The following is a 57,671-nucleotide window of genomic DNA, read 5'->3' as shown; positions in this document are numbered from 1 at the left end:
CGGATATGGCGGTAAGCAGCGGGCCATGCATACCCCCGAGGGGGCTATGGCAGGAGCTTATTATGATCCGGATGCTTATGCCCGCAGTGTGCCTGCTTTGTTCGAGCATATCCGTTACAAAATCGGGTTTGACGTGGAACTACTCCACGATATTCATGAACGGATCGCTCCGATCGAAGCCGTCCGATTAGCCAAGGAATTGGAGCCGCATCGTTTATTTTTCCTGGAAGACCCACTCGCTCCTGAGGATTTGGACTGGTTCCGTGCCATTCGTAATCAATCCTCTACTCCGATTGCGATGGGAGAATTATTCGTTCACCCACAGGAATGGATTCCATTGATTAAAAATCAATTGATTGACTTTATTCGCTGCCACATCAGCGCGATCGGTGGCATTACGCCTGCGCGCAAGCTGGCCGTGTTGTCCGAAGCGTTCGGCGTGCGCACCGCCTGGCACGGTCCCGGCGACGTCTCGCCTGTCGGCCATGCCGCTAACCTGCATCTGGATATGAGCTCGCTGAACTTCGGCATTCAGGAATGGTATGACCCCTCCGATATTATCCGGGAAGTATTCCCGGGTACGCCGGAAGTCCGCAACGGCTTTGCATACCTGAACGGTAAGCCGGGTCTAGGCATCGACATTAACGAGGAGCTCGCGAGCAAATATCCGACCGAGAACAAGCTGCCCGCTTGGACACTAGCGAGAAGGCCGGACGGCACATCTGCACGGCCTTAGAGTTTTAGACGATTTCAGTGTCTAATGATGTGGGGACAGTCTCCCTGGCTGTAATGTCGATAAAAACGATAATTTACTCCTAGATATAAGACATAATCCTTCGACATCCACTCCCTCTGAACCGGTAAACCTATCCAGTACGGCAAGTAGCAGTTGTACTTTCATGTGATCCTGTTCGAAACATACCGTTTAGCGGAATCCGGCTGGCGGTATCCATTAACGACAAGCTTTACGCCCGGGGCTAAATTGCATTCTGGCATTTTCTATTTATTGAGGGATAGGGCAGGGCTGGCTTCAGTGAAGAGATGACTGGTGCGAATTTCACGCTCTGAGGGGAGTTGAGCCGAACTCAGGGTTAGTCTTTGTAGATCGTCCACATAATACAGCATAATCTTATGTTGAAAAAGCTGTCGAGGAATTCTCGGCAGCTTTTTTGTCAAAACGGGAAGACCACATATGGAAAAAAACACCTTGTTTAGTTGCATACCAAACAGTCAAGCGTGCGGTTTTGGTGCCAAGATAACAAAGGCCGATATGCCAACGAAGTACAGTAATTCAACAGGGATTGTGATTCGATTAAACGTTGCGATAAACTTTTCAGACGGGTAGACACTGGGATCATCAACACCAGCCTAAAAACTACCCTAGTAAACAAGAGCTGAAAATTAATAAGCTGACTGACAGCTTTTATCAGGAGTTTATAAAATTAATTGACACGACACCTTATGGTGTCTTATAATAAAAGCGTCACCAAATAGTGTCCTATCAGAGAATCAACAAACAACTTAGGAGGGGGTGTTGTGAGCGAAAACAACCAGCTGCGGGATGTGTTTGACGCGATTGCAGACCCAACAAGACGCCAACTGATTCGTCTGTTGGCAGAAGCAGAGGAGATACCTCTTCATGAGTTGACGGCACAGTTTCAAATGGGCCGTACAGCGGTATCCAAACATTTGACAATCCTTAAAGAAGCGGGACTGGTCCTAGACCGAAAAGTCGGCAGAGAAACGCGATTCAGGCTGAACGCCTCTCCGCTCAGAGAAATTCAAGATTGGGTGGGCTTCTACGGCAAGTTCTGGAGTACGAATATGCTGCGCTTGAGCCAACTATTAGAGGAGGAAGAAGAATGAGTTTAGTCTTATCCTTGGATTTTCAGTACACGACATCGATCGAGAAACTCTGGTCCGCCATAACCGATTCAAGCAAGCTAGCCAGGTGGGTGGTTAACATCCACAATGGTCAGGCGATGGAAAATGATTTTGAGCCCGTCGTCGGACACCGTTTTCAGTTCCGCACGCAGCCGTCCGAATATTGGGATGGCATTATTGACGGAGAAGTGCTGATCGTGGACGCACCAAACCGGGTATCCTATACTTGGGCCAACGGAGGGGAGAAGCACACGGTTACCTGGACACTGCAGGATTTAGGGGACGGAAAGGTTAACCTTCATCTTGAACAAACCGGCTTCGCCAATGTACAAGGTCTCGAAGGCGCTAGGTATGGCTGGGGAAAATGGTGCGGCGAGCTTGAAAAGGTATTGGCCTGATTTGCCTTTGTGATTACTGTGATTGCAGCGACTCTGGTCGTCGTGCACCAGGCAGCATGAAGAAGAGCGGGTCAATGAAACTCGAGTCGCCATCAGAGCTGATAGACGCAAAATCGGGGAGCCGGGCGACTGAAGAAGTGAGACGCTCTCCCGGCTACGCGGGCTGATCAAGCAGGCGGCCCCTGAATACCACAGGTGAGTATGCAAATCTGTTATAGCAATATGTAGAGAGCTCCTATATGGAGGCCAAGATTCTGATCGTGGATGACGACCCATAACAAGTCGCGTAAATCGCGGCTTTTTTGTTTTATGAGACAAATTCCTGTCACTTATGGAATCAAGTTCTTGTCAATTGCCAAGGACAAGAGCTTGATCTCATTCCCGGCAAAGGTAGAAGGGAGCACGTCAGATTGAGGTCGAAATTTTGCCGCGATCAGCATCGGAACAACTTGGCTTAATATCCTATCGTCCACGATGCGCGAGTTTGCCTGTGATGTGAGATGTATATTTAAGGAAGATTGAAGTCATTATAGATGGTAGCGAATTGGGGTGCATATTCGGATCAAAGGAGCAGGAAAATGGGAAAACTTGATGGCAAAGTGGCATTAATTACAGGAGGCAATAGCGGAATTGGTTTGACAACCGCGAAATTGTTCATCGCAGAAGGCGCGAAGGTCGTGATTACGGGCCGGAATCAGACCACGTTAAACTCGGTGGCAGAGGAACTTGGCTCCAATGTCCTTGCGATTCAGGCGGATGCAGCCGATCCGGCAAGCATGGAGAATGCGGTGTCCGAAGCAGTCGCAGCCTTCGGCGGATTGGACATCGTATACGCGAATGCCGGCATTGCATCTTCTACACCTTTAGGAGGCACAGCGCTTTCGGTTTTCGAGGAAGTCCTTAAGGTTAACGTGACCGGCGTCTTCTTCACGGTACAAGCCGCTCTGCCCCATCTGAAGGAAGGGGCTTCGGTCATCTTGACCGGCTCAACGCGAGCAACGGACGGTGCGCCTGAAAGATCCGCCTACGCAGCGAGTAAAGGAGCCATCAGCAGCATGGCAAGAGTGTTCGTATCCGAGTTGTCACCGCTTGGCATCCGCGTAAACACGGTGGTGCCAGGGGCAACACGCACACCCATTTGGAAAAAATCGACCTCTGAAGAAACCGCGAAGCTGGAAGCCTCCCAAGCGCGCACGATTCCGCTTAACCGTATGGGCGATCCGGAGGAAATAGCCGATGCTGTCTTGTTTCTGGCTTCCGATGATTCCTCGTTCGTGCAGGGAGCGGAAATTACCGTTGATGGGGGAGCACGCTCAGCACCCTTAGGGGCTCCCATATACCGTCAATGATAAGAATGGTTATCTAATCCTTCTTTTCTAAGCGCTTTTTTTTGTTTGCTGGTTTGCATTTGACTCTTTCAATTACCCTGACTCCCGCGCCTCAGACTCATAACTATCAAGGCCAATGCTATGACTGTGAGGATAACCCCGAGCAGTCGAAAACCTCCAGCACTGAACTGCTCACCCATAACGATGCTTGTCAACAATGAAGATAAAATGGTACCCAGATATCTCGATGTATTGAATAGTCTGGATGCTACACCGATCATTTCTTTTGGAGAGCTTTTAAACAAAGCCGCCTGCATACCAACAGCGTTCATACCGTTGCTAATGCCAAATGCGGCTAACGCCAGGCTCACACTGATAATCGGCGAAGTTTGACTCAATGTAACGATCCACACAGAACCGAATGCCATCAGCAGTGCAGATACCAGCAAGGCTGGCCTTGGTCCTGATTTATCTATCCATCGTCCTGCGATTGGAGAAATAACGATCGAGCACAAGCCTAAGGTTAGCATGAGAATCCCTGTATCGAACTCGCTGGCATGACGAACCATTTGCAAGTAAGACGGAACCCCAAAAAAGACAGCGTAAAACAGCACATTGACAAGCATGAATTGCACATTGACCCAAATCATCGCAGGATATTTGGCGAATGTGCGCAAAGGAATGAAGGGTGATGTCGTTTTCAACTCATGTCGCACGAAAGCCCACAGTGCAGCAAGCCCTATCCCCCCGACAATGATATGCCATAATGAAACATGCCCAGATGATTTTGCTGAAAGCAATCCGATGAGCAGGGCGACCAGAGCCACTGTAAAAAGCAGGATCCCCAAGGCATCAATCAAATTAAACCATTTACGCAGGGACATGCCTCGTTCAGCGGATGTTGGTGTCTCATCCTTGGGAATCGCCCGCCAGGCTAACAAAAAGCTCGCCGCCACGAATGGGATATTGACAATAAAGATAACAGACCAGTCCCACCGCTGAATCAAGACCCCGCCAACAAAAGGACCGATTGCTGCCGCTCCGGATAGGAAAATCGACAAAATGGACAGCGCTGTCGCTTGTTTCTCCTTAATATGAATTCGTACAATAGCCATTCCAACCGCAACCATCATACTGGTTCCGATCGCCTGCACAATGCGGGACACGATAAGCCATGCAAAATTTGGCGATAAAGGAGCGAGTAAAGATGAAATGAAGGATACAACAAGACCGGCAAGAAATATCTTCTTGCGGCCGAATAAATCGCTTGCCTTTCCCATGACAGGCTGAGCGACAGCACTTGAAATGTAGAAGGTGAAAATAACCCAGGAAACAACGGTAAAATCAAGGTGGAACACATTTTGCAATTTGGGAATCGCAACAGAAATCATCGAAGAATTTAATGGGTTCAATAGTACCCCCAGTCCAACGGAAATCAACAACCATCTGCTGCGAACATTCATTTTTGGTCCCCCTAAGCTGTATTGATATCATCGTACTTGAATTCGAATATTTACTCAAACGCATTTTATGTTATGATTTTATTGACTCAGAGGAATGAATGGGGAGTGCAAAATTGGAACTTCTTCAATTGCAATATTTTCTCGCGGTAGCCCGACTGGAGCATGTGACCGAAGCTGCACGAAGTCTGCACGTTACTCAATCGTCGCTAAGCAAAACGATTCAACGCCTGGAGGAGGATCTGGGGGTTCCACTATTCGATCGAACAGGGAGGAAGCTGCGATTGAATGAGTTCGGAAGCAGATTCCTTCGCCGGGCGGAAAGGGCTCTGTTTGAATTGGAACAGGGGAAGCAGGAGATTAGCGATTTGTCCAGCCCGGAACATGGCACACTCGAGTTGGCGGTGACCACCGCAAGTCCGTTGCCGAATATCCTTCGAGAGTTTCGGAAAAGGCGGCCTAATGTCCTGTTTCATGTGCAAATGCTTAGCGCGCAGAATATGGTTACGCTTCTTCATAGAGGAGAGGTCGATTTTTGCCTGACTTCACCTCCTATACATGAGGATGATATTGAATGTCAAATCGTGTACATCGACCCAATCCTCGTAGCGGTTCCAAAAGGGCATCGACTGGCAAACCAAAGATGCGTATCCCTGACAGAGCTCAGAAATGAATGGTTTGTCGGTGTAAAGAAAGGCTATGGCGCTCGCGATTTCGTGGACTCCTTATGCCAATCGGTTGGATTTGAACCAAAGTATGTGTATGAGGGCGATGAACCTGCAAGGCTAAGCGCTCTTGTAGAAGCCGAAATTGGAATAGCCTTCATACCAAGCACGGCAAGGAATTCGCAGGAACATATCCATTATCTCCAAGTTGAGAATCACGAATTGGTACGGGAGATCGCTTTATTATGGAACAAGAGCCAGTACATTTCTCGGGCGGCTCTGGAATTCCGCGAGGTCGTTGTGGAATATTTTGAAGTGATGTCCCAAAAGACCATTTAATCCTGCCCCTGGAATATAATGAGAAGGACATAGCCCAAGCGAAGGCGCGGGAGCGGGAGCATCCTTTTTATTGAATGACGGGGGTAAAGCGGAGTAAATAAAATAAAGCATAAAGGAGATAGAGATATGACGGAATTCTGGGAATCCAGTTTTATCGAAAAACAAACGATGTGGGGATTTGAACCTACAGACTCCGCAATCGTGACGAAGGACTTTTTCCTTGAAAGGAATGTTAAGGACATACTGGTACCAGGTATTGGATATGGCAGAAATGCTAAGGTTTTTATTGACAATGGAATAAAAGTAACAGGTATTGAGATTTCAAAAACAGCGATTGATTTGGCGAGGCAAAACGGGCTTGATAGCAGTATTTTTCATGGTTCCGTAACTGATATGCCTTTTGATGACAAACTCTATGACGGTATATTTAGCTATGCACTTATTCATTTATTGAATAATCGTGAGAGAGAAAAGTTTATTAAAGATTGCTATAATCAGTTAAAGCCAAATGGATATATGATTTTTACAGCTGTTTCAAAAAAAGCCCCCATGTTTGGACAGGGCAAACAATTGGATAAAGACTATTTCGAAATCATGGAGGGCGTAAAAATGTTTTTTTATGATTCTGACTCCATAAAACAAGAATTTGAGAAATATGGACTTGTAGAGTTTTCAGAAATTGACGAGCCAAGCAAGGACATGAAGAATAAACCTCCAGTAAAATTTTTAATCGTAAAATGTAAGAAAGAACTATAAGAACATCAGTTTTTAAGAGCAGGCAGACATAGCGCCAAGATACTCGAGGAGTACTATTGTTAATGATCCTTCTATTAGTATCTCCGTAGATAAGCGAAAATAATTTTCGTGTTTACTATAAGCAATTAGTTGCAATTAGTTGAAAGAAGTATCTGCCGACGCAGTTCATAGTTGGTCAACAGAAAACACCTCCGGGTGTTTTTTTTCCTGAGCAAGCGCATATCCAAGCGATGAAATAAAAAGTTTTCTTATTTCTGGTTTTAAGGCTGCATTCGCTACATATATTTTAACAATGATGGGAATACGTGAATGTATAAACGCCTTGATCGACATGCCAACAGCCAAGTACCTGAAGCCGATACCTCAACCCGGGTATTGGCTTTTTTTAAATTCCAAGAATGTATAAGTTTCACACTTATTTGGGCTTAAAGGCAGGTGCCAGCATGTTGCCAATGGACGAAAGTACGGTGCTCGTTGACGGCGGAACGATGACGATTGAACAGGTGGTCCGGGTAGCCCGCTATAAGGAGCGGGTGCGAATTAGTCAAAGCTGCCTCGATCAAATGGCGATTAGCCGGGCGTACGTCGAGAAGCTGCTTCGTGAGAAGCGGGTGGTGTATGGGCTGACGACCGGTTTTGGCAAATTCAGCGATACTTATATTTCGGCCGAAGACACGAAGCGCATGCAGCTGAATCTCATTCGAAGCCATGCCTGCGGGATTGGACCGCCGCTGACGGAGGAAGCGGTAAGAGCGACCATGCTGCTGCGCGTAAATGCTTTATCGCTGGGCTATTCCGGCATCCGGCCGGGAGTTGTTCAACTGCTGGTTGATATGCTGAATGCCGGAGTGACGCCGGTCATCCCGGAGCAAGGCTCGCTTGGGGCAAGCGGGGACTTAGCGCCGTTGTCGCATCTGGCACTCGTGCTGGTTGGCGAAGGAGAAGCCTGCTTTCGCGGCGATCGGTTGCCCGGCAGCGAAGCGGTGGCCAAAGCCGGCTTACAGCCTATCGCGCTGGAGGCCAAGGAAGGTCTAGCGTTGATTAACGGGACGCAGGTGATGACGGGGATTGGAGCGCTTGCTTGCTATGATGCCGTCAATTTAGCCGGATGGGCGGATTGTGCGGCCGCGTTAACGGCTGAGGAGCTTCGCGGCATTCGCGATGCTTTCGAACCGCTTACCCACGCGCTTCGCCCGCATCCGGGGCAGGGACAATCCGCTGCGAATATCCGGCGTTTGACGCAGGGGAGCCGGTTGATGACGGATCAGGGAAAGCTGCGCGTGCAGGACGCTTATTCGATCCGCTGCGCTCCGCAGGTCCATGGCGCCAGCCGGGACGCGCTGCGATATATCCAAGAGAAGCTGGAAATCGAAATGAATGCGGCAACTGACAATCCGCTCATCTTCGCTGCTGAGAATCGTGTCATTTCCGGAGGCAATTTCCACGGTCAACCGATCGCCTTGGCGATGGATCATCTTGCCATCAGTGCTTCCGAGCTCGCCAGCATCTCGGAGCGACGTACCGAAAGACTCGTCAATCCGTCTTTGAATGAGAAGCTTCCTCCTTTCCTGGCGAAGGACGGGGGCGTCCAGTCCGGCTTTATGATCGCCCAATATACGGCGGCCGCGGTTGTGTCTGAGAATAAGTCGCTTGCGCATCCGGCCAGCGTAGACTCGATCCCCTCGTCGGGAAATCAGGAGGATCACGTCAGCATGGGGACGATCGCGGCCCGCAAAGCGAGTCAGATTGTGCTGAACGCCTATTCGGTGGTTGCTATCGAGCTTCTGTGCGCAGCACAGGCTGCCGATTTTCGCGGTCCGGAAAAACTGGGAAAGGGCACGAAATGGATGTATGACCGGTGCCGCGAGCATGTGAGCTTCATGGATGAAGACCGCGTATTGTCAGGCGATATTCGCGTCATGGCGGAATGGATGAGAAAGACGAATGTGCGGGAAGCCATCGCGTCGGTCGTCCCGATTGTATAAATAGGATTGGAGGTTTGACGCTATGAAGGAACGAGTCGTTCGCGCGCCGCGCGGCGCCGGGCTGAATACGAAGGGCTGGGTCCAGGAAGCGGCGCTGCGCATGCTGATGAACAATCTTGATCCGGAGGTGGCCGAATATCCGGGCAAACTGGTCGTGTACGGGGGAATTGGCAAAGCCGCGCGGAATTGGGAGAGCTTCGATGCCATCGTCGATACGCTGAAGCAGCTGGAGGACAACGAGACGATGCTGGTGCAATCCGGCAAGCCGGTCGCGGTCTTCCGGACCCACCGGGACGCGCCGCGTGTGCTGCTCGCCAACTCGAACCTGGTTCCGGCATGGGCGAACTGGGATACTTTTCACGAGCTGGACCGGAAGGGGCTTATGATGTACGGACAGATGACGGCAGGCAGCTGGATTTATATCGGCAGCCAGGGCATCGTTCAGGGTACTTATGAGACGTTCGCGGAATGCGCAAGGCAGCACTTCGGCGGCACTTTGAAAGGGACGATTACCGTAACGGCCGGCCTCGGCGGAATGGGAGGGGCGCAGCCGTTAGCCGTCACCATGAACGAAGGCGTGCTGATCGGGATCGACGTCGACAAGACACGAATCGAGAAGCGGATTCATTCGCGTTATTGCGATTGCATGCTGGAAAGCCTGGATGACGCGATCTCGCTTGCGGTCGAGGCCCGGAAGGAGGGGCGTGCGTTATCCATCGGTTTGGTCGGCAATGCGGCAGAGGTACTGCCGGAAATGCTCCGCCGCAGCTTCATTCCGGATATTATAACGGATCAAACCTCGGCCCACGATCCGCTGAACGGTTATCTGCCTCAGGGCTTATCGTTGGAGGAAGGCAGCAAGCAGCGCGCGGAAAATCCGGCGGCTTATGTCCGGAGGGCCAAAGAAAGCATGGCCGCGCATGTAATGGCGATGCTCGAGATGAAGCGGCTCGGCGCCATCGCCTTCGACTACGGCAATAATATTCGCCAGGTTGCTTACGATGAAGGCGTGGAAGACGCCTTTGCTTTTCCGGGCTTTGTCCCTGCTTACATCCGTCCGCAGTTTTGCGAGGGACGGGGTCCGTTCCGCTGGGCGGCGTTATCCGGCGATCCCGAGGACATCTACAAAACCGATGAAGTGATCTTAAAGACGTTCGCCCACCGTGAACATTTATGCAAATGGATCCGAATGGCGCAGGCCAAAATCGCCTTCCAGGGCCTGCCGTCCCGGATCTGCTGGCTCGGCTACGGCGAGCGGGCGTTGTTCGGCCGCATCATTAACGATATGGTCGCTTCCGGGGAGCTGTCGGCTCCGATCGTGATCGGGCGCGACCATCTTGACGCGGGCTCCGTCGCATCGCCGAACCGCGAAACAGAGGCGATGTGCGACGGCAGCGATGCGGTCGCGGATTGGCCGATTCTGAACGCGCTCCTCAATACGGCGGCCGGGGCAAGCTGGGTATCGCTGCATCACGGCGGCGGTGTAGGCATGGGTTATTCCATTCATGCCGGCATGGTGATCGTCGCGGACGGGACGAAGGAGGCGGAGGAGCGATTGGAGCGCGTCTTGACGACCGATCCGGGCATGGGCATCGTTCGCCATGCGGATGCCGGCTATGCTCTGGCGATCGATAACGCCAAGAAGATGGGGATTCGGATGCCGATGGCGGGCAGACAGGTGACCGGAAAGGAGTGACGCTACCCTATGCTTTATATCAAGAACGCGGCGCAAGTCGCAACCGTAAGCGGGGGCAGCCAGGCGCCGAAGACTGGAATAGAGATGGAGAAGCTGAACATCATTGAGAACGGCGGTGTCGTCGCGGATGGCGAACGCATCGTCTTCGTCGGAACCGACGAAGAGGCGGCGGAGTATGTTTTGCACCATGGGGGCGAAGACGTCAACGTTATTTGTGCGGAAGGAAAGACCGTCACCCCCGGTCTGATCGACCCGCATACGCATGTGGTGTTCGCCGGTTCCCGGGAGCATGAGCTGACGCTTCGCATCCGCGGCGCCGCCTATATGGAAATCCTACAAGCGGGCGGGGGCATTCTCAATTCAACGATCAAAACCCGCGCCGCATCGGAAGCGCAGTTAATCAGGGAGACCCGCAAGCGGCTTGACCGCTTCCTTGCCCACGGCGTTACGACGATCGAGGCGAAGAGCGGCTACGGACTGCGGCTTGCGGATGAATTGAAGCAGCTGCGGGCGGCCCGCTATCTTCATGGCGAGCATCCCGTCGATCTCGTCTCGACCTTCATGGGTGCCCATGCGGTTCCTCCCGAGTACAAGTCGGATCCGGACTTGTTCGTCAGAATCGTAACGGAAGAAATGATACCGGCTGTCGCAAAGGAAGGGCTGGCAGAGTACTGCGACGTCTTCTGCGAGGAGGGCGTGTTCACTCCCGGGCAATCGAGGACGATCCTGGAAGCCGGCCTGAAATGGGGGCTGAAGCCGAAAATTCATGCCGATGAGATCGTCCCTTACGGGGGCGCCGAGCTGGCTGCCGAGATAGGAGCCGTATCGGCCGAGCATCTGCTGCGGGCGTCGGACGCCGGCATTCGGGCAATGGCAGAGAAAGGCGTCATTGCGGTGCTACTGCCCGGTACGGCCTTCTTCCTCATGACGAAGCCGGCCAATGCCCGGAAAATGATCGAAGCGGGCGTGCCGGTCGCCTTGTCGACCGACCGGAATCCGGGCTCCAGCCCGACGGAATCGCTTCCCTTTATGATGAACCTGGCCTGCTTAACGATGCGGATGACGCCTGCCGAAGCGCTGACTGCCTGCACGATCAATGCGGCTCATGCGATCGGACGCGCAGACCGGATCGGCAGCATCGAGGCCGGAAAGCAGGCGGATCTGGTTATTTTCGATGCTTCGAATATCGAATACTTGCAGTACCATTATGCCGTTAATTTGACGGAGACGGTTATCAAGAAGGGTGTTCCCGTCATTGTGCAAGGCCAAAGGAATTACGTATGAAGCAGCTGACGATCAATGCGGCCAGATTGGAGAAAGCCATCCATGAACTGGGCCGAATCGGCTTGAATGGGCAGGGCGGCTTGGACCGGACGGCGTTTACGCCTGCGGATTTAGCGGCCCGGGATTGGGTAAAAGAGAAAGCGGCTGCTCTCGGCTTGGACGTTCGCGTTGACGAAGCGGCCAATATTTGGGCTGCCCGGCGAGGCAAGCGCAGCGAGCTTCCGGCTATAGCGTTCGGTTCCCACGTCGATACGGTGCCGAACGGAGGCAAGTACGACGGAGCGCTGGGTGTCTTGTTAGCTTTGGAGTTTATGCTTGTGCTGAAAGAGCAGGGCGTTTGGACCCGGCATCCGCTCGAGCTCGTTTCCTTCAGCGCGGAAGAACCGAATCCGTTCGGTCTATCGACATTCGGCAGCCGGACGGTAGCCGGCAAGCTGACAAGGCGGGACTTGGAAGGCGTCCGGGACGACACCGGCAGGCTTATTATCGATGCGCTGCGCCAAGCGGGCGGGAATGCGGAGCGTTACGGGCAGGCGCGCCGGAAGCCGGAAGAGCTCGCTGCTTTTCTCGAGGTGCATATCGAGCAGGGGAAGAGGCTGCTGAACCGCGGCATTCCGGTCGGCATTGTCACGGCAATCACGGGCATATACCGCGAGGAAGTGACCGTCCTTGGCGTGCCGAATCACGCGGGGACGACACTTATGCAGGAACGGACCGATGCTTTACTGGGAGCGGCCGAAGCGATGCTTGCGCTGGAGCGGGTATGTCTTGCACATCCATCGGACGAAATCGTAGGGACGGTCGGGAAGATCACGAACGAACCGAATGCGCCTAATATTATTCCGGGCAAGGTGCAGTTTCATATGGAGATCCGCGGGAAAACGAGAGCCGACATCCAGGAAGCAATCGATAAATGGGAGTTGCAGGCGGCACACATTAACTCTAGCAGAGGAGTGCGAATCGAGCGCCGCATGCTGCTCGACCAGCATCCGGTTGCCATGGATCCGCTCGTTGCCGGGACCTGCGCTTTGCAGGCGGAGAAGCTCGGATATCCGCATGCACCGCTTGGCAGCATGGCTGGACATGACGCGGCGCATATGGCGTCGCTTACCCGTTCGGGGATGCTCTTCGTCCCCAGTCTGGATGGGAAAAGCCATTGTCCGGAAGAGGCGAGCCGGATCGAAGATATCGGGAAGGTAGGCAACGTCCTTCTTCATTCCATTTTGGCGCTGGATGAGAAATTGGATGCTTAAGGAGGGTTAGCGTGAGCAAGCGGAAGCTGTATGCAGCGGATTATGTCTATGCAAAAGGAGCGTTTCAGAAGGATTTTGCACTCGTGGAGCAGAACGGCGTTATCATGGAGGTTGGACCTTCACCAGAGGTATCCGCTACATTTCCAGATGCCGAGCTTGTCCGCTGGGAAGGGAAAGCGATCGTGCCGGGCACGGTCAATGCGCATAATCATTCTTTTCAAAGCCTGCTGCGCGGCATCGCCATCGATAAACCTTTTCTGGAATGGAGGGATCAAGCGCTGTACCGGTACACGCCGCTGCTTGATGAAGAAGCGATCTATACGGGAGCACTGCTGGCTTTCGGGGAAATGATCAGGTACGGCGTCACGACAGTCAGCGACTTTTTCTATGTTCATAACGGCAGCACGGCCTTTGACGAGGCGGTTATTCAGGCTGCGAAGGACGTAGGTATCCGGCTTGTTTTTGCCCGGACAATGTACGATTGGAGCGGCGCGCCAGCGGCGTACAGGGAGACGGTGGAGGAAGCCGTGGAACGGACCCGTTCTCTTGCCGTCAAATACCAGGGAGACCCGATGGTTACGGTCCATCCGGCACCGCACAGTCCGCACGCGGCTTCGCCGGAAATGATTAAGGCCGGTCATCGTCTGGCGGTCGAGCTGGATACCCCTTTCCATATTCATGTCGCGGAAGAAATGTTCGAGGTTGAGGAGACGTTAAGGGATTACGGCCTTAGGCCGATTCATTATTTGGACTCGTTAGGCGTATTGGATGAACGGATGATCGCCATTCATTTGGTATGGCTGGATGATTCGGAGGTCGGGTTGATTGGCAGCCGCGGCAGCTCGCTGGCTTATTGTCCCTCCAGCAATATGTTTCTCGCAGACGGCGTCACCCGAATCCCTGACCTCTTGAAATCCGGCGTAAAAGTTTCCTTGGGGACGGATGGAGGGTGCAGCAACAACCGGATCAGCATGTTTGAAGAAATGCGGATGTGCGCTTTGCTGCAAAAGGTTTCCCGGTTGGATGGGACCTGCATCACCGCGAATGACGTGTTCCGGATGGGAACCGCGAGCGGCGCTGAGATGTTGAGGCTGCAGGCCGGTTCGATCGAACCCGGCAAAGCGGCGGACTTCACCGCGCTGAACATTCAGGATTTGTCGTTGGCGCCAAAACGCGAATTATTTGCGAATATGGTCTATGCCATGCAGCCGAATGCGATTGCCCATGTCGTCATCGACGGCAAACCCGTCTTCAGCAAAGACGGATTACTGACCGTAGCCGAGCAAGACATCAGTTCGCGGGTGAACCGGTTATTCGAGAAGTGGGGCGGCGCATGAATTATCTACTAACAATTTAATTCTATAATATGGTATTCTACTTACGAATCAAATCGGAACATGAAGCCGCCGAGCCGGTTATGGAGGATCCTATGGACATTACAGGCATACACGCTGATTGGAAAGTGGAAAAGATCGAATTCGCCAAATTAACGGGCGAACGTGCCAGAAGCGCAGGGGCCAATGGCAGAATCGGCATTCATGGCAAAAGCTGCACAGTGGACATCGCCAGAATTACGATCGATGGACAAACGGGTTACGGCAGCTCGATTCATATGAAGCCGGACTGGGCCGAAGAGATAATAGGCCGCCGATTGCTTGACTTATTCGACGACCGGGGCAGACTGCGCGAAGCGTATCGTTTGCAATTGGAATATCCAATTCTCGATTGGTTAGGACAAAGACAAGGCAAACCAGTTTATGACCTGGTGTCGGGTGCCCGCTTGGAAAGGGGAGTCCCATTGGTTGTCCCCTGCTACGATACCTCTCTGTACTTCGATGATTTGCATCTGTCCGATGATAGAGCCGCGGTCGCGTTGATGCAAGAAGAAGCGAAACAAGGATATGCGAAGGGCCATCGCCATTTTAAGATTAAAGTTGGCCGAGGCGGACGCCATATGCCGCTCCGGGAAGGGACGAAACGAGATATCGCGATCGTACAGGGGATCTCGGAAGTGGCGGGTCCCACAGGCAAAATTATGATCGATGCGAATAATGCCTATAATTTGAACTTAACCAAAGAGGTCTTGGCGGCTTTGGCGGATGTGAATCTGTATTGGCTGGAAGAAGCGTTCCATGAGGATGAAGCCTTGTATGAGGACCTGAAGGAATGGCTCCGGCAACGTGGGCAGAATGTACTGATCGCGGATGGGGAAGGGCTTGCTTCACCGCATCTTGTTGAGTGGGCGACCCGCGGCCGTGTCGATGTGCTGCAGTACGATATCATCTGGCCCGGCTTCACGCATTGGCTGGAATTAGGCGAGAAGCTGGATGCGCATGGTTTGCGGTCTGCGCCTCATTGTTACGGCAATGCTTACGGCATTTAAGCATCGGGACATTTGTCAGCCGCCGTGCGCAACTTCGAATTTGTGGAATACGACGACATTGCTATTGAAGGAATGGATGTATCTGCGTATCGAATCGAAAGCGGAGAGATTCATATTCCGGCCACGCCGGGTTTTGGAATCGTCTTCGACGATGAACTTGTAACAAACCTTGTAAAGCGATCGGGCTGGTCCCTGACAAGCCGACAGTAAGCCATAGAATAAAGTGATATTGGAGTACGGATTTCCATTTATATGCGGATAAGCGCTGCTGCGATGCTAAAGCGCTTTTGCTGTGGTCAAGTGCAGCGGGGAGCGCTTATTAGGTGACAGGTGGCACGCATATTATCTCATTATTGGCCGCGTAAACTGCGGCCTTTTTTTGCGTTGTGGGATAAAGTTCTTGTCAAATTTGTATGACAATACCCATATCCCATTCCCGATTTTGACAAGTTGGTTAAATCTCATCTCAAGAAGAATTTTCGGGTTAATCCTCAAATGGAATAAAATGTTCGATCATCGACCATAAGGCATTAGGAAGCAGCAGCAGCGAACGTTTTTAACTTGAAAAAGTGCCCTCTTATGGACCGAGCCGGCCATTACGTACCTCCATTCAAAGCCCGATTCCGTTCGTGCTCCACCGACAGCTAGCTGGCTGCAATAAAGATCAACCAGTAAGTTCTGGTTAATCTCCTAAAAAGAACGGGCAGCTGTCTTTTACGGAGGTGTCCATGTCTTATTTTTCATGTTGACAGATTAGTATTATACTATATTATTAGAATTAATAATTTTAGAATAACTAATTATAGTGTAAATTATTAGAGGAGCGAGTGCATGCCAAACTTATTCGCGTGCTGAGGAAAATCGGGTATGGTATCAAGAATCGTGAAAGCCATGCTAAAAATGATGGGTCGGATTTTTAGTGAAATAAGGATTTTATTTTAACTTTATATTTAGGGGGATTTGAAAATGGAAATAGGTATAGATACGTTTGTCGAAACAACTCCGGATGTTCAAATGGGCGAGACAATTAGTCATGCGCAGCGCTTGCGTGAGGTTGTGGAAGAAATTGTCCTTGCCGATCAGGTTGGGTTGGATGTATTTGGGGTCGGCGAGCATCATCGTAAGGAATTTGCGGATTCCGCTACTGCTGTTGTGCTGGCGGCAGCGGCGCCCATGACTAAAAGGATACGCTTAACCAGTTCTGTTTCGGTGCTCTCTGCTGCTGATCCAGTACGTTTGTTTCAGCAATTTGCCACGCTCGATGGTATTTCAAATGGACGTGCCGAGATTATCGCGGGTCGAGGCTCTATGGTCGATGCGTTCCCATTGTTTGGTTATGATTTAAATGACTATGAAGAGCTTTTTGAGGAAAAATTGGAACTATTATTAAAATTAAGGGACTCGGAGAAGGTGACCTGGAAAGGAGGGCATCGACCTGCCTTTACGAATCTTGGCGTGTATCCGCGGCCGGTTCAGAACCCGTTACCAGTATGGCTCGGCAGTGGGGGTAATCCAGAATCGGTAATACGGGCAGGGGTACTTGGACTGCCGCTGGTTTTGGCGATTATTGGCGGAAACCCCTTGCAATTTGCTCCGCTCGTGCCGCTCTATAAGAACGCTGCTGCCCGTGCAGGACATGATGCAGCGAAATTAAAAATAGCTGTACACTCACTCGGATTCATTGCAGAGAGTACCTCGCTTGCGGTCGAGAAGTATTTCCCTCCTACTCAGGCATCGTTTAACCATTTTGGAAAAGAGCGCGGTTGGGGACAATACAGCCGTTCAAACTTTGATGCCTCACGCAGCTTAGAAGGCGCACTCTACGTAGGCGATCCCGAAACGGTGGCCAACAAAATTATTCACATGAGCAAACATTTAGGCTTCACACGATTTTTCCTGCATTTACCCATTGGCACCATGCCGCATGAGGATGTTATGAAAGCCATTGAACTATTGGGAACGCAAGTCGCACCGCAAGTTCGGGAAGAGATCGCAAGATGGTCGCAGTTGAAATGGGCTCCAAATATCGCTTCGAAGTTTGTTATAACATATCGGGAACGAATGGTAAAGAAAGATTCGTTCTCGTATAGGTTGTGAATTACCGGTAAACTTAACGTTACGATAAACGGTTGGTCTAACCGGAAAGTATAACCCATTGCTATTTTTTCCTCGCGTCAACTCCCTTATGCGTTTTTAACTAGCCCTGTGATAACGTTCAATTTTCAAATGTTAAAAAACCATCGCCAAGCATTGGCGATGGTTTTTTACAGTGATTTCGTTGAAGGAGAGGTAAGGCATGAGATATGTTTATTTCAATTATGACTTCAAGTTTATTTAAGTGACGCGGGTTGTAAGAAATTGACCTATTAATAGGTGAAAACGAGACTTCCATAAAATTCCACAACCTCGGATTATAAATTTTATGTTATATAAGTTGACAGATTTAGAATGAATAATTAATATGAGAACGATCGATTCTAATATACCTGCGCAGGTACTTGGAATTAATTTCCAATAAAGAGGAGCAAAGAATGATGATTAGTAACCAAAGCAAAGCCGGTATGATGCATCGGAATCCCAACAAAGAAAATACATTCCTATTCTTACAGACATTAATTCAATATTGGTAAGTGGTGAGGACACAAACGGGGAGTTTTGTGTCGTGCATTGTTCGGTCAATGAAAATGATGGTCCGCCACTCCATATCCATAGAGATGAAGACGAATCTTTTTACGTGTTGGATGGAGAATTAGTAATGACACTTGGCAATGAAACTCTTCTGGTTAAAAGTGGAGATTATGTCTTCGCTCCTCGCGGCATTCCACATACCTTTAAGGTAAGGTCAAAAAAAGCTAATTTCCTCCCGAGATTTATAAGGGCAAGCAGGCGAACCCTGATGTCTACGTCGCGCCTCAGTTGACTTACGGAGAGGACCATCCAGGATCAGCCATTCCGGCCATCCGGTTGGGTGTCACAATCACAGAATAAGAGGCTCCCGACAATAATAATAAACTGCCGGCCTGGCAAGAATAGTGACCGATCAAACTCCGCTTCAGCGTTGGATATCCCCATGATTCGAAGGCGCTTTTCTTTTTTCAACGACAAAATTAATCCATCTACAGGAATGCTAACGGAGGATGAAGAAATTGGCGAGCTATAATGAAGCTATTCGCGATAACATGATTCTGGCTTTTGAACATCTGAGCAATAATAATCCGCTCATGAAATTTGAACGCACTCTGACAGCCTGCCGGGTCGAAACTGATATTCCGTATCCGATTTTCAACCGCGTATTCGATTACCAGGCTTCCAAAGAGTTTGACGTTGCTGCGGATGTGAAAGCCATCGCTGCTTCGTACCACAAGCGTGGAATGAAGTGCGGCTGGCACATCTATTCCCATGATCGGGATGAAGCCGTAATCGAAGCGCTGCATGCGAACGCGTTTGTCAACGTGGGCAGTATGTCCGGGATGTCGCTTTCCCTTGAAGGCCAGGCGATCAAGAATGCCGAAGTACCGGGACTGCAAATTCGCACCATTCATACGGATGAGGAACTCGAGATATTCAAACGGGTCTTTATTGCCGAGTATCGGCTTCCGGATGAAGTGGCAGAGGCCGCTACTCAGATTTTCGCCTATGACCAGGAACGGAAATCGACCCGCTATTACCTTGGCTATTTAAACGACATGCCCGTCAGTACCTTAATGACCTTCAGTCAAGGAGACGTTACGGGGATATACACGGTTGCGACTCTTCAAGAATTCCGCTCAAGAGGCATCGGCGGAGCAATCGTGGCCCATGCCTTACGCGATATACATGCCTCAGGAGCAAAGCAGGCGATTCTGCAGGCAAGCTCCATGGGTCAAAGCATTTACCGCAAGCTCGGATTTGAAGAAGAAATCATGATTGACGTTTATTCCGGGTAATTTAACGCTTGATTCAGGTCGATTTGCCCGTATTGGCTATAATGACCGGGATAAAGCCAGCACAATAAAAACAGCGGAGATCCTAGGCTTTGGCATTCAAAGTCCTGGACCTCCGCTGTTTCGTTATTTGGATAAGTTTAACTATCGGACAGTATGAACCGGAAGTTCTTGTCATTTATAACAGCAAGTTCTTATCACACAATAACATTATCCGGAAATTCAAAAAAAATCATAGATCACATCTATCGTTTTGATAGAAAAAATGATATTGATCTATAATTTTTAATCTAATACAATGAGGCATCAGATGAAAGTTGAGCTAATCGAAAGGAGTACCATAAAGGACCATTTGCTCATTGCGGCATATGGGAGAGGGCATAAAATCGAATCGGAAGATGGATACTAAGATTCATAGATGCGCATCAATTTATTAAGGTATAAAGCATGACGAATCAGCCTTGGTTTGGTTATTGGCCGAACTGGGGCTGACTTATTCTCCAAAGACTTCACAATTTCCGTATGATGTTGGCACGACAACATAGCACGAATGCACTCTGCATTCGATAAACAATAATTTGTATAGAAAGTGGTGATTATCCATGCAAACCATGGCTGCCATGCAGAAACAAAAAAGTTCTGTTCAATTCTTACCCGTCAATCTGTTCGCGTCGGTTATGGGAATTTCAAGTCTGTCATTGGCTTGGAGACAAGCAAACAAGCTATTCGGCACTTCCCCCGTTATCGCTGATATCATTGGAATTGTCGCTGTTCTGGTCTTTGTCGCGTTAAGCATAGGTTATATTTCAAAATGGATTCTTTATCCTCAGCAAGTCAAAGATGAATTTACGCATCCGGTTTTAGGGAATTTTTTCGGTACGATCACGATTTCCATTCTATTGCTTTCCTCCGTGATAGGCGCCTACAGTCAGATATCGGGGCAAGTGATCTGGATCATCGGAATTGTACCCACATTAGCGCTTAGTTTTGTCGTCGTTACACGCTTGTTGAACGGCAATCTCGAGCCAGGCAACGCGGTTCCGGCCTTGTTGATTCCTGTGGTAGGGACCATTAATATCGCTGTTACCGGCGGGACAATGCCGTTCCCATGGGCGCATGAAATTAACTTGTTGTCCCTGGCGATCGGAGGAATTGTTGCTTTAGTTTTCCTTTCCTTGATCTTATCCAGATTGATTCATCAAGCTCCACTGCCAGCAGGATCAACGCCCTCCATGATGATTATGATTGCGCCGTTTGAGGTTGGTTTTCTTGGCTATACGAACTTCGAGCAGCGGATTGATCCGTTCGCCTCCATCTTGTATTACTTTGGTCTGTTCCTGTTCATTGTCCTATTCTTCAAAGTATTTAAAAAATCCATCCCGTTTGGCGCTTCCTGGTGGGCCGTAGGCTTTCCAATGGCTGCTCTCAGCAATGCCGCTTTAAAATATGCGATGTTTGTGCATTCCTGGCTGTTAATCGCCATTTCCGCGGTCGTTCTGGCTTTGTTAAGCATCGTTTTGGTCGTTCTCTTTATTCGAACAATAAACATGCTGTTTAAAGGGAGTCTGCTTAAAGGATAATCATTTAATCATTTAACGATCTTAACAAAAAAATGATAAGCAAGGACTGCTCTCTGCAGGAGTAGTAATTATAATATTAACATTTGTGTTAATTAGATTCACTTTTTAAAAAATGGTGGAGGCTGGAAAGCCCCAAATAAAGATATATAAGCTAACGGATCACGATAGTGGAGGAGCTTGCTTCGGGCAGCTCCTCTTTACCTTTCCCCATAGAGGGAGGATAGCTTATTTCGGGAGGTTCCCTGGTGTCCCAGACGGCATTGAATTTCCCCAATTTAGTAAGTATTAGACTGGTGACCGGTCCTTGAACGGGTAGGATATTTTTTTGAAAATGGATATTGACTTTCCTTACCTAACTAAGTTAAACTAACTTTGTTAGGTAAGGAAAACTAATAAGAATCGGAGGTTTATAAAATCCAACTATGAGTGATTCTTTGAAACAGACCTTAAACAAGGAGCGCATTATCCAAGTCGCACTCGAAATCCTAGATAAGGATGGGGCAGCAGGGTTAACGATGCGCAAACTGGGGTCAGCACTAAATATTGAAGCGGCTTCTCTTTATTATCACTTCCCTAACAAAGGAGCTCTGATCCAGAACATCGTCGATTCAATAAGCGCCCGGGCAGTACCTGATGCTGAGCCACACTCATGGTGGGAGGCGTTGTATGCATTTGGGGTCAGATTCAGAGAAACTTTGTGCGCACACCCAGGGGTAGTGCAATTGATAGCTACTCATCCGGTATCGGCTGAAGTGGGAATCAAGCTCGCTGCACCACTGGCAATAGCAATGCAAAAGTCAAGTGCCAGTGAAGAGCAGGTGCTTTTCGTAATCCAATCTATAGCTGTTTTTGTAATCGGTCATGCATTGGCAGAAGTCGGCAATTTGCCCAGTCCGCCAACAGCGCCTCAAAGCTACTACGACGATTGGTTTCAAATGGGTATCCACGGTCTCATTAGCGGCTTTAAGCAGCAATTTCATGATGAGAGCCAGTAGCAGGCAAGAATGAGCACTAACGAGTCTGGAGTTCAAAGGAGGAATAAAAATGTTTTTCACAATGTTATGGCTGCAGGTTATTACGCTGCTATATCATCAGTTGACAACCAGAATTGATTTCTTTCCTTTTAATGGTGTCCGCAATTATACAATCAAAGAACGTAAAAATGAGGCTCTAATGAACGGCATTATTATGATTGTCCCTATCATCCTTATATTTACCCAAATGCCTATTCTAATCGGTGTTGCTGCAACCATCTGGACACTTGTAGTTGTGGGCGCTATGTTGAGCTGGTGGATACCTTATTTTACAGGTCATGCGATCTATAAAATGCCTAACAATGAAACGTGGACACAAGTATATGAACGTATATTTGCAAAGACCTTCACCATATTGCCTCGTATCAAAAACAATCCTAGGCCGAACGTAGAGCATATGGTATTGCATGTTTTTATTGTAGCCTCGGCTGTCATGACATGGACGTACGCTCTTCATGCTTAAATGAAAGCAGCAGTTGAAGTAAATTTTTGCGTTAACGGATCACGATAGTGGAGGAGCTTGCTTCGAGCAGCTCCTCTTTTGAACTTAAAGTAAGATTGGACCGGATGAGATTATTCCCGAATCGTGTTCGGTAAAGGACTGACAAGAACCTATCTCGTTCATATAGCAATTCCCAATTTGTGTATATATACAGGATGCGTGGACATAATATTTTTAGCAAACTGCGGTCAAGAACATGGACTACAAAATCATAAGAGAATAAGATGGGGAGGCGCTAAGTTAATGTCGAATAGAAAAAGCTACTATGCATTTGAGAATCCGTCTGGCACTTCAATTGAATTTCAAGCAACCAGCTTACAACAGGCTATGGTGATTAAAAAGAAGAAGGCCCAAGAACTGGGGATTCCGAAAGAAGCTTTTGAACTCAAAAGCATACGCAAGAAACCAAGCCAAAGCGCATAAGAGCATAATCTGATGGAAGTCCGCGGAAACCGCGGGCTTTTTTTAGTATAGGTTCGTTTTCGAAAAAAAATGAATTGGATGAATATTAAAAATATGGAAAGAATAACAATTGATTTTCTCATCGAAAGGCAAAGGGGAAACAAGCGATGAATAACTTTAGGAACGTATATAGGAATCGGTATTATCAAGCCAACGTTACTGCATTCGGTACAATTCAACTTCACCAGCGAAATCCCCTTTTAGTCGCATTATGGTCCATAGCTTTCCCTGGATTTGGCCATTTTTTGGTCCACAAATTTTTGACTGGCTTTGCATTGTTTTTTTGGGAATTTTATATTAACCAATTAACCCATCTTAATACAGCCATTATGTATTCGTTTAACGGCGAAATAGACCAGGCAAAGGCTGTTTTAGACGAAAAGCACATATACCTCTATATTCCAGTTTATTTATTTGCAGTATGGGACAGCTACCGAGTTGCTATCGATGAAAATAAGATACATCTGTTGGCGAAAAGGGAAAATGCGAAGTACACGACTTTCACGATAAACCCTTTTGGGAATAACTTTTTAGACAAGAAAGAGCCATGGATCGCTTTCGCCTGGTCAATGGCATTGCCAAGTCTCGGGCAACTATATATTCATCGACTCTTAGGCGCTTTTTTGCTTCTGATTATGACCATAATCGTAATCCTAAATTCAAACCTGGTTGAAGGCATTCACTATTGTTTACTAGGGGACTTTTCGAGAGCCAGAGATGTAGTAGATGCTCAGTGGTCGCTTTATTTCCCATCGATATATTTCTATGGCATATATGATTCCTACTCAAATACTGTTGAATTAGTCAAACTTTTTAATTGGGAACAAGCGGACTTTTTGAAAAAACATCATCAATCACAAAATTTTGTATTGCATAAAGGAGAAAAAATCTGATGGACATACAGTTCTTCTCTACATTTCAGCATTCACACTATGTCGAGCTTGCCATTAGCAAACTAAAAGAAAATGAAATCGATAATATCTACGCAGTTCCACTTGATAACCGTCAAATAGATACAAAACTGCTTGATTCGAAGCATGGTATGGACGGAACCTCATTAGTTGATATTGGGCTCGTACTTGCCATGATGGGTGGAACGATAGGGGTAGCCAGAGGATTTAATCTTGACTGGGGACCAGTGTTTTGGGGACTAATTGGATCGGCAGGTGGTTTTGCGATTGGTTTTGTATTCGATGTAATAAAGACCCTCTATAAACGGAAGAAGATAAGAACGGCTAAAACTAAACATGGTGAAGTTATAATCATTGTTCAATGTACAAATGAACAGTCCCCGTTTGTAGAGCAGATCTTATGGAGTAACATGGCACTTGGGGTTGCTAAAACACGAATGCAAGGAGGCGGTGAACGGAAACAAGGACGCTATAAATTACGAGCGTTTAAAATAAACAAAACTGAAAGAAATTAGTGTAAAAACAATGTCCCCAGGCTTATAGCTTGCTTGCATAAAAATGTATAAATATTTCAGCGCAAACGGCTTATCAGCTGCCGGTAGCCACAAGCCCTGACAAGCTGACTGCCAGCGGCAAAATAATATGGCGGCTTTTTTAATGTAAGGGAACAAAATTCTTGTCCCGAGCCGAGGACAAAAAGTTGTTCCCTTTATACGAATGATGATCTATCCTTTTGTACTACGCGCTAACAAGTGTTTTAGGTTCTCATCAATAAATTTATTATCGGCACTGTTGATTCCGCGTCCGGCAAAATGGCCCCAGATCGACTCGATTGGATTAAAAACAGCATTAGGTATAAGCTTAGCCTCATATTCGTTATCGTCCGCCGGGCAGAAGAGATCCGTGCTTCCTGGCATGACGCAGGCAAGCGCTTTAATGCTTTTGAGCGCCTCATCGAAATCTCCGTTATAAGAGGGGTTTGCACTAATATCTGCATTTTGGCCTGTCCATAACATGGCCAGGACATTGTGCGGATCCATCCTCATAAAGCTTTCTTCCCAGACGCCAGCTACAAAATCTGCCAATGAGTCATATCCCAGCTCACGATAAAGCTGCTCTCTATAAAATGTCTGCGATAAGCCCCATCCTGCATAGACACGGCCAACGGCGCGCATATCTGCAGAAGTCAACTGGTTTAGTTTACTTGAATCGAAGCCAACTGCCGCCATGAGCGGAGCTTTCATTCCGTCCAGGACCACATACGTATGGGATCCAGTTTTTGCAACTCCGGCGAAAGGTGCAATTCGTTCCACCATGTCCGGATAACTTGCTCCCCATTGGAATGATTGAATGCCTCCCATTGACCATCCAACTACGAGAGCGATCCTTTGAATACCGAATTTCTCGGTCACTAACCGATGCTGTAATTTAGTGTTGTCATAAATGGTGACCTGCGGAAAATTAGCCCGGTCGAATGGGGAAGGCGTGTTGCTGGGAGACGAAGATAATCCATTGCCCAGCAGATTTGGAACGATAATGAAATATTTCTGCGGATCTAGTGCCATGCCTTTACCAATCAACCATTCATTCTGAACATGCTGGTCGCCAAAAGCAGTTGGATAGACAATGACATTATCCTTCTGTTCATTCAATCTTCCATAAGTCTTATAAGCAAGAAAAGCGCTTGGTAACGTTACTCCTGATTGCAAGGTGACATCACCCAAATCAAAAACCTCATAATCCATCGTATTGTTGCTCCCTTCAAAATAAGTCCATACATTTGGAATGTTTGTCTTGTGCTTAGTATAGGGCTGTGATACTTTCAATAAAAGTGATTAGAATTCAATATAGTATTCAATAATATTGAAAGTAAAAGGGGATAGTATGATGGAATTGCGCCACTTGAATACGTTCCGAACGGTTGCATCAACTTTAAATTTCACCCGGGCTGCGGAAGCGCTGAGCTACGTCCCCTCCAACGTCACCATGCAAATAAAAGCATTGGAGGATGAACTTGGTGTTCGTCTCTTTGACCGATTGGGCAAGCAGCTCGTTCTGACAACTGCGGGTAAACGCTTTTTAACTCATATCCAAGGCGTTCTGGACAAATTGGATGAAGCCCGCAGCGTCGTTCATGACAATGAAAATCTAAGCGGCACCCTAACGGTAAGTGCCAACGAGGTACTTTGCGCCTATCGGCTTCCAGCTGTCTTTCACCTATTTCGTTCGCGCCAACCGGGAGTGCGTCTCATCTTCCGCTCTGTTTCCAATCAGCAACTCAAGCAAACGCTCTTTGAGGGAACCGCGGATGTCGTCTTTATGTTGGACGAACCCATCCGCTCAACGGGACTTGCTGTGGAACCGTTGCTGGAAGAAACCTTCCGCTTTTTCGCCGCTCCAGACCATCCACTCGTGAAACGAGCTGTACTACAGCTTGAAGATTTTCACGGAGAAGTGTTCTTGACTAATGAAAAGGGTTGTACCTATCGAACCATGTTTGACCGGGCATTTGAGAAAGAGGGCATTGATAGTATTACGTATTTAGAGTTTCAAAATGCCGAAGCCATTAAACAATGTGCAATTGCGGGAATCGGTATTGCCTTTCTTCCTGAAATAACAGCGGAAACCGAAGTTGAACGGGGAGAACTTGTTGCTCTTCCATGGCAAATTCCGGACTTGCACGTGTATACACAGATGTTATGGCATAAAGACAAGTGGCTTTCACCAATCATGTTATCTTTCATAGAAGCAGCAAGGGAGGTTATCGCTATAGAGGATCCCGACATGAAAAGATACGGGGAGCGATAGCTCAATAACAACAGCTTGAAGTAAAACGGCCGCATTAAGTTCTTTGTATATAGCAAAAAACCTGTCATGTAGACAGGTTAATGATTCATGGATTTGTGCAGTGCCAAGAATATGGAGCGCCTCATTTCTGTTAAAGAAGTCCAGGAGAATACCTGTTGGCTCCAAACCTATTTTGGGCGGTTATTCCCTGAGAGGTCACTGCACATATATATAGCGTATCTCCTGAATTTCACTCTAGCGTCGCGGTCAGACGATCACGCGGTAGTGAAGATGAATAACGCCGCTTCGAAAGCGGCGCTCACCGAGCAGCTCGAGCCGCATGCGGAGGTTGTCCGGCAATGCTCGCTTACCTCCACCCAAGACGATCGGATTAAGAAGCAGATGACACTCGTCGATCAGTCCTGCGCTCGTCGCCTGCCCGGCAAGCTCGGGGCCGCCAATCGTAATGTCAGCTCCTGAAGACTCCTTCAGCCTCCGGATCGCATCAGGATCGAATTCGTGCTCGATTCTAGTACACCATCAACTCGTACATTCGACGCCCGTATAGGCAGGTGCCAATCGGCCGCTCGAAGTCAGTCCAGAACGCAAACACCTCGTCATCGGAGATCGTCCACTCGATATTGCCGCGGTCGTCCTCAATGTAACCGTCCAAAGATACGTTACCAGCGTAGATCAGTTTAGCCATTTCAATAACGCCCTCCAATTTTCAGTTTCCAACGAGAGCAAGGCCTGCCACTCTGAATTTGAACAAAGAAACATCCATTTCTATATTAACACATACTGGAAGTATTCTACCCGTTAGCTCAATAAAAAAAGGAGTCTCCCGCGCCTTCCGCTTGGTCTACGTCCTCCTCATTATATTCCATTTCCACTTACTAATTAAAGAACCTACACGCGTAGCATGTAATGCTTAAAAGGAGCCCAATCTTAATCTAAGCACTAAGCAAATACTTTATTTTCTCAAGATAGTAATACCATCCCACGGTTTCCGGGTCCAAGGAGGCAGATGCTGCGTTCAAATTGGATGAATAAGAAGTCCGCTGACGTAACACACTCCATTTAACAGAACCTAAACGGCAAGAGCAAAATTTAGCTGTTGTTCAGCGATTCGTTTAGGTTCTGTTTCATCGGGGCTTGTAGGATAGGAAATGAGGATCCTATTCAAACTTCTGTCAGCTAACAAATCTAAGTTTATTGGAGGAAGATACTTGATTATTACAACTACCGCAATCGTTGATGGTTCCCCAGTCAAGCAGTATATCGGCGTCGCAACCGGTGAAGTCATCATGGGTGCCAATATCGGGAGAGACCTTCTAGCTTCATTCAGGGATCTTGCAGGCGTTCGAAAGCCTATGAAACCAAGTAAAGGGGAGCAAGAGACGCAGCCTTTAAAGAAATGACACACCAAGCTTCGCAGATGGGAGGCAATGCCGTTATCGGTTGGATTTTACCTAAATTTACATTGGAGGAATTAAATCAATGATGAGTAGAATAAAAATGCTCAGTCTCATAACTTTGAGTGCAGCTGTTGTGATTTCAGCATCACCTGTACAAGCACCTCTAACCATGTAGGAGATGGGAAAGAAATTAACGAAGCAAATACAATTGACAAAGAAACAAATAATACAGACGCCACCAATGAAGTTACAAAAACCAGACCACAAGACGATTTTTATGAAGCTGTAAATGCAAAATGGCTTGCGTCCACGCAAATACCGGCAGATAAAGTAATAGTAGGTTGCTTAGTGGACCTTGGTGATAATGCAAATAAGCAGATGTCAGCAGATATAGCAAAATTGGCGGCTGAAGGACGGGACAAAACAGATGACGAGATCGGCAACATGGTTAAATTTTATAAGCTTGCTGCCGACAGAGAAAAACTGAACAGGCAGGGGTATGAAGCCATTAATTTAGTTGATTTCGCAGAAGCTCAAAAACCTGATCTTAAGAGCAGTTCAGGTTTAGACAACGAAAGAACGAATCAAATATTGATTTTCGGCTGGTGAAATCGAGCACTTGCTTGATTTCAAACTTTGTGATCAAGACATGGAGTATTACGTATATATACGGTTAACATCCTCGCTATATCTTCGGGAGGAATTGCACGATCCGTCATAAACCAGTGTTGTATAATTCCAAATTGTGCATTTCCTAAATAAGCAATGGCATAGTCAGTGAATAGGCGGCTTTCATTGTTCATAGATGATTGATCTCGTTTCAGATTTTCATACAAGCGTGTGCCTACTAAATACTGGAGCCGTTCTCTTAATTCTGCTGGAGCTCCCGAATGGAATAGTGCTTTAAAAAAGCTGGCATGCTTATGCATGTATTGAAAAGCTTTGGTGATTGGAGGATAAGCTCGTTGTTGATCAGGATGCTGCATCAACTCCTGAATATGGATTGGTTCGAATACACTCAACAATCCTTGAATAAACGCCGTTTCCTCAATCAGATGAAAAATATCTTTATAATGCAAATAAAAGGTGCCTCGATTTATTCCTGCTCTTTCACAAAGGTTTTTAACTGTCAGCCCTTTAATACCTTCTTTCTCTAAAATAGACAACAATGCGTTCTCCATTAGCGTACGACTGCGGATTACTCTCATATCCGTACTTTTTTCGATCATTTGTTTACCTCCTGTTATGAATGTTGGATTTATTTATCAACACTTTTTACATTATATCTATTAATCAACACTTGGCCTTTTATGTTCATTGATCTCCTCGTTATGCTTGATTATAATTGCTTCTACAGCCTTAATCAACACAAGTTCATTATCTTTGGGCTGTATAAACTAAAGGAGGAAAACCATGGAATACCGATATCTTGGAAGGACTGGTACAAAAGTCAGCGCGTTTGCGTTAGGCGGATCAAGTTTTGGATCCAGGGCAAGCGAAGAAGAGAGCATAAAAATTATTGACGAAGCATTGGACTTTGGAATTAATTTGATTGATACATCAAATATTTACGGAAAGGGGGAATCAGAACGTATAATCGGTAAAGCTATTAAGAATAAGCGGCAGAATGTCATATTAGCTTCTAAATTCGGTGCGGAGGCTACTAATGAAATAAATCAAAGTGGTGCATCTCGTCGTTGGATACGAACTGCTGTTGAACAAAGTCTACTACGTTTGCAAACCGATTATATAGACCTTTATCAACTTCATCTTCCTTTTGAATTTGTTGCCTATGAGGAAATTCTAATGACGTTGAACGATTTGGTGATGGAAGGGAAAATTCATCATATCGGCACTTCAAATCACCTGGGTTGGCAAATTGTTCAAGCACAAGCCATTAGTGATCAATATCATATTCAGCGATTTGTAAGTGAGCAAACACCATATTCCATTATTAATCGACGAATGGAATTTGAACTTGCTGAAATAGCCAAACATTATGACCTTTCACTATTTGTGTACAGTCCCTTATCCGGTGGCTTACTAACTGGAAAATACACGGCTGGTCAGGCCGCGCAAAGCGATTCACGCGCTGCCACATTAAAAGGATATGTGGATACATTAGATCCTGAATCAGCTGAAAATGAATATAAGTTTAAGATAATTGCAAAGTTGCAGCAGCTGGCAAATGAAGCGGGGATTCCACTTGCGGATATGGCGATAGCTTTTACCCAAAGTCATCCATCCGTCACATCAACTCTATGGGGACCACGCACTTTAGAGCAATTAAAAGCCTATATTTCCGGTGCACAGATGAGGCTCGGCACAGAGGTATTGGATGCGATTGATGCCATTGTTCCACCAGGCAAACGTATCGATGACAAAGAGCAAACCTGGACTCCTGAGTGGATGAGTGCCGAACGGCGCAGGCGACACATTAACTGAAGAGTCATCCAATGATCATTATTTAGTGAACTGCATCCCAATTGTTAGACACGTTCTATCATTGGAGGTGCAGTTTTTTTATGGTAGATGTTTTGGCAATGCATGATGACACGGAAATCGTGAAGGAATTTTGAGCAATCAAGAAGAAATCCTTTGTATTTATGCGTGATAAACTATGGGTGTGGCGTGTAAGTAAAAAATAGCGAGAGGGGATAATTATATGAATCAAAATGACAACATTTCTGCGCTGCCTACAGTGGTCGACCGGGCCGCCTGGAAGGCCGAACTGGATGAGCTGCGGATCCGGGAGAAGATGCATACTCGCGAAGGTGACGCAATTGCGGCAGCCCGACGGCGGCTGCCGATGGTCGAGGTGGACTCGACCATCCCGCTGATCGGCCCGGATGGCCCGGTCACGCTGCTGGAGACGTTCGAGGGCCGCCGCCAGCTGGTCGTCTACTTTCACATGTGGCACACCGGCAGGACCGCCGCAGAGCAGTGCGAGGGCTGCACCTTCTCCACGACCCACATCAACGAGCTGTCCTATCTGAACTCGCGGGACGTAAGCTACGCGACTTTCTGTCAGGGACCGTACGAGGAGAGCTCGCGGTATCGCGACTTCATGGGCTGGACGGTTCCCTGGTACTCGGTTCCACTGGACGCCGTGGACCGGTTGATCGCAGACCGGCACTTCGGCATCCTGGTCAGTTATCTCCGGGACGATGACAAGGTCTACGAGACCTACTGGACCACCGGCCGCGGCAACGAACTGATGGCACCGTCGTACGGACTGCTGGACCTGACTGTCTACGGCCGGCAGGAGTTCTGGGAGGATTCGCCCGAGGGCTGGCCGCAGCGTTGGGACTCCAAAGGTGGTCAGTTTCGGCTGGACGGCCGCCCGACCTCCCAGTGGTCCCGCCTGGCAGCCGGACGCTCCGACGATCTCGGCAACTAGGACACCGCCCTACACTGTTTCCAAAACAAGCCGTAACCAGGGGTGCCTCCGGGATAATTATAAAAATAGGGCATAGTGTGATGAGAGCCCGGACTATTGAGGATATTTACTCACGAATTTTCAATACGATTGAATCATTCAGCTAGTCGGGGAACGATAATTGAATGAGAAACACGCAGCAGGTTGCTTTGGCAGCCTGTTTTTTTATTACTTAGGAACATCGGCAATCTTGTCGCGTTGTGGAGATAATTGGAGAGTTAGAGTTCTATTCCTGCTGCGTATTGGCGGGAACTGTTCTTTGAGAAAGCAAAAAGCAGCTTGATCTCGTGCTTGAGCTATCAACATTTCGCTTGGAGAATGTGCTCAAGTGGAAAGAATGCTTGTATTATTTACAACATTTTTTTAATCAACGTGAACATGAATATTTACAAATCATTAATGTTAGAAAGGTTGACATAGAAAAAGGGGGTAGCTATACTCAAATAGTTGCAGCGATACTTACCTTCCGGTAAGTATGATTTTGCAGTGTAATTTCACAACAAGAAGGAGCATACAAAAAGATGAGTAATCAAAGCAAAGCGGGCATGATGTACCGGAGTATCAACAAAGAAAATACGTTCCTTTTTCTTAGTGACGTAAATTCAATATTGGTGAGCGGGGAAGATACGAACGGAGAGTTTTGCGTCGTGCATTGCTCCGTCAAGAAAGATGATGGACCGCCCCTGCATTTGCATGAAAAAGAAGATGAATCCTTTTACGTTCTGGATGGAGAAATAGAGATGACGCTCGGTAAGGAAACTATTTTGGTGAAAACCGGTGAATATGTGTTTGCTCCTCGTGGCATTCCACACACTTTCAAGGTGAAATCAGACAAAGCTAAGTTTCTGGTTACCGCCTATCCTGCGGGATTTGATTCTTTTGTGAAGGAACTAGGCGTTCCTTATGTGGAAGGGATGGAGGCTCATGTCGAGCCACCCACTCCTGAGGCCATGCAGAAGCTGCTAGCAGTTTCCAAAAAGTATCACATTACTTACCCAGGCCTTTAAATCTTGGAGTTAAAGCGATTATTGGGAAATAAGGGGATAGAAAACGTTAGAGGCAGTTTAAAATATGTGCTTAACGGGCGCAGTTAACCGCGTCGTTAACTGCGCTATATATTAATTGTTGTTTCTGTGCAACCATCAAGCTCAGTCATAGAGGAGACTCAGGAATAGATATCGTAGCGATTGTTCTGCAAGGACTTATAAGCTTAGTTTTTCTGATGGCGGGATTCAGTAAAATCTCGGGTTCGAAAATGCAAGTCGACGCGTTTAATCATTATAAATTGCCGCAGGGGTTCCGCGTCGTTACGGGATTTATCCAATGGGTGGGCGTAGCGGCACTGGCCTTCGGCTTCTGGGAACCTAGCTGGGCCGCGGCGGGAGCCTTGTGGTTGGGCGTTACCATGTTTGGAGGCATCCTGACGCACGTTCGAGTGAAGGATACGTTTCAACAAATGCTTCCCGCTGTCGTATTAACAGTACTCTTGGTTATCCTCTTCTTCATTCAATTGCCCGGGTTATCCGCTTTTCCAGGATTCTAATGTACAAGCTATTGAAAAAAGGCGACTCCATAGGGGCGCCTGAACATACCAACTACTGTTAACAATTGAGATAAAACAAAAAAAGAGCTGCACAAGGCCTCCCTTTAATTTGTTACTCTTATATTGTATTCTTACTGGTTTTTTAATAGACGATTAATTCCATACATGATATCCGGTATGAAATTGCCGTGCATTGCTCGGTTATACTGCAGTGCTCCCTTGATTGCAGACAGGATTGTGATTGCCAAGGCGCGTGTATTAATTGCAGGATCACTCGCTCCTTCAGCAACAATGTCATCGATAATCGAAAGTTCAAACTCACTTATCTCTTGAAGCTTTTGTCTCATCGATTCCGGTAACAATTCATAATCAGATTGTAAGGAAGAGGTCGGACATATGTCATACTCTGCAAACCGTCTGGATTGGTCAGTGCAATATTGAATTAGCTTCTCTTCAACCGATTGTGAGGATTGTTGGATAACAGACTTAAAATTGACCAAACCTCGATAAAGTTGATCCAATACGGCAAGGCCTAGATCTTCCTTTTTCTCGAAATGATAGTGAATGCTTGCTTTTGTAACGCCAAAATGTTTTGAAATTTCGTCATAAGAAAAGGTAGAATAGCCTTTTTTTCGAATCAGTGACGATGCCAGATCTATTATCTGCGTTTTCCTGTTTTCCATGTAGCAATTATTGCGCATAGCTATACAAGAGTCAAGTGCTTTCTATACAAAGATATATACAAACAATAAATGTATATATACCCTGAATAAGTTAAACAATATTCAAATCGACATTCGAATAACGCCTGGTACAAGCTGTTTTTAATAAATAAACTGAAAGAGGGAATATTCATGACTGAATTTAATTTTCAAGCATCCAATGGTGCCTTTTCACCAGTTATGCACGAGGTCGTAATAGATGGTGTCCGTCAAGTTTATCACGTTGCGGGGGAAGGTCCGATTTGTATGGTTCATGCAGGAGGTCCTGGTTTTCATTGGAGTTATATGCGTATGCCGCTACTGGAAAGATTCATGACCGTTATCTATTTGGAGCCGGTAGGCACAGGACGCTCCGATAACCTGCTGGACGGAGATTACAATATGTCGAAGTACGCCTACTTCGCTCATAAAGTAGCCGAGCACACAGGATCACAGCAGCCATTTTTCCTGGGTCACTCGCATGGAGGTTTTGTAGGTCTTCAATATGCAATTGATTATCCGGATGAACTCGGCGGACTTATCCTCTACAGCTCGGCTCCTTGTATGAATCAAGAACTTGGAATGGAGCAGGTTCAACAACTCGAGATTTTCGCTCAGCGTTGGGCGAATCTTCCTGAAGCTCAGGATGCGAAGCAGGCATGGATGGACATGATTACAGGAAAAGCGCGGGATAGAGAAGCGATCCTGAAAGTTTTGAGGCGCTTGATGCCTGCATTCTTCGGTAACTATTGGAAGCTGCCGGAAGGATTTAACGAGTGGCAAGCTGAGTTGGATTTCTCCGTTGACCCGAATCGCAAGCCGTATACGTGGGATGTTCGTGATGTCTTAGATACAATTCAAACCACTACCCTGATCCTCGTTGGCGAGTACGATTTTAACTGCGGACCCCGTTGGGCTAAAGAGATGGATGAGAAAATCCCGGCTTCGCAGCTCGTGATGTTCGAACAAGGCGGGCATATGAATCATGTGGAGACGCCTCAAGAGTTTGTAAAAGCAGTGAATGATTTTGTATCGCAAACCTTAAATAACAACTAAGTTACTCTTGATTATAAGATGTGCTCGTCACATTAATAAATGAACTGCGCTCCTTTTAGTGAACGTTTGAAACCCCTAGTGGCTGGATCAATGCTCGTCTTAGGAGGAAACATATGATGGTTTCAATTAGAATAGCATCACATGCCGATACCCAACAAATTAGAGAGGTTGCCTTCGAGACTTGGACATCTGCTTATCGAGAAAGCCTTTCAATGGACTTTATTAATAATTATCTCAATAAGGCTTTTTCAATTTCAAATATACGTCAGTTAATTGACGGTGATACAGATTTAGGGAAGTCATCGTTTCTAGTGGCTGAAGAATCTAACCAAATATTAGGTTATGCACAATTAATCCAACTAAGTAAAGCTGAATATGAATTATATAGAATCTATATAAAACCGGAATCGCAAAAACAAGGAATCGGTACAAAGTTTTTAAATGAATTTTTTAAAATTATGCAATCAGGGAACACTTTAACTGTTATTGTCAAAAAGGATAATGAAATAGGAAGAGCATTTTATTCAAAGAATGGCTTTAAGGAAATTGAAGAGAGTACATTAACACTTGAAGGAAAGCAAATGGCCATTATTAAATGCCAATTAATGATTAAATAATCCGCAATAAATGCATTTTTTCCTTCTCTAGAGTGAGTTTTCCCTCATACGCTTCCGATGTTCGTCTTTTATGTGCATGCGATCTACACAAGCGCCTTTAATCCATACATTTGGCTGAAAAACTTCACTTATTTTCCGGAACTGCGCCAGTTTTTACGCTGGCGCTTCTTTGCGTACAATGAAAGAAGAGACTGCTCATCATACAATGCGGATTGCTATGAGTAATTTGAACAGAGCGGAACATTGAATATTCTATTTTGTGTTAAAATAAATTTGTGTTAAGTTTAGATTCATATGGAAAATGGAGGGACTTTTATGACAATAGGATCACAAAACGATATTGATGGTCTGAAGGAAATTGGTAAAATCGTTGCATTGACGATCAGTGAAATGAAACGTCACGCACGTGTAGGAATTACGACAAAGGAACTGGATGATATTGGAGGGCAGTTTTTGAAAAGGCATGGGGCTGTGCCGGCACCTAAGTCAACTTACAATTTTCCTGGCAACACATGTATTAGTATTAACCACGAAGTTGCCCACGGAATACCGGGAAATCGAATCATTCAACCGGGCGATTTAATAAACATCGATGTTTCTGCGGAATTGGGGGGCTATTATGCGGATTCGGGACATTCTTTTCCGATACCTCCATACGAGCCATCATTAATGCGTCTGTGTCAATACACACACAATACAATGATGAAAGTAATCTCTTCACTGAAGCCTGGAGTAAAATTGAACGAAATCGGAAGGATTATTGAAATCGAGGCTAAAAAAGGCGGCTATAATGTAATTAAGAATCTGTGTAGCCACGGTATTGGAAAATCTTTGCACGAGAACCCAAAAGATATTCTACCCGTTTATAACAAGCACGATAAACGGGTATTGAAAGAGGGCCTGGTAATTACAATCGAGCCCTTTTTGTCTACAGGTGCAGGGTATGTCGTTGAGCAAATGGATGGATGGACTTTAAGCGTACCCGACAATAGCTTTGTGGCACAACATGAGCATACCGTAATAGTTACAAAGAATCAGCCAATAATCGTGACTGCTGTATAGACCATAAGAATGAATCCGTTTTTTGTGTATTGGTTGCGCTAACGGATAACGTTAGTTTAATACACCGGCAGCGTGGCCATTAATTTTCATTCCACACGGCTGCCGGTGTTTTTCCCGATCAAGAAAAAGATGTAATGTATAAAATACTATGTAATATACATTTACATGAATTAGAGTTATCGAGTTTCCGACCGTGCGCGCGGTGAGGCGGACCGATTAGCGAACGGAGGCGCCGACGGCCCGGCTCCGATTTTATACGTTTAATTCATCATCCCGCAGCGTCGCGATAGGGTGAAGGAATCGATGATCGAAACGGTTCAGCCCGGTTCCCTCCTTCACTTTATTCACCCAAGCCGAATTCACCAATGCGCTTGTGCCGATCGCGACTAAGTCAGACTGATTCGCCGCCAACAGCTGTTCCGCTGTTACAGGCTCACCCAGCTTGCCGTTCGCGATGACGGGCAAGCCGCCGTACTTTTTGGCGAGTACTGCCAGTGTGGGGCCGTCATCTGCGAATGCAGGCGCAAATGCTTTGTATTCAGTTGTATGAATATAAGTTGGAGAAGCATTGCTCAGTCTCTGGAAAATGATTTTGGCATCTTCGATACCGTTCGCCCACTTATGGTGAATATCATTCACTTTTCCTTGCGAGATACGAACGCCAACCGTGTATTCGGGGCCAACGACGTCGCGGATTGCTCCCAATGCTTCCAAGACAATTCGGATTCGTTTCTCTGTACTACCACCGTAATCATCGGTTCTGAGATTCGTGTAATCGGTAATGAATTGATCGAGTAAATAGCCGTTGGCGGCATGCACTTCAACCCCATCGAATCCTGCCTGCTTGGCGCGAAGAGCGGCTTGGGCGAAATTATCGATCACCTTCCGGATCTCCGTTATCGTCATCGCTCTCGGGATTGTAAATTCCCCGCTGCCTCCGTGATCTTCTAACATCGTGCCGATCGGCTTAATAGCTGAAGGTGCTATCGGTGTAAATCCATCGTGCTGAACAAGCGCCCCCGCATGCATAAGCTGCGCGATTATTCGTTTCCCTTCGCGATGTACCGCCTGTATGACCGGCCTCCATGACTCGGCCTGCTCTTTATTTGCAATACCTGGTTGGTTCATATAACTTTGACTGTTCAATAAGTCCGGATAAATGCCTTCCGTAATGATAAGACCGAATCCACCCTTCGCGAACCTTGCATAATAACGCGCCATCCGGTCGTTCGCCAGGCCATTTGACTCCGCGCTCGTACGTGTCATCGGCGAAAGGACAACCCTATTGGGCAGTGATAGGGACCCTAACTGAAAAGCGGAAAACAGATTGGTGAACTTAATCATTTCGATATCCTCCTCAAATGTACGAGGGCAGCAAAGTAATTGCTACCGGAAATTATTGTTTTCATGTATGATTGTAAGCTGGCTTTTTCTTGCTGTAAAATGATTGCTATTGATATATGTATCAAAAAAAAATGATGCCGAACCAAAGGAGTTCTCATGGTACTAAGCGGTCATGGCGGTGAGGGAGCCGGATTATCCGTCAGAACCACTTGCCATTGGGATCGTGGTGACCTTTGCTTCCTCGAGTCCCCGGCAGCGCCGAAATTCTGACCATACTAATGATCGTTGGGACAGGGCGACGTGAGGAAGGGGATTTTCAAATCCGAGAGCGTTCTAAAAAGCTTTATCGAATCTTTCCGCTAAACTGTTTATTTTGCCTGACATCTTGGGAGTGAGGGCAGACAGTCTCGATTTGAGCATTAATGACAACAGGGGTTGAAAAATGATAAGAATAGACCATGGACACATACACGTTTCCCGTCGGCATTTCGCGGTTCGTCGGTTCGGTCTCGGTTGATTGGGGCAAAAGCAGCGCGGCTGCAACGGTGACAATGGTGCCGATCATTGTCGTCGGTTTCTTCATCCAAAAGTATTTGGCGGAAGGAACGACCGGCGGCGCAGTCAAAGGCTGAAAGGCGATGCCGCCAGCGAACGTCCATACGGGCGCGCGTTGGCGGTTTTATTATCATGGCGGATACGTTCTGTACGACGATACGATCTATGCGCAACGCTATTATCGGTCAGCGGAACCTGATGTTCGTGCAACTGTTTGAGCAAAGCCCGTCGAACTTCCACTAACTACTTTCTGATATTGAATTATTTACATGGATAACACGGCATTAACAAATCGGAGTTAGCATATAGACAAGCTATTAATGGGAATGACAAAACCTAATTGAATAACTAAAAAATTTTGTTTAGAGTAGTGTCCAAGAGAGAAGCTCTGAGCAACATTTATACGGGCAAGTGTGCCAGTATGAATTGTTGTGAGGAGCTTTTTTATTATTTTTCAGGAGAGAGAGGACTTGCCGTGACCAAGTTGACGATTACTTATCGCATAAATCGTGGCGAAGTCCAAACGAAATCGGGTAGTTTCTTGGGTATTTCATCAAGTTGGTTATCAAGGATTAGCGAAATCAGAGTGGTCAACTTCTGTTTTAGATGAGACTCTAATTCTATTAGACCATCATAAAGCAAAACAAGTATCCCCCAAAGATCTCCAGCCCCCCAAATATCGTAACGCTTGATTATAGTGATGAAGTGAATAGTTTTTGAAAGATAATCTAAAATGCATAGTCCTCTTCGTCCCTTTCCCTATCTTTGCGCGCATTTTCTCGGCTCTTATTGGCGAATTTTATGAACGTTCCAATGTCGAAAAGTTTAATCCTGATTCTTGTCTTGTTGGCTATTAAAGAAAATATTAAGAATTACAGAGTATTAGAGTTAAAACGAAAAGATGGGCGAATTAAACAAAATTATTCACACTCTCTTAACTAAAAATTAACGGACGTTTCACGGCTTTTTATTATATTGTTTTAATTGTATTTAAGCACCCGGATTAATCTAAATTCTAAGGAGGAACAAACAACATGCTTCCCATTCTGAAAAAACATTCGTGGGCAATGCGGGGCAAACAGCTTTTCAGCCTGCTCCTTGTCATCGCGCTGCTCCTCGGCGCACTGCCGTTGACCGCGAGGCCCGCAGCTGCGGCGGGTGTAGAAAACGAGTCCTCTCAAAAAGACGGCCAAACTGTATTTACCACATCGAGCAGCAGTAGCAATGGGGTGGCTGAACCGGCCATAAGCCACGGCGTTTATCAGATATCTTCTATTGATGACTTGCTTTGGGCGGCGGGGAATCCCGACAAGAATTATGTGCTGACAAATGATATTGACCTTTCCGGGCAAACCGACTGGATACCCATTGGCACGGCAGACGCCCCGTTTTCGGGAAGCTTCAACGGCGCGGGCCATACCCTCACCCTCAATATTAACCAGACAAGACCTCAAAACGGTGTTTACCTTGTGGGTCTGTTCGGTTATGTGTCGGGTACCGTTGTGAATCTGACGGTCGGTGGTACGATCAACGCCACCATTTACAGCGGTTATGTCGGCAGCGTTGCCGCAAATATTGCAGGGGGCAGAATTATCAACTGCACGAGCAACGTGGACATCACCGTGCAAGGCGCGACAGGAATTGTTCATGCAGGTGGGATCGCGGGTTCTATCCTTAACAAAGGAAACCCTGGCGGTACCATCGCAAACTGCACGAATAACGGAACAATCAACGTAACATCGCCCACGAAAGCGGCCAATCCTGGTGGGGATCTGGGCACCGGCACGAATGGTTCTGTCGGCGGCATATTGGGCTTTGTTACAACCTTTGCAAAAGGCGTTGTCACAACTTCCGTGAATAACGGCGATATAACTGTGACGAACGGCAGTAATAACGTCGGCGGAATCGTGGGCATGACTTCTTCCAGCAACGCTGCAACCAACGCCGATATCACCTACAGCGCCAACAAGGGGAATGTGACCATTTACAACATTGCGGGCGAACGCGCAGCCGGTATCATCGGCTATATTAAAAGCGGACGTATCGATTATAGCTACAATACCGGCAGCGTCATCGCTTATGCCGATGGCGGAAGCACCGTGAAGAACGGAGGTAACGGATACTACTTTGGCATTCTTGGCTATGCCAACACAAGCAATCTGGAAATTATATACGCTTATAACGCCTCTCCCAATCCATTGGCAGCTGAAATCGGCTACGCTAAAAACGCTTCGAACCTGACTTTTCAAAACTTTTATATGGCAGGCAGATCAGAATATGGTTCCTCGGATCCGGCTGGTACGCCTGGCACCACGTTCAACTCTGCTGCCGATCTGTTGACAAAAATCACTGTCACAGAGGACGGTGCCAATGCGTACACCTCCAACCCCGAGGGAGGATATCCACTTCTGTATTTTGAGAAGGTACGCACTCTTGCAGACCAGGATTACGATGGCATCATAGAAAAAGAATCGATAGGCAATGATCTCAACACGATTTATTACTTCGTTCAAACAGACGGATCGGTCGATACGCAGGGGTTGACCGTGAATGCCGCTCTTACAAAAGATTCCGCCACCATCGAAAATGCCGAGCTTGCCGCACTTCCTTCCGGCGGCAGCGTGAGAGTCGGCGATATCACATATGTTGCCGCTGACGGCTCCACGCTTTATAGCGTTGCTATGAACAGCATCCCCGACAATTTATGGACTGAAGCGACCATTACGGCCCAAAAAGACGGTCAGACCGTTTTCACCAAGACGATAACCAACAGCAATGCGCCGACAATGCCCGGAGGCCTGCCCAATTATCCGGACGGTACCCTTAGCAAAACTTATAACAGCGGCCCCGGATTGGCCAACGATCAGTATTCCGTAACAAATGAAGATTCAGAAATGGTTGTAGTCAGTGAGACAAGTGCGGAAACCTTCGATGCATACGTTCAGAGTCTTCTTTCAAACGGCTTTGAACCGATCACCCATACGGAGACCGAAGGCAACATCTATGATTCACTGAAACAAGGAAGCCAGTATTTCTATTTATATTACACGGCCAATTCTCATCAGGCCCGCATTATCCAGGACAATTCCACCAATACGCTTTTATCCGAATTGGATTCTGCAGCAATAGGGAGCGGCAGCACCGAATTCTATCTATACAGCATTGATTATGCCAATGGCATAGGCCCGGTCGATCCATCAAAACATTGTGATTGCGGTGCCCTGATGATCGTCAAATTGGCGGACAACAGCCTGTTTGTCATTGACGGCGGTCATCAGAATCAGAGCAGCGAAGCTGCGCAGTACGGCCTCATGAAGTTCATGTACAAGATTACAGGACAGCCATACGGTTCAAAAATCAACATCAGAGCCTGGTTCTTCTCCCACGCGCACGGCGATCATGTATATATGGCGCACGCCTTCGTTGACGCCTATCATGACAATCTGAATGTGGAAAGCGTATTGTTCAATACACCGTCTTTCCAGACCATGAGAAGCGGCTATGACGCCGGTACATTTTTGATGAAGCAAAGCTTCAGCACAAACTTTCCCAACGCCAAGTATGTGAAGCTGCACACCGGTCAGCATTTTAGTCTCCAGGGAGTCGGGTTTGATGTGCTGCATACCCACGAGGATGCCGTGAACAGCAGCGGCGTCACCACCATTACTGATTTTAACGATACCAGCACGGTATTAAAGCTCACGATGGACGGCAAAAGCTTTTTAATGCTGGGAGATGTCAATACCCTAGTTCAGAACGATATGCTGCAAATGTACAGCGCCGATACCCTGCGCAGCGACATCGTGCAGGTAGCTCATCACGGTTATAATAATCTTGCATCCCTGTACGATGTAGTCGATGCATCTCTGGCAATCGTCCCCAATTCCGAGGTAGGCGCGAAAGATAATAATCCGGTTGTATATAGCGGATACGCTAAACCCGGTGTGCCGGTGTTGTTTGCAGACCCGGATACCTACAAACTGATCGTGAAAGACGGCAATGTCGAATTTACAGCCATCCCCAGCTACCGCGAGGATATGGACCTTTACCGTGTAACGAATGTTACCCTGAACATCGGCGCTGACCAGACGCAGCGTAACGTGGTTTGGTACAGCGACGCCCCGACCAAAGGAAAGGTGCAGCTCGCGCTGAATTCCGAACTGACGGACGGTGAATTCCCGACAGAGCATCAGGAGTTCGCTGCGGTGGCTTCCGACACCAATGTGACCGGGTTCAAGAGCAACAAAGCGACCATCACAGGCCTTGCTGCCAATACGGAGTATGTCTACCGCGTCGGCACTGACGACGGCTGGTCGCCGATTTACAGCTTTAAGACGCAGAGCTTTACCGGCGATTTCAGTTTCCTGTTCGCGGGTGATCCCCAGATCGGAAGCAGCGGCAACGTCGGAAACGACACGGCCGGCTGGACCAACACGCTCAACAAATCGGCAGCCGCTTTCCCGCATTCCAGTTTCTTAATCACCGCGGGTGATCAGGTGGAAACCGCGGATACCGAAACGCAGTATAATGGATTACTTAGCCCCAATGTACTCAAATCTCTGGCGTTGGCCGTCGACCTCGGTAACCACGATGTAGCCAGCAACGCTTTCTCCCAGCACTTCAACATGCCGAATGTTTCCACCCTAGGAGGGGTCCCCAGCGCCGGCAGCGGCAGTGGCGACTACTGGTATATCTACAATAACACCCTGTTCATGTCGATTAATTCCAACAATCTCAGTGCGGCAGAACATTCACAGTTCCTGCAGGAGACGTTGAATGCGCACGGCCAGGCTGTGAAATGGAAGGTGGTCACGTTCCACCATTCGATTTACAGTGTCGCAAACCATGCGCTGAACAGCGATATTTTGCAGCGGCGTGAAGATATGGCCCCTGTTTTCTCACAATTGGGAATTGACGTCGTATTCATGGGCCACGATCATGTGTATACACGCACCTACATGATGAACGGCACAACCCCGGTCATCCCGGAAGGCAGCGTACCTTCGAGCGTGACGAATCCGGAAGCCGGACAGGTACTCTACATCACCGCAAACTCTTCGAGCGGCAGCAAGCATTACGCCATTCAGAATGCAAGTTTTCCATATGCCGCGGTGAAGAATCAGGAGAACACGCCTAATATTACGAAGGTCGACATCACCGGCACCTCTTTCACGGTGAGCACCTACCGCGTTTCCGATATGAGCGTAGTGGATACGTTCACAATCAACCGCGATACGCTCAAGTTCCAGGATGCGCCTACAGGCTTATCGGGCGTGGCTCCGACGACGATCGCGAATGCAGACGGCAAGATCACGGGCGTCGCGGCCGGAATGGAGTACAAGCTTTCGACGGATGACGCGTATACGCCTGTTACCGGCAGCGAGATCACAGACCTTATCACCGGCACGTATCAGGTACGCTATGCCGCCAAAGAAGGCTACCATGAGAGTCAGCCGGTCGACGTGACGGTACCCGCTTATCTTGTAAAAATCGGAACGGCAAGCGAATTGACTGCATTCTCGGAAGGGTTCGGCACACCGGATTATCCGATTGACGGAAACTACGAATTATCGGCCGATATTGATATGGAGGGCGTGACTTTTTCGGCGATCGGCGGAGGCGGCTCACCAACGCCGTTCTTGGGCACATTTAATGGACAAGGCTATGTCATACGCAACCTGGAAATTACGAGCAGCGACAATAACACCGGGTTATTTGCCTACCTGGGCACAGGCGGAAGAATTGTAAATGTGGCATTGGTGAATGCGGATATTAGCGGAGGCCATAATACCGGCGCCATTGCAGGAACTTCCACCGGCACGGTGGAGAACAGCTATGTGGATGGGAAAGTAAGCGGCGACAGCTATACGGGCGGGATTGTAGGCTTACTCCATGCGGGCGTCTTGCAAAATTCCTCCGTAACCGCAGATGTGTACGGAACGAGAATCGGCGGCTTGATTGGGGGTACCAGCTGGAACAATTCCGGTTCGCCTCTTACAACGAAGGATACGACAACGGGCAGCGTCATTCGTAATAACTTTGTGGCGGGTTCGGTCACAGGACCGGACGGAGGCGAGTATTTCGGAGCTGTCGTCGGCGACATGGGCGGTTCGTCAGGCAGCCTGCTCCAAACCTTCCGTGGCAATACGGTCACGAATACGGTATATGGGGACGGCCTTGGCAAATTGGCAGGGGACTGGTCCGGCGGCAGGCCGATCATTGACGCGGATCAAATCAACTACTATGACGGCGCCAAGCTAAGCACGAGCGGATTGCCTTCGGAAATCGTCTCTGTATTTGCGGTAAAGGCAGCCGCCGACTTCAAGCAGCAAGAAACGTTTGAGGATCTGGGATGGGACTTTGAAAATCATTGGGAGTGGGATGCGGCGAACAATGTACCCGTACCCAGAATGATCGATATCGGCGATGATGAAGATAACCACGTAACGATTATTGCATCGGCAGGTTCAGGTGGAACCATCTCTCCAAGCGGATATGTTTTGGTCGAGCGCGGACAAAGTCAGACATTTACTTTCACGCCTAACGAAAATTTTGAAGTGGACACGGTAGAGATTGACGGCGTGGAGAACGCCGAAGCTGCCGAGGCGCGCAAGTATACGTTTGAAAATGTAGACGCCGCACACACGATCAACGTTACCTTCAAGATTTCCGATCGGATTGTCTCCGATCTGACGGTAGAAGGAGGCGCCATTACGGTAGACGGAGATGCGGTGGACAGTCCCGCGCAAGTCAAGGAAGACGCTCAAGTTACGGTAACGGCCGACGTTCCGGACGGGCAGCGATTTGTCAAATGGACGGCGGACGGTCTCGCGAATGACAGCTATACAGAGAATCCGTTCATGTTCACAATGCCGGCGAACACAGTTTCGCTCAGGGCCGAGTATGAAGACTTGCCGGTATTTAACGTCAATTTGACCGATCTTACGGTGGACGGCGACACAGTAGGCGGATTTAGCGCCGACAAGACGAGCTATACGGTGAATGTGCCGTACAGCAAAACATCCGTCACAGTTGCGGCAACTGCTGTCGACGAGACCGCCGATGTTGCGATTGAAGGTGGCAACGATCTGGTTATAGGAGACAATACCGTAACGGTTACTGTGACGGCAGAGGATGGGGAGACGAAGAAGGTGTATTCGATTATCGTCAACCGCGCTGCCGAATCGGACGATGGCAACGGCAGTGGAAACGGAGGTTGGGGCGGAGGATCGGCAACGCCATCTGGCATTACGTTGCCTGCCGGCGTCGGCGGCACGGCCCGGTTCGAGAATAACGCTGTTACGATCACGGTTCCCGCCGGAGCATCGGAGAAGCAATTGACGATTACGGTTCAAAGAGTGTTGAATACTTCGCAGCTCGTAACCGATGATGATGTGCTTCTTAGCCCGGTATATGAAATTTTGAAAAACTTCACGGAAAATTTCTCGAACCCGGTCACGATTACCTTAACGTTCGATCCGGATTTGGTCGGCACGAACCAAACCGCCTCAATTTTCTACTACGATGAGGAAGAGATGGAGTGGGTAGAGATAGGAGGTGAAACGAGCGGCGAGCAGATTACGGCGGAAGTCGATCATTTTACGAAGTTCGCGGTATTCGCCGTAGATAAAAAAGTTGATGATATTCCCGATAGCGAGCCTGAGATAACCGCGGAAGTGACGTTCAGCGACATTGTGGGCCACTGGGCGGAAGCAGGCATTAAGCAGGCGGCTGCGAATGGAATCATCGACGGCTATACCGACGGTACATTCAAGCCGAACGGCGAGGTTACCCGCGCCGAGTTCGCGGTCATGATGGCTCGCATGCTGAATCTGCAAGGGGGCGGAGCCACCTTGGCGTTCACCGACACAGGTACAATCGGCGCATGGGCGAGACAAGGCATCGCACAGGCGGTGCAGGCCGGATTCGTGAAAGGCTACGAGGACGGCAGCTTCCGGCCGAACGCGCAAATCAGCCGTACCGAGATGGCGATGATGATTGCGAATGCGCTTGGCATCGCCAGTAAGACAAACGCGGCAGCCCCATTTGCGGATGACGCCGAGATTCCGGCATGGGCCAAAGCGGCAGTCGCGGCGGCTGTGGAGAACGGTCTCATTCAAGGCGTCGGAGACAACAAATTCGCACCGGACAAGACGGCAACAAGAGCCGAGGCGACGGTCATCCTGATTAGAGCGCTCGCCTTCGCCAATAAGTAAAGGTAAAGTTTCTACTGTTCACAATAATAGCCAAGCCCCCGTCACTAGAGCCGGGGGCTTAGCTATTTGTGGTGCGCCCGGCATGGGCAGCGCCGCAGGAATTATCCCACTCTCCGCTGACAGCAGAGAACATGTGAACGAACTGGCAGACAAGGCGTTGGCCGCGGGAGGCAAGCAAGTCCAAGGAAGCGCAGGATCACGGGTTCATGTAGGTTAGAAGCTTCGAAGACTTGGATGGACATCATTCGTAACGATCCGGATAGACTGGCGCTAGTCCCACGGGCACGAACGTTCAATCCCCGGCTATGGCTATCTTACGACCCTATAAAAATGAGGTCGACCAGTAAGTTCTGATGACCTCATAATACGATACGGGGTGATGGCCGCGGCGATCCAGTCCTTTGAGGGGGCTGGGTTTTTCAATAAGATGTGTTGAAGCTGCCGCTCCGCTAACGGGCAGGAATTGCGCAACATTGTTGTTTTCGAAATAAATTCAGATTTCCGCTTGATCCTTACGTAACGTAATGATTTATAGTGAAGGTAAGAGCAGGACGAAACACGGGCCTACTGCCAAAAAATCGAACAACTGAATTCGAAATCGGAGGAGAAGCAAACATGAGAAAACTCGTATTGTTCATGCATGTGTCGTTGGACGGGTATGCGTCGGATTCGAACGGAGGACTAGATTGGATTCCGTACAACGAGGAATTAGAGAAATACGCCGAGGAGGTCGTAGCCGAAGTCGGCTCTCCCGTATACGGACGCACGACGTATCGGTTGATGGAGAGCTACTGGCCCACGGTGCTGGACAATCCGAATGCGTCGAGGCACGGTATGGAGCATGCCAAATGGCTGCAGGATGTTAAGAAGATCGTCATTTCCGGCTCGATGGACATTGTGGAATGGAACAATACGATGCTGATCAAGGACAATATCGCAGAGGAAATCAAGGCGCTCAAGGAGCAGCCTGGCAAAAACCTCGTTATCTTCGGCAGTCCGGGGGCGGCGAAAACGTTGCTTGAGCTCGGCCTGATCGACGAATTCCTGCTGACGATTTGTCCGGTCATCTTGGGCGGCGGAAAATCGGCATTCCACGGCGACGGTGAGAAAATCAGGCTCAAGCTGCTGTCCAGCCGAACGCTCAAGTCGGGCATTATCGCGGCCCGTTATGAGTTGGAGAAATAGCCGTGCCGTGTTTATACAGGCAACAACGGCGACTCATATCGTAGCATTCACGAAGCTTTTTATTCCGGGAATTCTTTAACCCACATATAACCGCAAGATAAAGGCTATGCCTCAGCTGCTTGGAGCCACGTTTCGTGATACGATTGGTGGTGGCGGTAAACTTCCTTGACGAAAAGACACTAGGGTCTACACCTGCAAAGGCGACTACTTTCTTGGCGTGATTAAACCGGTTGATCTCCCCGATTTCGGACAATACCGTTGCCGCGATTTTGCCGCCGATCCCGGGTATTGACCGGATAATCCTAAATTCCTCAACTTCTTTAGCGAGAGCATCGATCTTATTTTCAAGGTGGGACAGATGCTCTTGGTATTGATTCAACCAGGTAAAAACTGGCTGACCGAATAATACGACGGGTACGATAGCTTGATAAAGACATTTGACGAAGGAGCTGCCGGGGCAGCTCCTTCTTTTGTTTCTTCGCAAAATCATTTATTTAATGGTGACAAGAACATGATCTCATTTCCGACGAAGACAATTGCCTCGACGGATGGCGCCGTTGCCTGAGGAAAACTGAGCAAAATGGAGTGATCTTGGTTATTGGCTATGTTTGTAATTTGACAGTACGTTTAAGCAATCATTATAATGATGTTAGTTATCAATAACATACATGCAAAGGAGAGGTAAAAATGAATTTGCAAGGAAAAGTGGCTATTGTAACTGGAGGAGCGCGCGGTATTGGAAGTGCAACATCGAAATTATTAGCACAACGCGGAGCAAAAGTCGTAGTGAATTATGTTCGTAATCATGATGCAGCACATGCAGTGGTTGACAATATTCGAACAGATGGCGGTGAGGCCATACCTGTTCAGGCAGATATTCGTGATGAGAACCAAGTTGCTGAGCTTATAAAGAAAACGAAAGAAGCTTTTGGTGGACGAATTGATATTTTAGTGAATAATGCAAACATGTCTTTTGTAACAAAGCCATTTGCTGAAATGGTATGGGATGAGTTTTCCCAAAAGTTAAATGATGAACTAAAATCAGTATTTGTCATGACGCAGGCTGTTATTCCATTTATGGTCGAACAAAAATATGGGCGCATTATTTATGTCTCCTCTGGCTCAGGCAAGCATATTGCCCCCAACATGATTGCTCACGGTACAGCTAAAGGCGGCCTTGATACTTTCGCTATGTATATCGCAAATGAACTCGGACCCTATGGGATCACTTCTAATGTGGTTGCGCCAGGGGTGGTTGAAACAGATGCTACCGCGTTTATGTCCGAAGAAATGAAGCAAACGATAAGCAATTTCACTCCACTTCGTCGTTTGGCTCAACCCAATGATGTGGCAAGGGTCATTTCTTTCCTGGCAAGCGATGACAGTCAATTCACTACAGGTACGTATACGCCAGTAAATGGAGGAAGTTATATGGAATAGGAGCAGAGTGTAAAGAGAATTGTTATAAAGAATGGGGGCGCGCTTTTATGCATGAAAAAGAGACAGGTACTTCTGATCGAATTCTTGATGCTGCTCTTCAATTAATGCAAGCAAAGGGATTCAAATCAGTAACAATAAAGGATATTGCCGTCGCCTCGGAAGTAAGCGAGATGACGGTATTTCGCCATTTTAAGACCAAAAAAGGGGTGCTCGAAGCAGCCGTTAGAAAGTATTCATATGCCCCTAGTTTAAAAAAAATATTTGAACAAAAAGTCATACACGAGTTGGAACAAGACCTAAAACTTATTGCAAAATCGTATCTTGACTTAATGGAGAATAATAGGGAGATTTTTTTAATTGCCATTCAAGAACGAACGACTATGCCCGAATTAATCAACCTTATTGCTGAAAATACAAAGCAATTGCAAAGATTATTAACAGATTACTTTTTTGTAATGCAGGATCAGAACAAAATGGTGATTACTGATGCTTCAAAACAAGCCATGGTGTTATTGACCATGTATTACGGTTATTTTTCTTCCAATGCATTATGGAATACTCAATTTATCAGTGACACCAAAGAGGAATTTATAGAAAACAGCGTGAATACTTTTTGTTATGGTTTATCAAAGCAAAATATATAACAATTGCTTCAATTACAAAGCTTTAAAGTGTTATATTTACTTAAATCTATTGCTGTTCTAAGGAGAGATATCGATGCAAAAAGCGGGCTTTTCCGCAACACGTCTTCGCCGACTAAGCGGAGCCTTGCAGGGATATGTGGATCGCGGAGAGATTGCCGGGGCGGTCGCCATTGTTCATCGCAAAGGCGAGGAGGCCTATGCCGATGCGATCGGCTGGCAGGACAAAGAGACACGCATTCCCGTTCGACGGGATACGCTCTTCCGAATCATGTCGATGACAAAGCCTATCACGGCTGCAGCCGCATTGATGCTGGTCGAAGCAGGAAAGATTCGTCTCTATGATCCGGTGAATGAATGGCTCCCGGAGCTTTCCAACCGGGTTGTTCTGCGTGATCCGAACGGGAGGTTGGACGACGTCTTGCCATCGTCCCGCCCTATCACGCTTCACGACTTGCTTACCTCACGTATCGGTATCGGCTGGGGGGATCACCAGCTGCAGTCCGAGGTGATGAAGCTGCTCCCCGCTCCATTGGTAAAGCCGCTGGGGGTTCAGAATGCTAAGGAGCATCTCGATCCTGATTCCTGGATGAAACGGCTGGCCGAGCTGCCGTTACTCTATCAGCCGGGCACCCGCTTCCTCTACCACATTGCACACGAAGTTCTTGGCGTATTAATTGCCCGGGTAACGGGTCAAACGCTGGATGAGTTTTTCCATGAACGGATTTTTGAGCCCCTTGGGATGAGAGACACAAGTTTCACGATGCCGCCGGAAAAACGAGGCCTGCTGTCAGTCGCATACGCTCCGAAGGAGGGGGGAGGCCTCCTCGCACTGGACCGTCCGGAATCGACTGGTTGGGCGGAAGCTCCTCTCTTCCTATCCGGGGGAGCCGGCCTTCTCTCCACGGCGGATGATTACCAGCGTTTCGGACGAATGCTGCTTGGCCATGGGGAGCTGGACAGGGTACGCATTCTGTCACGCAAATCCGTGGAGGCGATGATAACCGACCATCTCACTCCCGAACAGCATACGCATCCCTTCTTCGACGAGACCGATTACGACGGGTCGATGATGTGGACGAACAAAGGATACGGGTATGGCGTCTCAGTCAGGACCAGGCAAATCGGAATCGGTCCTGGCGAAGGCTCGTTTTTCTGGCCGGGGGCTCTGGGATCGACTTGGATCGCAGATCCGCGTGAGGAGCTAATGGCGACGCTAATGATTCAGCTCAGAGGGGCGCAGCTTCCTAAGAACAGCCTGATCGCTCATGATTTCTGGACAATGATCTATCAGGCAGTGATCGACTGAAGCGCATGAATACGCCATTAAGTAACGTCATAACATAAAGGCCCGTACCAATAAGGTACGGCCTTTCACAATCAGAACAAGGCAGAATCTTCAAATGCGAGCCAAAGATGGATAATCGCATTCCAAAGTTCTTAATCGAGAGGATATGATTCAATTAAAGTTCTCTTATCTTTCCCTTCGAGAACGAGCTTTACTTGAATTCCTATATGGTACCGTTCTGAAGTGCTTTTGCATTCAGTGCTCCGCGTTCGCCTCTTGCACTTCCCGGCTCCATCCTTGGCTCCGGAGCATCAAGGCAGTCTGAGTAGACGCGCAACCATTTAGTGCCGGCTGCCGGATCACTTGTCCACAATGTTTACGCTCCCGACGGCCAGCCCAGTGCGAGCCCAGCGGCTGCTGCGGCATCTTCCGTATATATGAAGGAACTGACGCCGTTTGTAGCGGCAAGCCCGCCAGCTTCCCTCATTCTTGCAGCATGTTCCGGATTGCGTATTAATCCGGTCACTTCATGTCCCGCTTGTACCAGCATCAGAATGAGCGATCTCCGATGACCCCGCTTGCTCCCGCCACTAAAATGTTCACTTGAATCTACCTCCGTTTTATTGATTTTTTCCAGCTATGAACCCCGAATACTTCTCCGATGATGAGTGCTGCCCGCAATATCTGATAAAGTTCCAACCGGTCATGGGGGATGACCACTCTTGTCAGAATGGAGTTAACACCTGGAATGATTGATTCCATTTCTAGACAGCGCATAATCGGACAAGATGCCATCAAACCGGAAATCCCAGCGCCAATAACAATGACAAACTAGTTTGCTTGCCATATCAGACATATCCTTTAATCACCATCTCCTGTTGAATTGATGAATATACAACGATGTAGCCGCCTCATATGCAACAATGCCGCGCCAGCGGACGTTCCCTTGCCGCAATGCCACTGGTCTGTGTTCCGGATGCCGCCTAATTCGATTTGGAAATGATACGACGAATGTCACAGACATCAGCCCTATTTCGTTTAAGATGACGAAAAACCGGGAAAGAGCGGCTGCCTCCCGGAAATTCAAATTTACATTAGGTTCTGAAGGAGTGAAGAGGATGAGATAGAATAACAAGGTCAATCGGCATACGCCGCAATAATGTTGGCTGTAGCGTAAAAATGTCCAGAAGAAACGGGAGATGGAGAAAAATGCCGCTTATCGTAAAGACCCTTCCGATGATACCGCTAAGTTCAGTCTGAATGTGTTTTATCATTTTTATGAAAATATTCATGCGTTATGGCACGGGTCAGCCAAGGGTGCTGCATCAGTTTAAGCGGGCCAAAAAGTACATCTTTGTCTTTATGACGCCGCTGCATAACTACTTCTATATACCCTTGTATATACCCTTGAAGGATATAGATTATATGCGCCGTACACCCTTCTCCTTCATCAAACTGTATTGGTACAGTTCGCGATATTCGCGATGGTCCGTCTCCTACGTACTCATTATGCTTAAGGTATGGAACGAAAATCGCATTCATTGATCGGAGGACAACGTATGAACGGGATTAATTTGTTATTTCGCGAAAGAATCGGACTGCCGGTGGACGAAGTGCTCGATTTCGATGGGCTGGACCGCATTCTGGAGAAAACGGCAAGAACGTTTCCCTTTGAAAATATGCGCGTGCTGAACGGCCGGGCATTTCCGATTACGAAGCCATATTTGATTAACAAGCTGCTGCTTGAGAAAGAAGGGGGACTTTGCTACGAGCTGAATTCGCTCTTATATCTGTTCCTTGTCGAAAATGGATTTAACGTCATGCTGACAAGAGGGGTCATCTATGACCGGGAAGCACAAAACTATTTGTCATGGGGAAGGAGTCATATCGCCGTTCTTCTAGCCCACTTAGGACGGATTTATCTCGTCGATACAGGATTTGGGGCGAATTTGCCGCTGAAGCCCGTTCCGTTAACCGGGGAAGCCGTCATTTCCGCGAACGGTTCATTTCGGATCCGGCCGGAGGACGGCAGTCTTGGAGATTACAAACTCGAAGTGAAGATAATGCATAAGGATTCGGATTGGCATATCGGATACGCCTTTGATTCCGGGAAGCCGATCACCGACCTATCGGAAAGCGAAGACATTCGGAAGATGGTTGCGGAGCATCCCGGATCGAAGTTCAACAAACGTCCGCTCGCCACGAAATTGACGGCCGGTGGTAACGTTACGTTAACGGAAGATTCATTTACGGAATGGAAGGACGGAACCGTGACGAAGGAGCACATTGACGGCTTGCGCTATAAGGAGCTGCTCCGTTCGCGCTTCGGACTGTAAAACTGTAAAACGAAGGAATGGCCGCTTCCCTCCTCACGTTAAAAATGACGGAAACTGCCCTTGCCGGCCTTGAAACACAAGATCCTGCGGGTCCAGAGCACGGCCTTGTTACCGAGATGAAGTGTCGGCTCGCGCTTACCGGGATCGAGGAAGCGGCCGCACATTACTTTACTTCTCATTGGAAAAACTAAACCTTGTCGATTAACGTCAACGTACGATAAGCATAGGAGGAAACAACATGGCACAATTATTATATATTACCGCGAATCCCAAGTCTCCGGAACATTCAGTCGGACTTCAAGTAGGCCAGTCTTTTCTTCAAGCCTATCAGGAAGCTCACCCGGACGATGAAGTGAAAGAATTCGATATCTATAAAGAATCATTTCAGACGATCGACGGCGATGTCATAATGGCATGGGGGAAAATTCGAAAGTTGAACATGGACTTCTCCGAGCTGAGTCCCGTCGAACAGCAAAAACTTCACGCCCTGAACGAAGTAACCGAAATGGTGACGCGTGCCGATAAATATGTGGTTGTCTCTCCCATGTGGAATTGGGGAGTCCCGCCACGTCTCAAGGCATTTATCGATTCCTTTGTTATCGTTGGAAAAACGTTCCATTACACAGAAAGCGGTCCCGTCGGACACTTAAAAGGCAAAAAAGCGATTCATATTCAAGCGAGCGGCGGCATTTTCTCCGAAGGGCCTTTTACGGCGATGGATCACAGCCATCCTTATTTAAAAATGGTTCTGGGTATTGTTGGGGTAAGCGATGTAGAAGCTCTGTTTGTGGAAGGGCATGAAAATAAACCGGAGAATGCGAAAGAAATCGTCCGTACGGCCATAGCGAAAGCATACAAGCTTGCCGCTGCCTGGTGATGCGAATAATCCCCCCCGAGGGATTTTTTATGACGTTCTCAGATAGGTGTCACATCAGAAGCCTCTGCTCGTTCTGGGTGCAAACAAACAGAAGGAGTGGCTCTTATGAAAAACATTGACCTGCTTCGTCATTGGCGCCGGTTATGCGGGGATTCACGCCGTGAAGGAAATCCGCAACCTATTCAAAGATCAGGCAATCAAGCATCCTCTGCGGCTCATGGGACACGGCAAGCTTGCTGACGAAATGAAAGACAGGTTAAAACGTGAAAAGGAGGCGGTACACCGATGGAGGAGTTCTACAAGCATTACAAGGGGCTGTTGCTCACGCTTGCTTATCAGATGACAGGTACGTGGTCTGATGCAGAAGACGTAGTGCAGGACGTGTTCTTGAAGGTGTGTGACGTACATCCCTCTGGTCTCGCCGAAGAACCTAAAGCGTATTTGTGTAAAATGGTCGTCAATCGCTGCCGCGATTTATACAAATCGGCCTGCAAACGGCGGGAGCGGTATTTCGGAGAATGGCTCCCCGAGCCCATCCCGACTTCGGAAGACGAAACGCTCGATTTTATAGTACAAGACGAGCTGCTGTCTTATGCGACACTGGTATTGCTGGAAAAACTGTCCCCAGCAGAACGGGCGGTGTTCGTCTTGCGTGAGGCGCTCGGCTTCGATTATGCCGGTATAGCCGAGATCATCGGTAAAAGCGAGGTCAATTGCCGCAAGCTTCTCAGCCGCGCGAAAGGAAAGATGGAAATCGGCGAAGGGGAACCGGTCCATGCCGAGACCGATAGAGAAGCGTGGATCCGCCGATTCGTTGCCGCGCTTGAGCAGGATAACACAGACCAGGTCGTTTCCATGCTTGCGGACGATGTCGCGCTCATCTCAGACGGGGGAGGGAAAGTGTTCGCCGCTGTTCGTCCGATCGAATACCGCGAGGCCGTCTCCAAATTCCTTTTCGGTTTTTTCCGCAAGTCGCTCCATTACGAGGGTGGCATTCAATTGGAGGTAAGCAGGATTAACGGCCAGACCGGGGTCGTGGTCCGTGTAAGAGAGCAAGCCGAATCTGTCGTGATGATTCATGCCGAAGGACATACGATTCACAACATTTATATTATCCGGAACCCAGATAAGCTGGGTTTATTTCGCTCCGGATACCAGTTATTGAAATGAGTAACGGCAAGAAACTCTTACTACTGGCGTAAACTGCATTCACTGCTTGGGGTCATACCGCTCGTGGTTTGAGTTTAAATATCGTCGGATTCTTATAGCGATTGGTGATAAGAAGATATATCATAACAGATCCAACAAGTCTCGGAATTTTTATATTTTTCAGTCAACCAGAGATTGAACTGCTCTCCGTCAAGTAGACAGTATAAAAATCAATTACACGGCCTTGGTCCTGAATTTCATCGGACTAAGGCCGTTTCGTTAAGAGGACAATTATTTATTATGTCGCGGGACTTATTTTACACCTTATTTTTGCAGGAATTGTTGCATATATGTTTATTATTGCTGATGATACTCTTAAGTATAGAATGTAAATGGTATATAAATGAAGAAAGAGGAAGTGGAGAACATTGGAGTAAAAACGAAGTGGAAAATAATAATGATAGTTTGTACTGCACTGCTTATATTTGTGGCCTTTATTTGGTTTTCGAATACTGCGGTTACCTATGAATATGCAACAATTGTTGAGAAAGCACCAAACTCAATTTCCTTGGAGAATGAAAGTGGGCGGAAAGCGATCATATCAACATCCTTGAATATTAGTGATTTAATTGAGGTTGGAGGAAAATATTGGGTTAGATATGAGAAAAAGAGATGGCAGTCTCCAAGCTTAGAATCAATTGAGCATTGACCTAACGGGTACGTTAGTGAGGAGCTTGCCGCGCGGCAGCTCCTTTTTCGTTTGTTGAAGTAACAGGCAGATTAGCAATCTGTAAGAAACAATCCGAACTGAAATGTTTTAGAATGTAGATTATGTAGACATTCCCCCTTATAAACAGATTTAATTTGAAAGGATGAAAAGCAAAATGGGAAATCTTGTTGTGCATATGTTCATGACCTTGGATGGCGTTGTTCAAGCTCCCGGGCCGCCCGAAGAAGATCGTGAAGGTGGTTTTGGCTATGGCGGGTGGCAGGATCTGTGACACAAACCCGTTCACCAAGCTGATGAACGAGAATCCGAAATACGTCGCATCCCGGACATTGACCAGCGTCGATTGGAAAAATACAAAGCTACTCGACGCGGATGTGACCACAAGTGTGCCTTTGTTGAAGGAGCGTTACGGGAGGTGCGCGTCGTCGGCAGCAGCGACCTGATCCAGACATTGTTGCGTCACGAGCTGATTAACCGAATGAACATCTGGCAGTTTCCGGTAATGCTCGGAAAGGGAAAACGATTCTTCGGCGATGGAACGATACCAACGGCCCTGCAATTGCTTGAATCCAGAACGTTCTCCAAAGGCAAGGTTCAATTGCGCTACGAGCTTGCGGGAAAACCGTCTTTCGGCAACATGGCGTGAGATGCTGACAGACATGACAAGACGGTTGTAATTTTAAACAACCAAACCTAACTTTGGGCCTGGGGTTCAGTCCAAATACATTGAAAGCCTACTATCTGCAGCTCAAGATGTACCAGCTTAAGCTGTCCCGTTTGACGTCCTCACCCCCGTTTGAAAAGTCTAAAAGAATAAACGACAGACAAAGCAAAGGAGTGAAGTTATGAAATTTCTGCTCACATCTGCAGGCATCAATAACAAAAGCATCCACGACGCGCTGGTTGACATGCTGGGCAAACCGATTGCCGAGTCCAGCGCCCTCTGCATTACCACTGCGGTGTACGCCATACCCGGTGGTGCAGGTCACGCATGGCAGTTCTTTAGCGGTCAAGCCACCACACCGATGTGTGAGCTGGGCTGGAAGTCCATGGGGGTTCTGGAGCTCACCGCGTTGCCTAGCATCGATGAACAGCTTTGGGTTCCTATGGTCAAGGAGACTGACGTTCTACTGGTAAATGGCGGTGACCCCTTGTTTCTGTGTTACTGGATGCGGCAGTCCGGACTGGCAGACCTCTTGCCGTCGCTGAACTTAGTCTATGTGGGACTGAGTGCCGGGAGCATGGTGATGGCACCTAACATCGGGAATTTCTTCGTTGGGTGGACTCCACCCAACGGTGGCGATGAAACGCTAAGACTGGTTGACTTTGCAATATTTCCGCATCTGGATCATGAGATGCTGCCGAGAAACACCATGGCTGATGCAGAGAGATGGGCCGCCGGGATGCATGGGCCAGCGTATGCGATTGATGATCAGACCGCCAT

54 protein-coding genes and 1 pseudogene (2 of these 55 only partly in view) are annotated in these 57,671 nt (G+C 47.9%); 46 read left to right on the top strand and 9 right to left on the bottom strand.

The window, feature by feature from the left end; genetic code table 11:
• The 4 genes from AC0YOB_RS06780 to AC0YOB_RS06765 all read left to right on the top strand — a co-directional run.
• Positions 1–736, top strand: partial view of an enolase C-terminal domain-like protein gene (locus AC0YOB_RS06780; protein WP_475770753.1) — the 3' portion only. Its footprint begins 476 nt before the window's first position; the window shows 736 of its 1,212 coding nt (coding positions 477–1,212); the start codon falls outside the window, past its left edge; it ends in the stop codon at positions 734–736.
• Positions 737–1,536: 800 nt separating this feature from the next.
• Positions 1,537–1,866 carry an ArsR/SmtB family transcription factor gene (locus tag AC0YOB_RS06775; protein WP_475792116.1) on the top strand — a complete coding sequence of 110 codons (330 nt, stop codon included), beginning with the start codon at positions 1,537–1,539 and terminating at the stop codon, positions 1,864–1,866.
• Positions 1,863–2,282 (top strand): SRPBCC family protein, encoded by a 420-nt coding sequence (locus AC0YOB_RS06770; protein ID WP_475792115.1) that lies wholly within the window; start codon positions 1,863–1,865, stop codon positions 2,280–2,282. The genes AC0YOB_RS06775 and AC0YOB_RS06770 overlap by 4 nt, the downstream gene beginning before the upstream one ends.
• Positions 2,283–2,860: 578 nt before the next feature.
• Positions 2,861–3,631, top strand: coding sequence for an SDR family NAD(P)-dependent oxidoreductase (locus AC0YOB_RS06765; protein WP_475792114.1), 771 nt, complete (start codon positions 2,861–2,863; stop codon positions 3,629–3,631).
• A gap of 68 nt (positions 3,632–3,699) precedes the next feature.
• Here the strand turns inward: AC0YOB_RS06765 and AC0YOB_RS06760 are convergent, their stop codons facing one another.
• Positions 3,700–5,073 (bottom strand): MFS transporter, encoded by a 1,374-nt coding sequence (locus AC0YOB_RS06760; protein WP_475792113.1) that lies wholly within the window; start codon positions 5,071–5,073, stop codon positions 3,700–3,702.
• 113 nt (positions 5,074–5,186) lie between these two features.
• Here AC0YOB_RS06760 and AC0YOB_RS06755 point away from each other — a divergent pair, with 113 nt between their 5' ends.
• The 17 genes from AC0YOB_RS06755 to AC0YOB_RS06675 all read left to right on the top strand — a co-directional run bounded on the left by AC0YOB_RS06755 (position 5,187) and on the right by AC0YOB_RS06675 (position 24,358).
• Complete coding sequence (locus AC0YOB_RS06755) at positions 5,187–6,074, top strand: LysR family transcriptional regulator (RefSeq protein ID WP_475792112.1); 888 nt, start codon at positions 5,187–5,189, stop codon at positions 6,072–6,074.
• A 126-nt stretch (positions 6,075–6,200) separates the two neighbouring features.
• On the top strand, positions 6,201–6,830 hold the full coding sequence (locus AC0YOB_RS06750) for a class I SAM-dependent methyltransferase (protein ID WP_475792111.1): 630 nt from the start codon (positions 6,201–6,203) through the stop codon (positions 6,828–6,830).
• Positions 6,831–7,273: 443 nt separating this feature from the next.
• Entirely contained in the window at positions 7,274–8,815 is a 1,542-nt protein-coding gene (gene hutH / locus AC0YOB_RS06745; protein WP_475792110.1) for a histidine ammonia-lyase, read from the top strand.
• A gap of 22 nt (positions 8,816–8,837) precedes the next feature.
• Complete coding sequence (gene hutU, locus AC0YOB_RS06740) at positions 8,838–10,511, top strand: urocanate hydratase (protein WP_475792109.1); 1,674 nt, start codon at positions 8,838–8,840, stop codon at positions 10,509–10,511.
• Positions 10,512–10,520: 9 nt separating this feature from the next.
• Positions 10,521–11,795: an imidazolonepropionase gene (gene hutI / locus AC0YOB_RS06735; protein WP_475792108.1), complete on the top strand. Its 1,275-nt coding sequence runs from the start codon at positions 10,521–10,523 to the stop codon at positions 11,793–11,795.
• Positions 11,792–13,048 carry an allantoate amidohydrolase gene (locus AC0YOB_RS06730; RefSeq protein WP_475792107.1) on the top strand — a complete coding sequence of 419 codons (1,257 nt, stop codon included), beginning with the start codon at positions 11,792–11,794 and terminating at the stop codon, positions 13,046–13,048. Before hutI ends, AC0YOB_RS06730 begins: the two co-directional genes overlap by 4 nt.
• Before the next feature lie 11 nt (positions 13,049–13,059).
• A complete protein-coding gene (locus AC0YOB_RS06725) occupies positions 13,060–14,385 on the top strand; it encodes an amidohydrolase family protein (protein ID WP_475792106.1) in 1,326 nt (441 codons plus the stop codon).
• Between the two features lie 92 nt (positions 14,386–14,477).
• Complete coding sequence (locus AC0YOB_RS06720) at positions 14,478–15,431, top strand: enolase C-terminal domain-like protein (protein ID WP_475792105.1); 954 nt, start codon at positions 14,478–14,480, stop codon at positions 15,429–15,431.
• A gap of 966 nt (positions 15,432–16,397) precedes the next feature.
• Positions 16,398–17,528: an Atu2307/SP_0267 family LLM class monooxygenase gene (locus AC0YOB_RS06715; protein ID WP_475792104.1), complete on the top strand. Its 1,131-nt coding sequence runs from the start codon at positions 16,398–16,400 to the stop codon at positions 17,526–17,528.
• A 565-nt stretch (positions 17,529–18,093) separates the two neighbouring features.
• Complete coding sequence (locus AC0YOB_RS06710) at positions 18,094–18,351, top strand: cupin domain-containing protein (RefSeq protein ID WP_475792103.1); 258 nt, start codon at positions 18,094–18,096, stop codon at positions 18,349–18,351.
• A gap of 217 nt (positions 18,352–18,568) precedes the next feature.
• The gene (locus AC0YOB_RS06705) at positions 18,569–19,357 is read left to right on the top strand and encodes a GNAT family N-acetyltransferase (protein WP_475792102.1); all 789 of its coding nucleotides are present in this window, start codon (positions 18,569–18,571) and stop codon (positions 19,355–19,357) included.
• A 599-nt stretch (positions 19,358–19,956) separates the two neighbouring features.
• Complete coding sequence (locus AC0YOB_RS06700) at positions 19,957–20,934, top strand: SLAC1 anion channel family protein (RefSeq protein WP_475792101.1); 978 nt, start codon at positions 19,957–19,959, stop codon at positions 20,932–20,934.
• A gap of 434 nt (positions 20,935–21,368) precedes the next feature.
• Positions 21,369–21,929, top strand: a complete 561-nt coding sequence (locus AC0YOB_RS06695) for a TetR/AcrR family transcriptional regulator (protein ID WP_475792100.1) — start codon at positions 21,369–21,371, stop codon at positions 21,927–21,929.
• A gap of 49 nt (positions 21,930–21,978) precedes the next feature.
• Positions 21,979–22,431, top strand: coding sequence for a hypothetical protein (locus AC0YOB_RS06690; RefSeq protein ID WP_475792099.1), 453 nt, complete (start codon positions 21,979–21,981; stop codon positions 22,429–22,431).
• A 282-nt stretch (positions 22,432–22,713) separates the two neighbouring features.
• A complete protein-coding gene (locus AC0YOB_RS06685; RefSeq protein WP_210047043.1) occupies positions 22,714–22,893 on the top strand; it encodes a hypothetical protein in 180 nt (59 codons plus the stop codon).
• A gap of 146 nt (positions 22,894–23,039) precedes the next feature.
• Complete coding sequence (locus tag AC0YOB_RS06680) at positions 23,040–23,825, top strand: hypothetical protein (RefSeq protein ID WP_475792098.1); 786 nt, start codon at positions 23,040–23,042, stop codon at positions 23,823–23,825.
• On the top strand, positions 23,825–24,358 hold the full coding sequence (locus tag AC0YOB_RS06675) for a hypothetical protein (RefSeq protein WP_475792097.1): 534 nt from the start codon (positions 23,825–23,827) through the stop codon (positions 24,356–24,358). The genes AC0YOB_RS06680 and AC0YOB_RS06675 overlap by 1 nt, the downstream gene beginning before the upstream one ends.
• A gap of 210 nt (positions 24,359–24,568) precedes the next feature.
• Here AC0YOB_RS06675 and AC0YOB_RS06670 read toward each other — a convergent pair whose 3' ends face one another.
• Positions 24,569–25,588 carry an alpha/beta fold hydrolase gene (locus tag AC0YOB_RS06670; protein ID WP_475792096.1) on the bottom strand — a complete coding sequence of 340 codons (1,020 nt, stop codon included), beginning with the start codon at positions 25,586–25,588 and terminating at the stop codon, positions 24,569–24,571.
• A 142-nt stretch (positions 25,589–25,730) separates the two neighbouring features.
• Here AC0YOB_RS06670 and AC0YOB_RS06665 point away from each other — a divergent pair, with 142 nt between their 5' ends.
• Positions 25,731–26,651 carry a LysR family transcriptional regulator gene (locus AC0YOB_RS06665; protein WP_475792330.1) on the top strand — a complete coding sequence of 307 codons (921 nt, stop codon included), beginning with the start codon at positions 25,731–25,733 and terminating at the stop codon, positions 26,649–26,651.
• A 246-nt stretch (positions 26,652–26,897) separates the two neighbouring features.
• On the opposite strand, the gene AC0YOB_RS06660 is transcribed toward AC0YOB_RS06665, so the two are convergent.
• On the bottom strand, positions 26,898–27,092 hold the full coding sequence (locus AC0YOB_RS06660; protein WP_475792329.1) for a dihydrofolate reductase family protein: 195 nt from the start codon (positions 27,090–27,092) through the stop codon (positions 26,898–26,900).
• A gap of 67 nt (positions 27,093–27,159) precedes the next feature.
• Positions 27,160–27,336, bottom strand: a complete 177-nt coding sequence (locus AC0YOB_RS06655) for a hypothetical protein (RefSeq protein WP_475792095.1) — start codon at positions 27,334–27,336, stop codon at positions 27,160–27,162.
• Positions 27,337–27,859: 523 nt separating this feature from the next.
• On the opposite strand from AC0YOB_RS06655, the gene AC0YOB_RS06650 reads away from it, so the two are divergent.
• From AC0YOB_RS06650 to AC0YOB_RS06640, 3 genes are read left to right on the top strand one after another with little or no spacing between them, the layout of a single operon-like run.
• Positions 27,860–28,051: a heavy metal-binding domain-containing protein gene (locus AC0YOB_RS06650; RefSeq protein ID WP_475792094.1), complete on the top strand. Its 192-nt coding sequence runs from the start codon at positions 27,860–27,862 to the stop codon at positions 28,049–28,051.
• Entirely contained in the window at positions 28,048–28,134 is an 87-nt protein-coding gene (locus AC0YOB_RS06645; RefSeq protein WP_475792328.1) for a hypothetical protein, read from the top strand. Before AC0YOB_RS06650 ends, AC0YOB_RS06645 begins: the two co-directional genes overlap by 4 nt.
• Before the next feature lie 58 nt (positions 28,135–28,192).
• Positions 28,193–28,657 carry a hypothetical protein gene (locus AC0YOB_RS06640; RefSeq protein WP_475792327.1) on the top strand — a complete coding sequence of 155 codons (465 nt, stop codon included), beginning with the start codon at positions 28,193–28,195 and terminating at the stop codon, positions 28,655–28,657.
• A 20-nt stretch (positions 28,658–28,677) separates the two neighbouring features.
• Here AC0YOB_RS06640 and AC0YOB_RS06635 read toward each other — a convergent pair whose 3' ends face one another.
• A complete protein-coding gene (locus AC0YOB_RS06635) occupies positions 28,678–29,277 on the bottom strand; it encodes a TetR/AcrR family transcriptional regulator (protein ID WP_475792093.1) in 600 nt (199 codons plus the stop codon).
• Between the two features lie 184 nt (positions 29,278–29,461).
• On the opposite strand from AC0YOB_RS06635, the gene AC0YOB_RS06630 reads away from it, so the two are divergent.
• The 4 genes from AC0YOB_RS06630 to AC0YOB_RS06615 all read left to right on the top strand — a co-directional run bounded on the left by AC0YOB_RS06630 (position 29,462) and on the right by AC0YOB_RS06615 (position 33,030).
• Complete coding sequence (locus tag AC0YOB_RS06630) at positions 29,462–30,493, top strand: aldo/keto reductase (RefSeq protein WP_475788474.1); 1,032 nt, start codon at positions 29,462–29,464, stop codon at positions 30,491–30,493.
• A gap of 220 nt (positions 30,494–30,713) precedes the next feature.
• A complete protein-coding gene (locus AC0YOB_RS06625; RefSeq protein WP_475792092.1) occupies positions 30,714–31,448 on the top strand; it encodes a DUF899 family protein in 735 nt (244 codons plus the stop codon).
• Positions 31,449–32,008: 560 nt separating this feature from the next.
• Positions 32,009–32,494, top strand: a complete 486-nt coding sequence (locus tag AC0YOB_RS06620) for a quercetin 2,3-dioxygenase (protein ID WP_475790901.1) — start codon at positions 32,009–32,011, stop codon at positions 32,492–32,494.
• Positions 32,495–32,604: 110 nt separating this feature from the next.
• Positions 32,605–33,030: a DoxX family protein gene (locus AC0YOB_RS06615; RefSeq protein WP_475792326.1), complete on the top strand. Its 426-nt coding sequence runs from the start codon at positions 32,605–32,607 to the stop codon at positions 33,028–33,030.
• 131 nt (positions 33,031–33,161) lie between these two features.
• Here AC0YOB_RS06615 and AC0YOB_RS06610 read toward each other — a convergent pair whose 3' ends face one another.
• Complete coding sequence (locus tag AC0YOB_RS06610) at positions 33,162–33,713, bottom strand: TetR/AcrR family transcriptional regulator (protein ID WP_475792091.1); 552 nt, start codon at positions 33,711–33,713, stop codon at positions 33,162–33,164.
• A 171-nt stretch (positions 33,714–33,884) separates the two neighbouring features.
• Here AC0YOB_RS06610 and AC0YOB_RS06605 point away from each other — a divergent pair, with 171 nt between their 5' ends.
• The 3 genes from AC0YOB_RS06605 to map all read left to right on the top strand — a co-directional run bounded on the left by AC0YOB_RS06605 (position 33,885) and on the right by map (position 36,466).
• Positions 33,885–34,787 carry an alpha/beta fold hydrolase gene (locus AC0YOB_RS06605; RefSeq protein WP_475792090.1) on the top strand — a complete coding sequence of 301 codons (903 nt, stop codon included), beginning with the start codon at positions 33,885–33,887 and terminating at the stop codon, positions 34,785–34,787.
• Positions 34,788–34,900: 113 nt separating this feature from the next.
• Positions 34,901–35,404 (top strand): N-acetyltransferase family protein, encoded by a 504-nt coding sequence (locus AC0YOB_RS06600; RefSeq protein ID WP_475792089.1) that lies wholly within the window; start codon positions 34,901–34,903, stop codon positions 35,402–35,404.
• 315 nt (positions 35,405–35,719) lie between these two features.
• Complete coding sequence (gene map, locus AC0YOB_RS06595; protein ID WP_475792088.1) at positions 35,720–36,466, top strand: type I methionyl aminopeptidase; 747 nt, start codon at positions 35,720–35,722, stop codon at positions 36,464–36,466.
• Positions 36,467–36,718: 252 nt separating this feature from the next.
• On the opposite strand, the gene AC0YOB_RS06590 is transcribed toward map, so the two are convergent.
• Positions 36,719–37,810, bottom strand: coding sequence for an oxidoreductase (locus AC0YOB_RS06590; protein ID WP_475792087.1), 1,092 nt, complete (start codon positions 37,808–37,810; stop codon positions 36,719–36,721).
• A gap of 458 nt (positions 37,811–38,268) precedes the next feature.
• Between AC0YOB_RS06590 and AC0YOB_RS06585 the strand changes: the two genes are divergently transcribed.
• The 3 genes from AC0YOB_RS06585 to AC0YOB_RS06575 all read left to right on the top strand — a co-directional run bounded on the left by AC0YOB_RS06585 (position 38,269) and on the right by AC0YOB_RS06575 (position 47,766).
• A complete protein-coding gene (locus AC0YOB_RS06585; RefSeq protein ID WP_475792086.1) occupies positions 38,269–38,442 on the top strand; it encodes a hypothetical protein in 174 nt (57 codons plus the stop codon).
• 957 nt (positions 38,443–39,399) lie between these two features.
• The gene (locus tag AC0YOB_RS06580) at positions 39,400–46,581 is read left to right on the top strand and encodes an S-layer homology domain-containing protein (protein ID WP_475792085.1); all 7,182 of its coding nucleotides are present in this window, start codon (positions 39,400–39,402) and stop codon (positions 46,579–46,581) included.
• A 615-nt stretch (positions 46,582–47,196) separates the two neighbouring features.
• Complete coding sequence (locus tag AC0YOB_RS06575) at positions 47,197–47,766, top strand: dihydrofolate reductase family protein (protein ID WP_475792084.1); 570 nt, start codon at positions 47,197–47,199, stop codon at positions 47,764–47,766.
• Positions 47,767–47,794: 28 nt separating this feature from the next.
• On the opposite strand, the pseudogene AC0YOB_RS06570 reads toward AC0YOB_RS06575, so the two are convergent.
• Positions 47,795–48,145, bottom strand: a pseudogene (locus AC0YOB_RS06570) (transposase); the annotation flags it as partial.
• A gap of 308 nt (positions 48,146–48,453) precedes the next feature.
• On the opposite strand from AC0YOB_RS06570, the gene AC0YOB_RS06565 reads away from it, so the two are divergent.
• The 3 genes from AC0YOB_RS06565 (at position 48,454) to AC0YOB_RS06555 (ending at position 51,156) form a co-directional block, all read left to right on the top strand.
• Positions 48,454–49,206, top strand: a complete 753-nt coding sequence (locus AC0YOB_RS06565) for an SDR family NAD(P)-dependent oxidoreductase (protein ID WP_475792083.1) — start codon at positions 48,454–48,456, stop codon at positions 49,204–49,206.
• Between the two features lie 47 nt (positions 49,207–49,253).
• Entirely contained in the window at positions 49,254–49,850 is a 597-nt protein-coding gene (locus AC0YOB_RS06560; protein ID WP_475792082.1) for a TetR/AcrR family transcriptional regulator, read from the top strand.
• Positions 49,851–49,923: 73 nt separating this feature from the next.
• Positions 49,924–51,156, top strand: coding sequence for a serine hydrolase domain-containing protein (locus tag AC0YOB_RS06555; protein ID WP_475792081.1), 1,233 nt, complete (start codon positions 49,924–49,926; stop codon positions 51,154–51,156).
• A 355-nt stretch (positions 51,157–51,511) separates the two neighbouring features.
• On the opposite strand, the gene AC0YOB_RS06550 is transcribed toward AC0YOB_RS06555, so the two are convergent.
• Positions 51,512–51,685, bottom strand: a complete 174-nt coding sequence (locus AC0YOB_RS06550; RefSeq protein ID WP_475792080.1) for a hypothetical protein — start codon at positions 51,683–51,685, stop codon at positions 51,512–51,514.
• Between the two features lie 649 nt (positions 51,686–52,334).
• Here AC0YOB_RS06550 and AC0YOB_RS06545 point away from each other — a divergent pair.
• The 8 genes from AC0YOB_RS06545 to AC0YOB_RS06510 all read left to right on the top strand — a co-directional run.
• Complete coding sequence (locus tag AC0YOB_RS06545; protein ID WP_475792079.1) at positions 52,335–52,469, top strand: hypothetical protein; 135 nt, start codon at positions 52,335–52,337, stop codon at positions 52,467–52,469.
• A gap of 225 nt (positions 52,470–52,694) precedes the next feature.
• A complete protein-coding gene (locus tag AC0YOB_RS06540; protein WP_475792078.1) occupies positions 52,695–53,471 on the top strand; it encodes an arylamine N-acetyltransferase family protein in 777 nt (258 codons plus the stop codon).
• 238 nt (positions 53,472–53,709) lie between these two features.
• A complete protein-coding gene (locus AC0YOB_RS06535; RefSeq protein WP_475792077.1) occupies positions 53,710–54,348 on the top strand; it encodes an FMN-dependent NADH-azoreductase in 639 nt (212 codons plus the stop codon).
• 285 nt (positions 54,349–54,633) lie between these two features.
• Positions 54,634–55,518 (top strand): RNA polymerase sigma factor SigJ, encoded by an 885-nt coding sequence (gene sigJ, locus AC0YOB_RS06530; protein WP_475792076.1) that lies wholly within the window; start codon positions 54,634–54,636, stop codon positions 55,516–55,518.
• A 382-nt stretch (positions 55,519–55,900) separates the two neighbouring features.
• Positions 55,901–56,206, top strand: a complete 306-nt coding sequence (locus AC0YOB_RS06525; RefSeq protein WP_475792075.1) for a hypothetical protein — start codon at positions 55,901–55,903, stop codon at positions 56,204–56,206.
• A gap of 269 nt (positions 56,207–56,475) precedes the next feature.
• Positions 56,476–56,670, top strand: a complete 195-nt coding sequence (locus AC0YOB_RS06520) for a hypothetical protein (RefSeq protein ID WP_475792074.1) — start codon at positions 56,476–56,478, stop codon at positions 56,668–56,670.
• Positions 56,643–56,873, top strand: a complete 231-nt coding sequence (locus tag AC0YOB_RS06515; protein ID WP_475792073.1) for a dihydrofolate reductase family protein — start codon at positions 56,643–56,645, stop codon at positions 56,871–56,873. The genes AC0YOB_RS06520 and AC0YOB_RS06515 overlap by 28 nt, the downstream gene beginning before the upstream one ends.
• 199 nt (positions 56,874–57,072) lie before the next feature.
• Positions 57,073–57,671, top strand: partial view of a Type 1 glutamine amidotransferase-like domain-containing protein gene (locus AC0YOB_RS06510; protein ID WP_475792072.1) — the 5' portion only. It continues 64 nt past the right edge of the window; the window shows 599 of its 663 coding nt (coding positions 1–599); the start codon lies at positions 57,073–57,075; the stop codon falls past the right edge of the window.

The sequence above is a fragment of the Paenibacillus sp. JT31N17 genome, from assembly GCF_056269255.1.
This window is presented reverse-complemented; position numbering and strand designations above follow the sequence as displayed.

Excerpts from the sequence above, each read along its gene's own strand:
- AC0YOB_RS06770 (WP_475792115.1), top strand. The coding sequence starts at position 1,863 with ATGAGTTTAGTCTTATCCTTGGATTTTCAGTACACGACATCGATCGAG.
- AC0YOB_RS06765 (WP_475792114.1), top strand. The coding sequence starts at position 2,861 with ATGGGAAAACTTGATGGCAAAGTGGCATTAATTACAGGAGGCAATAGC.
- AC0YOB_RS06760 (WP_475792113.1), bottom strand. The coding sequence starts at position 5,073 with ATGAATGTTCGCAGCAGATGGTTGTTGATTTCCGTTGGACTGGGGGTA.
- AC0YOB_RS06750 (WP_475792111.1), top strand. The coding sequence starts at position 6,201 with ATGACGGAATTCTGGGAATCCAGTTTTATCGAAAAACAAACGATGTGG.
- hutH (WP_475792110.1), top strand. The coding sequence starts at position 7,274 with ATGTTGCCAATGGACGAAAGTACGGTGCTCGTTGACGGCGGAACGATG.
- hutU (WP_475792109.1), top strand. The coding sequence starts at position 8,838 with ATGAAGGAACGAGTCGTTCGCGCGCCGCGCGGCGCCGGGCTGAATACG.
- hutI (WP_475792108.1), top strand. The coding sequence starts at position 10,521 with ATGCTTTATATCAAGAACGCGGCGCAAGTCGCAACCGTAAGCGGGGGC.
- AC0YOB_RS06730 (WP_475792107.1), top strand. The coding sequence starts at position 11,792 with ATGAAGCAGCTGACGATCAATGCGGCCAGATTGGAGAAAGCCATCCAT.
- AC0YOB_RS06720 (WP_475792105.1), top strand. The coding sequence starts at position 14,478 with ATGGACATTACAGGCATACACGCTGATTGGAAAGTGGAAAAGATCGAA.
- AC0YOB_RS06715 (WP_475792104.1), top strand. The coding sequence starts at position 16,398 with ATGGAAATAGGTATAGATACGTTTGTCGAAACAACTCCGGATGTTCAA.
- AC0YOB_RS06705 (WP_475792102.1), top strand. The coding sequence starts at position 18,569 with ATGAAGAAATTGGCGAGCTATAATGAAGCTATTCGCGATAACATGATT.
- AC0YOB_RS06700 (WP_475792101.1), top strand. The coding sequence starts at position 19,957 with ATGCAAACCATGGCTGCCATGCAGAAACAAAAAAGTTCTGTTCAATTC.
- AC0YOB_RS06690 (WP_475792099.1), top strand. The coding sequence starts at position 21,979 with ATGTTTTTCACAATGTTATGGCTGCAGGTTATTACGCTGCTATATCAT.
- AC0YOB_RS06685 (WP_210047043.1), top strand. The coding sequence starts at position 22,714 with ATGTCGAATAGAAAAAGCTACTATGCATTTGAGAATCCGTCTGGCACT.
- AC0YOB_RS06680 (WP_475792098.1), top strand. The coding sequence starts at position 23,040 with ATGAATAACTTTAGGAACGTATATAGGAATCGGTATTATCAAGCCAAC.
- AC0YOB_RS06675 (WP_475792097.1), top strand. The coding sequence starts at position 23,825 with ATGGACATACAGTTCTTCTCTACATTTCAGCATTCACACTATGTCGAG.
- AC0YOB_RS06670 (WP_475792096.1), bottom strand. The coding sequence starts at position 25,588 with ATGGATTATGAGGTTTTTGATTTGGGTGATGTCACCTTGCAATCAGGA.
- AC0YOB_RS06665 (WP_475792330.1), top strand. The coding sequence starts at position 25,731 with ATGGAATTGCGCCACTTGAATACGTTCCGAACGGTTGCATCAACTTTA.
- AC0YOB_RS06655 (WP_475792095.1), bottom strand. The coding sequence starts at position 27,336 with ATGGCTAAACTGATCTACGCTGGTAACGTATCTTTGGACGGTTACATT.
- AC0YOB_RS06645 (WP_475792328.1), top strand. The coding sequence starts at position 28,048 with ATGACACACCAAGCTTCGCAGATGGGAGGCAATGCCGTTATCGGTTGG.
- AC0YOB_RS06635 (WP_475792093.1), bottom strand. The coding sequence starts at position 29,277 with ATGATCGAAAAAAGTACGGATATGAGAGTAATCCGCAGTCGTACGCTA.
- AC0YOB_RS06630 (WP_475788474.1), top strand. The coding sequence starts at position 29,462 with ATGGAATACCGATATCTTGGAAGGACTGGTACAAAAGTCAGCGCGTTT.
- AC0YOB_RS06625 (WP_475792092.1), top strand. The coding sequence starts at position 30,714 with ATGAATCAAAATGACAACATTTCTGCGCTGCCTACAGTGGTCGACCGG.
- AC0YOB_RS06620 (WP_475790901.1), top strand. The coding sequence starts at position 32,009 with ATGAGTAATCAAAGCAAAGCGGGCATGATGTACCGGAGTATCAACAAA.
- AC0YOB_RS06610 (WP_475792091.1), bottom strand. The coding sequence starts at position 33,713 with ATGGAAAACAGGAAAACGCAGATAATAGATCTGGCATCGTCACTGATT.
- AC0YOB_RS06605 (WP_475792090.1), top strand. The coding sequence starts at position 33,885 with ATGACTGAATTTAATTTTCAAGCATCCAATGGTGCCTTTTCACCAGTT.
- AC0YOB_RS06600 (WP_475792089.1), top strand. The coding sequence starts at position 34,901 with ATGATGGTTTCAATTAGAATAGCATCACATGCCGATACCCAACAAATT.
- map (WP_475792088.1), top strand. The coding sequence starts at position 35,720 with ATGACAATAGGATCACAAAACGATATTGATGGTCTGAAGGAAATTGGT.
- AC0YOB_RS06590 (WP_475792087.1), bottom strand. The coding sequence starts at position 37,810 with ATGATTAAGTTCACCAATCTGTTTTCCGCTTTTCAGTTAGGGTCCCTA.
- AC0YOB_RS06585 (WP_475792086.1), top strand. The coding sequence starts at position 38,269 with ATGGACACATACACGTTTCCCGTCGGCATTTCGCGGTTCGTCGGTTCG.
- AC0YOB_RS06580 (WP_475792085.1), top strand. The coding sequence starts at position 39,400 with ATGCTTCCCATTCTGAAAAAACATTCGTGGGCAATGCGGGGCAAACAG.
- AC0YOB_RS06575 (WP_475792084.1), top strand. The coding sequence starts at position 47,197 with ATGAGAAAACTCGTATTGTTCATGCATGTGTCGTTGGACGGGTATGCG.
- AC0YOB_RS06565 (WP_475792083.1), top strand. The coding sequence starts at position 48,454 with ATGAATTTGCAAGGAAAAGTGGCTATTGTAACTGGAGGAGCGCGCGGT.
- AC0YOB_RS06560 (WP_475792082.1), top strand. The coding sequence starts at position 49,254 with ATGCATGAAAAAGAGACAGGTACTTCTGATCGAATTCTTGATGCTGCT.
- AC0YOB_RS06555 (WP_475792081.1), top strand. The coding sequence starts at position 49,924 with ATGCAAAAAGCGGGCTTTTCCGCAACACGTCTTCGCCGACTAAGCGGA.
- AC0YOB_RS06550 (WP_475792080.1), bottom strand. The coding sequence starts at position 51,685 with ATGCTGGTACAAGCGGGACATGAAGTGACCGGATTAATACGCAATCCG.
- AC0YOB_RS06545 (WP_475792079.1), top strand. The coding sequence starts at position 52,335 with ATGGAGAAAAATGCCGCTTATCGTAAAGACCCTTCCGATGATACCGCT.
- AC0YOB_RS06540 (WP_475792078.1), top strand. The coding sequence starts at position 52,695 with ATGAACGGGATTAATTTGTTATTTCGCGAAAGAATCGGACTGCCGGTG.
- AC0YOB_RS06535 (WP_475792077.1), top strand. The coding sequence starts at position 53,710 with ATGGCACAATTATTATATATTACCGCGAATCCCAAGTCTCCGGAACAT.
- sigJ (WP_475792076.1), top strand. The coding sequence starts at position 54,634 with ATGGAGGAGTTCTACAAGCATTACAAGGGGCTGTTGCTCACGCTTGCT.
- AC0YOB_RS06525 (WP_475792075.1), top strand. The coding sequence starts at position 55,901 with ATGAAGAAAGAGGAAGTGGAGAACATTGGAGTAAAAACGAAGTGGAAA.
- AC0YOB_RS06520 (WP_475792074.1), top strand. The coding sequence starts at position 56,476 with ATGGCGGGTGGCAGGATCTGTGACACAAACCCGTTCACCAAGCTGATG.